Consider the following 56208-nt stretch of genomic DNA (forward strand, 5'->3'; position numbering starts at 1 on the left):
CAAGACCAATGGTGGTAATCTTCGTCATGGTGGATGGCTCCTCAGATGGATCTTACAACGGACCCATCTTGGCACATCAGATGCCGCTGGCGGGCGCCGTCCACCACATCACCGAAATGTTTGTTCTCGGGGATATTTTCGAGAGTTCTTCGTTGGATTTGTCCTCAGCCTACTGATTTTGATAGCAGGCGTGAATGTCGTGCACGCGAAGGAATTCGACCAGAAAGCTCTCGACATCTATCTGAGGGCGGCCTTTGCACAGACACAACAACTCGTGAAATTTGCTCGCCCTCCCAGGATATCAATATACTGCGGGAGTGACGATTGTGGCTTGGCCGCTCAAGAGCTTAGCGACATTTTAATGGCAAGAATCGTTGACAGTGTATCGGCAGGCAGTGATGCAGAAATAGAAGTTCTGCTGCTTTCAAATGCGGACGAACAAAAGCAGCCGCGTCAGTACTTTGCAAAAGAAGGCGAAAAGCTTAGCACGGTAGCTCATCCAGATTGTTACCTCTTGCAATCGAGACGCGGATTTGAGGTCGTCAAGGTAATAATAGGCGTCGCGGTCAATGCCGGTGTCAACGAAAACGTCTTATGTGTTTTAAATGAAATTCTAAGGGGATCTGGCGTTACCATGCAAGGTAGCTATCCCGAGTACCTTAAATGGTATTTGAACTTAGATGCGGACAAACTTGCAATTGCCCGCAATGGATTCTCGCTGCTTATCGCAATTCATTTTTTGGAAGTGACCAGTCCGGGACAGGACAAGGCAACTGTTGAGAAGGTCCTAAAGGACAAGCTTAAGATCAATCACTGAGGGAGCAATCATCACGAGTTTCGGTGACAGTGCATTTAATTGGCAACGGCCGCTCCGTCGCGGTGCTGCTTGACCTTGCGGGCCAAGGCGTGAGATTTGGGAAATATCACGATCGCACCCATGCGCCGGGAAGAATGAGCCGGCAGAAAACCATGGCTGGTTAAAATCCGGTTAATCCGCGATCAGGGCGAGCCGCATATCCACAAGTTTAGCCAAAGCGTTGATATGGCCTGACGAAAGGTCGCTTTGCCGCTTCGGGCATGGCATCGTCCGGCAGGGAACTTTTGGGCGTGGAAAATGACGGACGAGGAAATCGGTCAGATTGCCGAGCGTTTTGTCCGTTCGGAATGGGAGCGTCTCGGGATCACCGGCCTGGACGGAACGGGGGCCTCCTTCGTGGACGAAGTGCGCCGCGAGGCCGACCGCCTCAAGCGCTCCATCGCCATCCTCACCTCTCTCGGATTCGAGATCCGCCTCAGGCCTTAGGTCTTCCTACAATTTTATCCGTTACCTTAAGGCAACCGATAGCAGGTCCGGATAAGTCTTCACCTCCGGGCAAACGCCGTCCGGGCGAGGGAGAAGATACCGAATGCCTGCCACGAGCACGATCTCACCAACCGGCAATGCCTATGTCGACGGCGTGCTGTCCGGCGACAAATGGGCCGTCAGCAGCTTCACCTACAGTTTCCCGACGAGCGCCTCCTTCTATGGCTCGGGCTATGGTTCGGGCGAACCCTCCTCCAATTTCGAGGGGCTGAACGCCACGCAGCAGGAGGCGGTGCGCGACATCCTCGCCGGCTATTCGGCGGTCGCCAACATCACCTTCACGGAAATCACCGAAACCTCGAGCCAGCATGCCGATATAAGGCTCGCCATGTCGGACAAGCCCGGCACCGCCTGGGCCTATTATCCCACCACGCTCGCCGAGGGCGGCGATGCCTGGTTCAACAATTCGAAGGGCTATTACGACAATCCGGTCCTCGGCAACTATGCCTATGCCTCGTTCATGCACGAGCTCGGTCATGGCATGGGCTTGAAGCATCCGCACACGGTTGACGGCTCGTTCGGCGCGATGCCGCTCGATCGCGATTCACTCGAATATTCGGTGATGAGCTATCGCTCCTATATCGGCCAGTCGACCAGCGGCGGCTATACCAATGCCTATGGCAGCTATCCGCAGTCGCTGATGATGTACGACATCGCCGGCCTGCAGAAGATGTATGGCGCCAATTTCAGTACGAACAGCGGCAACACGACCTATACATGGAGCACCACGACCGGCGAGATGTTCATCAATGGCGTCGGCCAGGGCACGCCGGCCGCCAACAAGATCTTCCTCACCATCTGGGACGGCGGCGGCAACGACACTTATGACTTCTCGAATTACAGCACGGGCGTCACCGTCGATCTGCGGCCCGGAAACTGGTCGACCGCGTCCAGCGCGCAGCTGGCGGTGCTCCACTATGACGGCTCGAAGGTCGCCGCCGGCAATATCGCCAACGCATTGCTCTATAATGGCGACCTGCGCTCGCTGATCGAGAACGCCATCGGCACCTCGGCCGCCGACGTGCTCATCGGCAATGCCGCCAACAACATGCTCGATGGCGGCGCCGGCAATGACCGGCTCACCGGCGATGCCGGCAACGACACGCTGCAGGGCGGCGAGGGCAGCGACACGGCCGTGTTCAGCGGCCTGCGCTCGCAGTATCAGGTGACACAGCTTTCCGACGGCTCGCTCAGCGTGGTCGACCTGCGCAGCGGCGGGCCCGACGGCTCGGACATCGTCTGGAACGTCGAGCAGTTCCAGTTCAGCGACAAGACCTATACGCTGGCGGAAGTGCTGGCCGACCCGCCGCCGCCACCGCCCGAGCCACCGCCGCCCAGCGGCCTTACGCTGACCGGCACCTCCGCCAACAACACGCTGAAGGGCTCCGCACTCGATGACATCATCTCCGGCCTCGGTGGCGCCGATGTGCTCTATGGCTATGCCGGAGCCGACACGCTCGACGGCGGCACCGGCAACGACAAGCTCTATGGCGGCGACGGCAACGACCTGCTGATCGGCGGCGCCGGCCGCGATACGCTCAGCGGCGGGGCCGGAATCGACACGGCCTCCTACGCCAATGCGACGGCCGGGGTGGTCGCCAGCATGACGACCACCTCAGGCAGCAAGGGCGATGCCTATCGCGACACCTTCTCCAGCGTCGAGAACATCATCGGCAGCGACTTCGCCGACACGCTCAGCGGCAACAGCTATGCCAACACGCTGACGGGCGGCCTGGGCAACGACAAGCTGAACGGGGCGGGCGGCAACGACACGCTGATCGGCGGCGCGGGCGCCGACACCCTCAATGGCGGCTCCGGCACGGACACCGCGGTGTTCTCGGGCGCCTCGACCGACTACAGCTGGGTGAAGAATTCCGACGGCTCGTGGACGGTGACGGATCTGCGTGCCGAGTCTCCCGATGGAACGGACAGGCTCGTCAGCATCGAGCTGGCCCAGTTCAGCAATGGCCAGTTCACCTCCAGCGTGGCGGCCACGCAAACCGCGACCGCCACGGCCCATGGCGAGGGGTTCGACCTGGATCAGCTGCCGCTGCCGGTCGATACCGATCACCGCTGGGACTGGCAGAGCTTCCATGACAACTGGCTGGCCAGTTTGGACCGAGGGTTCCTGCTCGGCTAGATGGTCATGAGTTCAGTTCGTGCCATCCACCCTCACCCTGAGGTGGCCGCGGAGCGGCCCTCGAAGGGTCTTGTGCAGCAGGCTCGGCTCTATCCTGAGGGATGCTTCGAGGCTCGCTTCGCTCGCACCTCAGCATGAGGGTATTTGAAGAAGGCGATTTCGATGGTTGACTGGATTTCGATCGAGCAGTGGGCGCAATGCGAAAGCATGGCGCGGTCCGGAATCGTCTTCGAGATCCGCAACGCCCATGGGCAGACCATGATGACGGCCTGCGTGCCTGAAGTGCCCAGGGCGCCCTTCGACTGGACGGGACCGCCCATCGAGTTTCGCCCGGTGGCGCAGCCTCCCGCCAGGCACTCAGAGCCGCTTCCGAGCCCTTCGTGACCCGATGGCCGGGATGCTCAGGGCGGCGCCGGGGGGCGGCACGGGACTGTTAACGGATCATGTATCGTTGCGGCCTATAATCGCCGGCCGATTGCGATCCCGGCGACCATCGACGGCACAAAGTCTGATACATCCATGCCCCCATTGACGGCCCATCCCGCTTCCGAGCTGCGCCAGGCCCTTGCGCACTTCAAGGGCACGTTCCTGTGGGTCGCGTTCTTCAGCGGCATCATCAATGTCCTGATGCTGACCGGTGCCATCTTCATGCTCGAGGTCTATGACCGCGTCCTGCCGAGCGGCAGCGTGCCGACCCTGGTGGCGCTCGCCATTCTCGCCGCCTTGCTGTTCGGCGCCCAGGCGCTGCTCGATGTCATCCGCTCCCGCATCCTGGTGCGTGTCGGCAATTCCTTCAACCGCTCGCTCGGCACGCGCCTGTTCGATGCCGTGCTGCATCTTCCCCTTGCCCAGCGCAGAAGCGCCGACGGGCCGTCGGCGCTGCGCGATCTCGACCAGATGCGGTCCTTCATCTCGGGCGGCGGGCTTCTGGCGCTGTTCGACCTGCCCTGGATACCGGCCTATCTGGCCTTCTGCTTCGCCCTGCATTTCTGGATCGGCATCACCGTCACCATCGGGGCCCTCATCCTGCTTTCCCTCACCCTCACCACCGAATTCCTGACCCGCAAGCCCGCGGCGGAAGCGAGCCTCAGCGCCAACCAGCGCGACGGCTGGACGCAGGCCTGCACGCGCAATGCGGAGGCCGCCACGGCCATGGCGATGAAGGGGCGGCTCATGGCGAAGTGGGAGAAATTCAATGCGCGCTTCCTCGCCGCCCAGGAACGGGCGCATGACATTAGCGGCGGACTGGGCGCCGTGTCGAAGGCGCTGCGCATGGTGCTGCAATCGGCCGTGCTCGCGGTCGGCGCCTATCTCGTCATCCATGGCGAGGCGACGGCCGGCATCATCATCGCGGGCTCGATCCTGAGCGCCCGGGCGCTGGCGCCGGTGGAGCAAGCGATCGCGAACTGGCGCGGCTTCCAGGCGGCGCGCCAGGGGGCAAGACGCCTCAACCGGGTAATCGACGACCTGCCGACGCAATCCCTGCAGCTGTCCCTGCCGAGACCCAAGTCAAGCCTTTCCGTCGAGAATGCCGGCATCTCGCCGCCAGGCGCATCGATGCTTGCGATCAGCGATGCCAGCTTCAGCGTTGAGGCCGGCACGGCGCTCGGCATCATCGGGCCGAGCGCTTCCGGCAAGTCATCCCTGGCGCGGGCACTGGTCGGCGTCTGGCCCGTGGGACAGGGCAAAATCTGCCTCGATGGGGCGGCTCTCAAGCTCTGGCCGCAGAAGACGCTGGGCGACAGCATCGGCTACCTGCCGCAGGAGGTGCAGCTCTTCGACGGCTCGATCTCGGAGAATATCGCGCGCTTCGCGCCCGAGGCCATGCCTGAGGACATCATCGCCGCGGCGCAGGCGGCGGGCGTGCATGAGATGATATTGCGGTTTCCGTCCGGCTATGAGACGCGCATCGGTGAGGGCGGCGCCTTGCTGTCGGCCGGCCAGAGGCAGCGCATCGCCCTGGCGCGCGCCCTCTATCAGGACCCCTTCCTCGTCGTCCTCGACGAACCGAATTCGAATCTCGATTCGGAGGGAGAGGAAGCGCTCACCCGCGCCATCCTCGGTGTGCGCGAGCGGTCGGGCGTCGTCATCGTCATCGCGCACCGGCCCAATGTGCTCGCGGCGGTCGACATGCTGCTGGTGCTGGCGGAGGGCCGGGTCCAGGCCTTCGGCAGCAAGGCCGATGTGCTGCAGCGGGTTCGCCGGCCCCCGGCCGTCGCGGTGGTGGGAGGCAGGTCGTGACCGTCGCGGGTGAAGGGGAGAAGTCGATCGGACGCCACGTAAAGCTCGGCCTCGCGGTCGTGGTCCTGCTTCTCGGCGGCATGACGAGCTGGGCCGTGGCGACCAAGCTGGCGGGCGCCGTCATTGCGCCCGGAATCCTCGTCGTCGAAAACAATGTGAAGAAGGTGCAGCACCCGACCGGTGGGGTGGTGAAGGAGCTCAGGGTCAAGGATGGCGACAAGGTCGCGGCGGGCGATCTCCTGATCCTGCTCGACGGCACGCAGGCCAGCGCCAGTCTCGCCATCATCCTGGGCGGCCTCGATGAGCTGGCGGCGCGGAAGGCGCGGCTCGAGGCGGAGAGCGAAGGAACCGATGAGGTCGCCTTCCCGGCGGAGCTTGCTGCGCGGGCAGGCGAGGCCGGTCTCAAGAAGATCCTCTCCGGCGAGCAGACCCTGTTCGCGCTCAGGAAGACCGAGAGGGCGGGCCAGAAGCGGCTCTTGCGCGAGCGGATCGCGCAACTGGGGCAGGAGGTCGACGGCTTCACCGGACAGGCGCAGGCCAAGAAACGTGAGATCGTGCTCGTCGCCAAGGAGCTCGAGGGCACGCGGCAACTCTACCAGCAGGGCCTGATGACGCTGGCGCGCCTGACCGATCTCGAACGCAGCGCCGCGCGGCTCGATGGCGAAAAGGCGCAGCTCGTCGCCAGCATCGCCCAGGCCAGGGGCAGGATCGCCGAGATGGAGCTCGAGATCATCCAGATCGATCAGAAGCTGCGCTCGGAAGTCGGCGAGCAACTCGCCGATCTCAGGACCAAGCTCGCCGAGCTCGAGGAACGCCGGACCGCGGCGCGCGACCAGCTGGACAGGCTCACCATCACGGCGCCGCAATCGGGCACCGTGCATGAGCTTGCCGTGCATACGATCGGCGGCGTCGTGCGGGCGGCCGAATCGCTGATGCTGATCATTCCGTCCGCGACCGCACTGGCCGTCGATGCGCGCATCATGCCGGCCGAAGTCGATCGGGTTCATCCCGGACAGAAAGTGGCCTTGCGCTTTTCGACCTTCAACCAGCAGATGACGCCCGAGATCGACGGCATACTGATGCGCGTCTCGGCCGATGTCACGCAAGACGAGCGGACCGGGCACAGCTTCTATACGGCCCGGATCGACATCCCGGCCGACCAGCTCGACAGGCTGGGCATGGTCAAGCTGCTGCCCGGCATGCCGGTCGAAACCTTCATCGCGACGGAAGAGCGCACCGTGCTCTCCTATCTGCTGAAGCCGCTGTCGGACCAGGTGATGCACACTTTCCGCCAGGAATAAAGCAGGGCATTCTCAGCTCGTCAAAGCCTTGGCCATCGCTTCCAGGATGGTGACCGCCGAAGCGGCGCCGGGGTCGATATGGCCAAGCGCGCGCTCGCCCAGGCGTGACGACCGGCCTTTGCCGGCGATCATGGACTTCGTCGCTTCCGCGCCATCGCGCGCGGCAGACAAGGCTGCGGACAGGATCGCGGTGGCGTCCTTGCCGGCCGCTTTCGCTTCGGCGGCTGCCGCGGCGGCCGGCGCCCAGGCATCGACCATGGTCTTTTCACCTATTTCCGCCTTGCCGCGGTCCTGGATTCCCCTGGCCATGGCTTCGATCATGCCGGCAATATCGGCGGCCGCGAGCGTCGATTTCTCCTTCATGGCGGCGCCGGCGCGCATCATCGCGGTCGCGTAAAGGGGACCGCTGGAGGCGCCGACCGCATTCAGGAAGGATTTCGCGGCGGTGTTGAAGATCTGCGTGGGTGATGTCGCCGCCACATCGAGAGAGGCGAGCGCGTCGCGCGCCGCCGCGAAGCCCAGCGCCATGGCTATGCCGTGGTCGGCATCGCCGATCACGCCATCAAGCGCGCAGAGCCGCTCCTTGTCGGCCTCGAGCGCCTCGGCGATGCCATTGAACATCTTCACCAAAGCGGAACTGTCGATCGGCATGTCCGTCATCCCCGGAACATCGCGCAATCGCAAGGGTGATCCAGCATCGTCTGCAATTCACCATCGAGGTGATGCAGCGTGAGCGAGGCCCCTGCCATTTCGAGCGACGTGCAGTAATTGCCGACCCAGGTGGCATGGATGGCCACACCCAGATCGGACAGGCGCTGCGCCAGCCTGCGGTTCATGATGTAGAGCTCCATCAGCGGCGTCGCGCCCAGCGAATTGACCAGCACGGCGACCTTGTCGCCGCGCGACAGGCTCATCTCGGCGAGCATCCGGTTGAGCATGGCATCGGTGACCTGATCGGCGCTCTGGAGCGGTCCGCGCGCGACGCCGGGCTCGCCATGAATGCCCATGCCGATCTCCATCTCGTCGGGCCCGATGTCGAAATTGGGCTTCCGCGTCTGCGGCAGCGAGCAGGGGGCGAGCGCCACGCCCATCGTGAAAGTGTGGTCATTGGCCTTGCGCGCGATGCGCTCGCATTCGTCGAAGGAGAGCATGCGGTCGCAAGCGGCACCCGCCGCCTTGAAGATGAAGAAATTGCCGGCGACGCCGCGGCGCTTGGCGCGTTCATGGCGCGGGGCGGAGGCGACGTCATCTGTCGACAGCACAGTGCGGACCTCGATATCCTCCATCTGCGCGAGCTCGGCCGCCATGTCGAAATTCATGACATCGCCGGCATAATTTCCGTACATGAAGAGAACGCCCGCGCCGCCATTCACCGCCTTGGCGCATTCGAGGATCGGGTCGGGCGGCGGCGAGGCGAAGACATTGCCGACGGCCGCGGCATCGGCGAGGCCCTTGCCGACGAAGCCCAGGAAGGTCGGCTCGTGGCCGGATCCGCCGCCAATGACGAGGCCGACCTTGCCGGGACGCGGGCCCTCTTTCGCGACGATGGACCGGGGGCTGCCGGCGACGGCGCGCAAATGCCTCGGATGCGCGGCCAACATGCCGTCCAGCATCTCATCGACCGCTTTCGCCCCGTCATTGACGATCTTCTTGGTGCGCAAGGCAAATCCTCCCTTTGTGAGGGCGGAACACTAGCAAGGCACCGGAAGTCCGCAAGATGCATATTCATTCAAGGACGATGGACAAAGTCGGGCCAAAGCACGAAGCTGCGGCCCATGAGATGCCTCGTCGTCGCCGATCTGCATTACTCGCTGCCGCAATTCGACTGGGTGGTGAACGAGGCCGATCGCTTCGATCTGGTCATCCTGGCAGGGGATCATCTCGATCTGAGCTCGCTGGTGGAAGGCTGGGCGCAGACCGTCGTGGTGCGGAAATATATGGAGCTCCTGCGCAGCAAGACGCATGTCCTCATCTGCTCCGGCAATCACGATCTCGATTCGCGCGATGCCTCGGGCGAAAAGGTCGCCAAGTGGATTTCGGAGTGCCGGCATGCGCGGGTTTCCTCGGATGGCGAGTCCTTCGAGATCGAGAACACGCTGATCTCCGTATGCGCCTGGTGGGATGGCCCGCTGATGCGCGACAGGATAGAAGCCCAGCTCGCGGCAGATGCGAAGCGGCGGACGGGCCCATGGATCTGGGTGCATCACGCGCCGCCCGATCATTCGCCCGTCAGCTGGACCGGCAGCCGGGATTCGGGCGATGCCGTGCTCGGCGCGTGGATCGCGAAATACCGGCCGGATATCGTGCTCTCGGGCCATGTTCATCAATCGCCTTTCGTCAAGGGCGGCTCCTGGGTCGACCGCATCGGATCGACCTTTGTCTTCAATACGGGCTGTCATTCAGGGGCGCCGCCGGCACATATCATGTTCGATACGCAGTCGCGGGAGGCCGTCTGGATGTCGTCGGCGGGGATTCAATCGTTCCGCTTCGACGAGCCCTTCGCGCTGCCGCTGCCGCACCTGCAGCGGCCGCCGGAATGGGTCATGTCTTAGGCGTATCGAGCCGCTCCGAGCCAGGGAGAAATTCCGGCGGCTGCTGATGGACGAGGCTCGCCAGCACCTCGCTCACCATCGCGAGATGGGTGCCGTGTCCGGCATATTGGCGCTTCAGATCGACGAGATAGGTCGTGGCCGAATGGAGGCGCCTGGCCAGCAGGCGCGCGACGAGCAATGTCGTGGCGGGATCCGATTTGAGGAAATCCGCGCCATCGGTGAATTCGTGAACGACCGCCGGCGTCAGGGCGCGAACCGTCGCCGTATGCGGCGTCTCGAGAAGCAGCGACATCTCGCCGAAGATCGCCCCTTTCTCGCTGATCAGGGCCACCTGCGTTTCTCCGCGCGCAACCTCGAGCGTGCCATCGTCCAGGACATAGATGCGGCCCGATGTGGTTCCTTCCGCCAGCAAGACGGTTCCCGCCGCAACGGCGATCTTCCTGGTATCGTCGACAGGGTAGGACCCTCGCTTCATGAAATGGATGTCTCCGACGGCACAGTCTGCCCAAATGTACCGGGATCAGGGTCCATGGACGAGAGTGAAATTCGATCATTGCCATGCCGACGGGTGATTAAAATTTCATCACGCGATTGACAGGCCCCCCTGGCGGCGGCAAGAACCCTGCCGGTGCTTCGGTAATAGCCGCCCGCCATCCATGGCCGATCGCCTCAACGTCAATCGAGAGGTCCGCTATGCGCCAGATGAGCGCCGAAACCCATATCCATGATGATGCGATCCGGCCGGTGATAGAGAAGCTCCGCATCGAGCATCGCGACTACGAGATCGATACCGGTGTGACGGATAAATGGGAATTCCGTACCCATTATGGCTCACTCACCGCTGAGCTGGCCCCGGGCTGCGCGCATATCAAGGTGTTCGCAGCCGACGAGACCTGCCTTTCCTATATGAAGATGGCGGTGGCCGCCCATCTCGCGGAGCATTTCGGCGATACGCGCGGCCTGAGATGGCAGGGCGACGGGCAGGATGCCGGCCGGCCGGTGTTCTTCCGTGAGCTCCGCGTGGTGGCGGCAAGAAACCTCTCGCCGCATCTGCGCCGGCTGCGCTTTCAAGGCGCCGACCTGCAGCGCTTCAGCCATGGCGGGCTGCATGTGCGCCTGCTGTTGCCGCCTAAGGATCGCGCGCCCGTCTGGCCGACTGTCGGTCAGGATGGGCTCATCCTGTGGCCCAAAGGTAACGACGCGCTGACCATCCGCGTCTATACGATCAGGGCCATCGATCCTGCGGCCGGCTGGGTCGATATCGATTTCGTCATCCATGCGGGCAGCCATTCGCCGGGCTCTGCCTTCGCCGAAATGGCTGTCCCCGGCGATGTGATCGGCATGATCGGACCGGGCGGCGGCGATGTGCCCGATGCCGGCAATCTCCTGCTCCTCGGTGACGACACGGCGCTGCCGGCCATATCGCGGATTCTCGAGCAGCTGCCGCCGGCGACGCGGGCAGAGGCGATCATCGAGGTCGATTCACCTGCCGATGCCATCGCACCTCAACGTGAGGGAACCCGGATCACCTGGCTCTATCGCGAAGGACGCGCCGCCGGCACTACCGGCCTCTTGGTCGAGGCCTTGCGCGCCTTAGGGCCTCATGCGCCGGAGCCCGATCTTTATGTCTGGGCGGCTTCAGAGTTCCAGGATTTTCGCGCCATCCGCAGCATCTTCCGCAAGGCGTGGGGCCTGAAGCGCGACCGGCATCTCGCCGTCGCCTATTGGCGGCGCGGCGTTGCGGGCGAGAGCGATGATGAAAGCGAGGAAGGGTAAGAGACCACGAACGCCATGGCCGGAATGGCGATCAGCGCGAGGGCGCCCGCCATGCCGAAGAGCGCGCCATAGCCGAACCACTCGGCGCCATAGCCCGCCGCCACGCCGCTTGCCATGCTGATGAGCGCGTCCATGCATTGGAACAGCGTGAAATCGACACCCGCCTGGTGCGGGTCCGACCAATGCATGAACTGGGCATAGAGCGCCACGAAGCCCAGCGCCATGACGCCGGACGAGCTCACGATGGCGACAGCCATCAGCAAGGGCTTCGAGCCCTGGGTCAGGTCGAATGTGGCGAAGAAGAACAGAGCGGCGGCCTGGAGTGCGAGTGCCAGAATGAGCACCGGCCGGGTGCCCCAGAGCCGGACCAGCGCGCCGCCGAGCAAAGCCGCGGCGAGGCCGACGAACATGCTGCCGGCGCCATTGACGATGCCGACGCCGGCGAGGTCGAGCCCGGCATCGATCATGAAGGGCCCTAGCATGGAAAGAGCAGCCTTGTGGGCGATGATATAGATGGCGGCGGCCAGAAGTCCGCGGCGGATCTCGGGCCGGCGCAAGGCGGCGATGAGTGAAGGCTTGTGCGTATGCGCGGCACCCGCCACAAGCCGCGCCGGGCCCAGCAGGAAAGGCAAACCGATGAGGGCGATGAGAGCAGCCATGGCGGTGACGGCCGACGCCCATCCCCAACCGGCGACCAGAACGAGAAACAGACCGGCGCCAATGGCCGAGCCCAGATAGGCGCCGCCGACCTGCGCGGCATTGCCCCAGCCGTGATGGGCGGTCGCCAGATTCTGCACGGCAAAGCCGTCGCAGGCGATGTCGACGGTCGAGGCGGCGAAGGCGATGAGCATCAGGCAGAGGAGAACGGGAAGCGATAGCTGGGGACCGAGCCCGGCGAGCGCCGCAAGCCCCGAAAGGGAGAGAAGCCCGCCTGCCGCGATGATGGCGCCGCTGCGGTCTCCGCCCACGGCCGGACGGCGATAGCGTTCGATGGCGGGCGACCACAGGAACTTCAGGGCCCAGGGCAGGATGACCAGCGAGAGCAGGCCAATGCGGTCGAGCGCCATGCCCTGGTCGCGCATGACCGCCGGCAGGCTGGTCCAGGTGATGCCGCCGATGATGCTCTGGGCCACATAGAGGCCGCCAATGCCGAGGACGATGGCGGGGGGCGATGAGGTTGCTTTCGGCGCGCCGACCATGACGATCAGAACCGGTAGCGCAGGCTGGCGGTCAAAGCGCGACCTTCGTCGCGGTAGCAATAGCCGGCCGAGCAGATCGCATCCTGGCTGTCGAGAAGATTGCGGGCGTTGATCTGCAGTTTGACGCCTTCGAGGCGCGGGTCGCGATAGCCGAAATCATAGGAGAGGGCGGCGTCGAGGAAGGTCCGCGCATCGTTCTTGAAGCTGTTGAGATCATCGCCGAAGCTTTCGCCGGCGAAGCGCAGGCCGGCGCCGACGCCCACGCCGCGCAATTCGCTCTCATGGAACTGGTAGTTGCCCCATAGCGCGAAAATATGGTTCGGCGTGGCGGAAAGCTCGTTGCCCTCGGTTCCTTCCGCGCCCTTTTCGATCTTCATGCGCAGATAAGTGTAGGAGGCGATGAGATCGAAGCCTTCGGCCAGCGAGGCCTGAGCCTCGATCTCGAAGCCTTGCGAATTGAGATCGAGCTGGCGCTGCTTGTTGATGCCGGTCGAAGCATCGAAGACGACACCGTCCTCCTGGTCGATGTCGAAGAGGGCCGCACTCACCACGGCATTGGCGCCGGGGATCTCGTATTTGACGCCGATCTCCTTCTGGGTGGCGATGGTCGGGCGCGCCACATGGGTGACATCGCTCGTCACATCGTCATAGACGAAGCCGATATTGGGAGAGAACGAGGTCGAATAATTGGCATAGGGCACGATGCCCCAGGGCGTCTGATAGGAGAGGCCGATCCGGCCTGAAAAGGCATCGTCCTTCTGCTTCGTCTCGCTGCGGTCGGCGGCGGTCGAAGTCGTGTCCACCCAGTCATAGCGGCCGCTGGTGAAGAGCGTGAAGTTGTTCCATTCCATCTGATTGTGCAGATAGAGTCCGAGCTGGTCCATGTCCTGGCCGCCGAAATAGGGGACGGGGGCGTTCCTGATGTCGTCCACCGACACATAGGACAAGCCGCTATGGGCGTCGTAGCGCGACCACGAATATTCGATGCCGGCGATCGCGGTGTTGCCGACCTCGCCGACATTGAATTCGACCTGCATCATATTGTCGGCGATGAAGTTCTCCATGTCCTCGGTGTAATGGCCCCAATAACGTTCCAGCGGCTGGTCGGCGCCCACCGAATAATGGCCGCTATATTCGAGATCGGCATCGACGGCGCTGTAGCGGAGATTCTGGCGGAGGGTGAGGACGCTGTTGAAGCGGTGCTCGAACTCATAGCCGATGCGGCCCTGCTCCTGGTCGAAATCATTCCAGGCCGGATCGCCTTCATAGAGGTCCGACACCTGGCCATAGGCCGGGTTGTAGAAGGCGGCGGTGCCGCCGGTGAAGCTCTCGGAATATTCGCCGAGAATGGTGAGCCTGGTGTCCTTGCTTGGCTTGAAGGTCACAGCCGGCGCCACATAGCGCTTGTCGTCCGGATAACCTTTGAGGTCGGTATCGCTGTCCCGTCCGAGCGCGGTGAAGCGATAGAGAATACGGCCGTCATCGGTCACCGGGCCTGAGGCATCGAAGGCCGCCTGATAGCGGTCATGCTCGCCCATGAGGATCTCGACCTCGCGATAAGGCGTGTCCTTGGGCCGCTTGGTGATGACATTGACGATGCCGCCCGGGCCGCTCACGCCATAGAGCGATGAGGCGGGGCCTTTCAGGATGGTGACGCCTTCGATACCATAGGGCTCGGTCTTGAACCAGGCCGACGGACCGTTGTATTGACGCAACGCGTCGCGGAACATGCCGTTGTAGTAGGCCTGGAAGCCGCGCAGAAAGAAGGCGTCATAACGGGTGTCGAAGCCGTAGGAATAGGGATTGGCGCTCGCCGTATAGCCCAGCGCGTCATTGAGGGTGCGCGGTTTCTGGTCCTCGATCTGGTCCTGGGGGACGATCGAGACAGCCTGCGGGATCTTGACGATCGGCGTGTCGATCTTGGTGCCGTCGCGGTCGCGCTTGGCCACGTAGCCATCCTGCACCAGCGTGTCGTCGCTCTCGGCTTCGAGAACGATGGGATCGAGCAAGGTTTCCTCGGCATGGAGAAGCTGAAGCCCATGGAGAAAAGCAGCGCCACTCAGCAGAAACACGCCCGGCCGCAGCGTGGTCGATCTCATCGTCATTCGGATCCCCTCTCCGTCAGTAGTCCGGAAGGGCGATCTCAAATCCGAGTAATTTAGTCAAGTAATTTTGTGCGCCGCAGCGTAAACCTGGCGCAGGCCCGGGTAGCATTGGCGAACATAGGTTTGAATCTGCAGGCATTCGTCACTTCGACGAGCGCTTGCCTTTTCGAGCTGCAGCCTTTGCCGGCTTCTTCGCTGCCGCCGCCTTGGTTGGCGTGGCTTCGCTCTCCTGAACCTTGGCGGCGCCCGGCTCACCGAAGAGGACGGTCACCTGCAGCGAATCCTCATCGCGGGTGGTGGTGGCCTCTCCCGTCGCGCTGGCCGCCAGCCGCACCATGCGCTCATTGCCGGGCAGGATCTCGGCGATGAAACCGCGCACGCCGCGCGCCGCGGCATATTCCTGCAAGCGCACCTGGAGGGCCGTGCCCACGCCCTTGCCCTGCCATTCCGGCGCCACCATGAAAGCGACCTCGGCGAGATTGGTGGCCGGGTTGAGGAAATAACAGCCGCTGCCGATCACCGCCTCATTCTCGCGGGGGCCCGTCACGGCGAGGAAGGCAACCTGGCTTTCATGGTTCACATTGCACAAAGTCTGCAGGTCCTGATAGGGTAGGGTGCGCACGCGCCGGAAGAAGCGCGTATAGACATCATCCGGCGAGAGGTCATGGAAGAGAGCACGCAGCGCATCGACATCGGCGGCGTGGGCGGGACGGATGAGCACTTCACCGCCGGCGATCGCGACCCGGCGTTCTTCCTGCACCGGATAGGCCTCGCGAGAGGCCAGATACTGCTCGCGCGGCACATAGCCCAGTTGCCGCGCGGCCTCCACCAGCGCTTCGCGGTGGTCGGGATGCGCCACCTCGATCATGGCCAGGGCGCGCTCGCGGATGGACTTGCCGAACAGATAGGCGATACCATATTCGGTGACGACATAGTGGACATCGGAGCGGGCGATGCCGACACCGTCGCCTGCGCCGAGCAGCGGCTTGATCCGCGAAGCGCCACTTTCCGTAGTGGAGGCAAGGCAAACGATAGGCTTGCCGCCCGGCGAGCGCGCCGCGCCGCGGATGAAGGCCGCTTGCGTCGAAAGCCCGCCATAGAACTGTCCCTCGAACTGGTCGACGCAGACCTGGCCGGTCAGATCCATGGCGAAGGCCTGGGTGATCGACACCATGCGGTGATGAGCCGCCACCGTGCGGGGGTCGCAGACCTCCTCAATCGGCTGGAAGGAGACCAGCGGATTATTGTCCACGAAGTCATAGAGCCGCCGTGTGCCCAAGCAATAGCTGGTGACGATCCGGTCGGGATCAAGCGTCTTGCGCCGTCCGGTCACGACGCCCGCTTCCACCAGATCGACAACGCCATCGGTGATGACGTCGCTGTGGATGCCGAGATCGCGGCGGTCCTTGATATATCGCAAAGCCTCGTTGGGCACGCGGCCCAGGCCGATCTGCAGCGTCGATCCGTCCTCGATGATGGCGGCGATATAGCGCGCGACCCGGTCCGCCGTCTCGCCGGCCGGCGGGTGGCGATATTCCGTCACCGGCCCGTCGACGCCGACAAAGGCGGCGAACCGGTCGATGTGCACGAAGCTTGCCCCATGGGTGCGCGGCATCGCCGGATTGACCTCGGCGATGACGTGACGCGCGACGGCAAGCACCGCGGGCGCCAGGTCTACCGAGATGCCGAGGCTGACAAAGCCGCGCTCGTCGGGCGGCGAGACCTGGAGGATCGCCACATCGATGGGAAGCCTGCCATTGGCGAGCAAAGCAGGGACCTCGTCGATGGCGATCGGCACGTAGTCGAGATGGCCCGACGCCATGAGATCGCGAATGTCGCTGCCGACGAAGAATGAGCGATGGCGATAGCGGCCGGGGGCGGAAGCCTCGACATTGCCGCCCGACCGCAACGTCGTGAGGAAGCTGACGAACTCGAGGTCGGCCGGTCCGCCTTCCATGGTCTCGAGCGCCGTGATCAAGCTGCGGGGCGCGGCACAGCCGGTGCCGAGATAGATGCGGCTGCCGGGCTTTATGCCTGCGAGCGCCTGGCGCGCATCGACGAGCTTGGCCGCAAGTCCGGCAAAAATCGGGTTATCCGAGCCGCTCATCTCGCCTCCGCGCCGTCAATTGCGCAGTGTATTCGCATGAGCGGCAGGAAAACAAGGAACAAAACAGCGAGCCCGGCCTGGTCACGATCAGGTCAGATCGGATCAGTCCGACCTGATCAACCCGATCGGTGGAAAGCCGGACCCCGCATTTCCCAATCATGCGCTGGCCTCGGCAGCAGGCCGATATGGTAAATGGCGCCATGGCGGCTGCGTATTTCAAGCGCAACAGGTCTGTGATGGCGGGCAGAGGGCCAATGAAGAATGACGCCACTGCTCAATGGAATGGTCGGCGCAAAAAAAGCGCGCCCTGAAGGCGCGCCAGGCGGGAGGTTCGAAGTATCGGTACCGACAATATTGCCGGCGCGTGGCCTTACTGTCCTGGGATCGGGAAGCGGTAGTTCCCCTCAATGCCACCGCCGGAGAAGTTTCCGCCGATCGAGTGACTGGGATCGAGCTGAAGCCGCGTCTCACCGCGGTCGGAACCCAGGCGTGGATAGGAAGGGGCCGGGTCTGGCGGAACGGTGAATGTTTCCAGCCGCTGTTCGTCTGTCTGAGGCTGGGGCTGCCAGCCCGTCGACAGATCGATGCCCTGTGCATTCGCCGGGATCAGGCCCGTCGCCAGAAATATGACCGAAAGCGCCTGGTATCTTGCCGCAATATGCATGGATTCCTCCATATTGATGTTGCACCGACGCGGTCTAGCAAGGGGGGCGTGAAACCAGCGTGACTTGCCCTGGATCTAGCCCCCGCCGCAAAGGGACATTACCAGATGGACAAGCTCAGCCTGGCGATGGCAATGCGTCTTCGCCAGAATGCGCTTCATGCGCTGGCGCGCCGTTGAAAGGGTGATGTCCTGGATATCGGCGATCCGGTCCAGGCAGAGGCCGCGGGACAGGCATTCGAGCATCCTGGATTCCGCGCCGGTCAGGCCGCAGGCGTCGGCAAAGGCGGCGAGCAGGAGGGTGTCCGGTGAAGCGCCGTGCCGGGCAATCTCGACAAGCATCATCTGCGATCCGGCGTCGCCGTCATCCAGGTTCCGCTGGAGAGCGTCGCGGAAGAAACCCTGCGTGTTGCGAATAGTGACCGCGATCCAGCTGTCCTCGAGGGTGCTCCGCCCGATGGCGACCGCCGTCTCGGCGCCGGTCGCGCTTGCCTCGCCAAGTTTTGCATAGAAGAGGCGGTTGAGCTCGGGCGGGGTGAACAACAGCCGTCCGCCAATCAATTGCGCGGGTTCGCGGCGCGCGAACATCTCCAGGCAATGAAAATTGGCGTAAGCCACATGCCCGCTTGGACCTTCCACCACAAGCGCAATCGACCGCCAGTCCGGACAGATGAGGGCCAGCACGTCCTTGCTCATGGGGTCAAGTCCATCGGAGTTGCGGAGATCGGTGATTGTCGCAGGGCCAGCGAAGCGCCGATGCAGCCAGGTGGCTCTCTTCGATGCGGTTGCCGCCAGGCCGATCATCGCTGCCTCTCCCCATGTTGTCGGGGCCCAGTATCGAAATCACCCGTGACGCCGGCGTGATATGAGGCTGGGCCCCCCAACTGGTAGTCGCGGCACGGCGGGAAGTGGCGGATCGTCCGGGGATGCTCGGACAGCTGGCTCCCGCAGATGTGGCATTCGCGAAACCGCTCAATTCTGACCTTGCGTCATGTTGGGTTTTAAGCCAATGTCCGAGTGACAATCCCGAGCACTGGGCGCCAAGCCGGATGGTTGCGGAGAATGAGATTGCCTTCCGCGTTCTAGGCAGCCCGCAGGTTTCCAACCTGCCGGGCGACATTGTCTTTCCGACCAAGGGGTTTCAATTGATCGCCCTTCTCGCCCTGGCGCCGTCGGGGCGGTTGACCCGCAAGGAGGCCGCCTCTCTGCTGTGGGACAGCGAGAGCGATGCCGCCGCTCTTACCAACCTGCGCCAGCTTCTTGCAAGAATGCGGAAGAGCCTGCCGGACGCGGATGACCTGCTGAGCGCGGATGCGCAGACCATCGCCATCGGCAGGCTCAGGCCGGCCATAGATCTCTGCCGTTTCGAGATGGAAACCCGGTCCGAGCATTTGCCATCGGCGATGACGGTGTTCGATTTCTTCCGCGGCGACCTGCTCGAGGGGATCGACGATGCGACGGATGCGTTCTCGCACTGGCTTACGCGCGAACGCGCCGCCCTGCGGGAGCGCTTCTTTGCCTTCGCATCGATGACGCTGATCGAGCTGACGCGATATGGCCGGGCATCGAAGCGCGATCTGACCCTGATCGCCACGCGGCTCCTGGCGCTGGAGCCCGAGCGCGAGGCCAGCTACCGGGCGATCATAGAAGCCTATGGCCGCAACGGCATGCATGAGGATGCCGCACAAACCTATCAGTCTCTCGCGCAGATGCTGGAACGCGAGCACGGTGCGCACCCGTCGCCGGAGACGGTCGCCGTCGTGCGGCGGATTTTCGCCGGGCATTCCAGGCCGGAGCCAGACCGCTCACATCCCGCCGTGTCGATGGACCGGCATCCGCGCGTCGCCTTCCTGGCCCCGACATGGACTTTCGCGAAGGAGCGGGGAGCACTGCTCAGCGTCTTCATCGAGGATGTCGCCAACGAACTGAGCCGCTATCGCAGCTTTGCCGCGCTCGCTCCGCACAGTTCGCTCCGGGTCGGGCATGATTCGGGCATTCCCCTCGACAACGCCATTCTGCGGGCGGACTACACGATCAGCGGCTTTGTGAAGCCGGATCATGGCGGAGAGGTTCTGGCGCTGCGCATGGTCAATTGCGCAACCGGGGAAATCGTCTGGTCGGGAGAGTTCGGGGTCGGACAGGCCGACCTTCTCAAGTCGTTCAGCGTCCTTTCGCATCGCGTGGCGTCCAGTCTCGGCTCCGCCCTGGAGCGCGACAGGCTGGCTGCGCTGCGCCGGAGCTCCAGCAGCAATGCCTATCTGCACTATCTGGAGGGGCAGGGCCTGTTGGCCAATTGCGACCTGATCGGGCTGCGCCGGGCCCGCAAATCCTTCCGGCGGGCGCTTGAGATCGACCAGGGCGCGGCCCCGGCGCGCGCCCGCGTCGCGCAAACGCTCTATCTCGAATGGATCCAGCTGGGGGGGAATGACCCGCAGCTGCTGCTCGAGGCGCGCCAGCAGGCGGAAGTCGCCATCGGGCTCGACCCCAATGACGCCATCGGCCACTGGGTGGACGGCACGATCGCGCTCTATCAGCAGGATTTCGACCATTGCGAGAAGAAGCTCGCGGAAGCCGATGCCCTGTGCCCCAATTCGGCGGATCTCCTCATTCAGTATGCCGATGCGCTCGCCCATCTCGGCGATCCCGATGCGGGATGGACCAAATTCGAGCGCGCCCTCGATCTCAATCCCAGCCCTCCCGATCTCTATTGGTGGGCCGGCGCCAGCATCGCCTTTCGCCGGCAGGCCTATGACAAGGCAATAGATCTCTGTGGAAGACTGGCAAGCGACGAATCGGTGCTGGGCATTCTCGCCGCCAGCCATGCCTTCCTTGGTGACCTCAAGACCGCGCGCGGCTATGGCGCGCGCATCAAGGAAGCCTTTCCGGGAAAGGCCGCCGTCGACAGGAGCAAGGTCGTTCCCGACCGCGATCCAAAATACAGGCAAATTCGACTCGAGGGTCTCCGATTGGCGGGGGCGATTTAAGCAGGAGAAGGGAAATGGCGAAGACGAAGATCTATGTCGTGGGGGACAAGGAATCGGGGATACTGTTCGTGACAATCGAGCCGCTGCGGGTAGCGGTCGTGTCCTTGGATGAGGTCAATGATTACGCGGCGAAGCACAAGAAGACAGCTGATGCCGTTTTCGGAGAAGTCGCCGCGGCGGCGCAAAAGATGATCATTCGAACCGACACGGGCAACATGCCGGCCAATGTGCAAGAAGTCTTCGACGCGTTCGGTGGATTGATAAGCAGGGGATCGGTCATCTCCGATGCGGAATTCTGCTTCATAGCCGATGTAGACTCGCACGAATGGGGCACATACAGAGATAATTTCATACCGCTCGAACCCATCGTCACGGCGCTGATATCGGCCGACGGCGGCGAGGCCAAGGAAGGCAAGCTGAAGGGGCCGTGAGCACGGTAAATGGCTACGGATGCAGCCCATGCGGTCGTGCTTGCTGAAGCGCGTGCGCTGAGGACATCGCTTGCCTGCGACGATCCGGCGAGTGGCAGCGGTCACCACACCGCGCGCTCGCCGACGGATCTCGTAGCTGAGCTTGAACCTCATCTTAGCTCATTCGGCGTCACGCGAGTCGGGGATATAACGGGACTCGACGTCATCGGCATTCCGGTTTTCTTCGCGTGCCGTCCCAATTCCTGGTCGCTCTCGGTGTGTCAAGGCAAGTCCATGCACGCAGATCAGGCACGGCTTGGCGCAATCATGGAATGCATGGAGCAGGCCCTGGCGGAACGAAGCGTTGACATGGTCGTCCGCCGAGCGAGCCGAGAGGACATGAGCCGCCAGGGGCTGCGATGTCTCGGTGAAAGCGCCATGCTCCGCTCGACACCCAAAGGGTTCGACAAGTCACGCGACTATTACTGGATGCAAGGCATCTCGCTCAAGGATGGTTGCGACGTCTATGCGCCTTATGAGCTTGTCGGCCTTGATCTGCGGATCGACAGCACATGGGACCACGCGGCATTCAGGATGTCCTCCGTCGGCCTGGCGGCAGGAGCCTCGCTGTGCGACGCGGTGCTGCACGCCACGCTCGAACTGGTCGAGCACGACGCAACTGCGCTGATCGATCTATTCGGCTTGGCCGCCGGCATCGGACGGCCCCTCGTTCATCGCCATGGGTCGTACGACGAACTCGATCGTGCGGTGGCGATGGTCGAGAAGGCCGGACTGACCTGCTCATTCGCGGAGATTGCGGGCAAGGTCGGCATGCCGACCATTGCCGCCTTCATCGCCCCCGGGAATCACGAAAGCACAGGGCGCATCTTTGCGGGCTTTGCCTGCCGCTGCAGCCCGGAGGAATCGGCGCTCGCGGCCCTGCTCGAAGCGGCTCAGTCGCGGGTCACGCAAATCTCCGGCGCGCGCGACGATCTCTCGCCGGATGATTATGCCCGCAAAAGCCAACGCCTGAAATTCCGGCCGGGCAATGAAGCCTTCCTAGACAGCCTCGCGACATCTTGCGTGATCGACAAGACAGCCTCGCCCCTGTGGAAGCTCCGTCATGTGGTCGGCAAGATATTTCAGGCGGGTGTCGAGGACATATTCGTCTTTCCTCTCGGTGGAGGGGGAGCGGGAGTACGTGCTGCTCGCGTGCTGATGCCCAGCATGCAAGCCGCTGCCGGCAAGGGGGTCGTCCAAGTCGGAGTTCACCTGTTGACATCGTTGCTGCGGAATGCCGAGGAGCGCGTATGACAGCGGTCATATTCGCCGGGCCCAGTATCCATGGGATTGACATGGGCAGATTTCCCACCCTGGAACTACGACCGCCTGCCGCTTGTGGCGACGTGCTACGGGCAATGCGCCAGGGCATCGCGCGCATCGGGCTGATTGACGGTCTTTTTGAGTCCGCTCCAGCCGTCTGGCACAAAGAGATATTGAGCGCTCTTGCCGCCGGCGCCGCCATATGGGGTGCAGCAAGCATGGGAGCGCTCCGGGCGGCCGAGTTGCATTGCTTCGGAATGACAGGGATTGGAAAGATCTTCGAGCAATATGTTTCGGGCGAAAGATATGCCGATGCGGATGTCGCGGTTGTGCATGCGCCGGCCGAGCTTGGTCATCTGCCGCTGACGGTGGCGCTGGTGGATGTCGAGGCAAGCCTTGCTCGGTTGTCGGACCGCGGCGTTCTCGATCGGCGAGACATCGCCGCGCTCGCGGCGGCGGCATGCCGGCTACACTTCAAGGATCGAACCTGGTCGAGAGTCGTCCACGAGGCGGAGCGCAATGCCGGCGATACCGACAGGCTGCTTGCGCGCGTTTCGCAACATGCTTTCAGCCAGAAGACTCTCGATGCCGAGGCTCTTCTCGCGGAATTGGCGAAACCAGCCACGGAGACCGGATCGGCAGATCGCGCGGAAAAATTCAGGTTGAACAGGACGTACTTTCTCAACGCGCTGGAACGACGGACATGACATCAAACGCCAGCTACGTGCTGTTCAGCGACCTGGGTGGGGCCGTGAAGCGGATCGCCATGCAATTCGCGCCATTTCTCTTTCAGGATGCCGACCGACGCGCAGTATATGCAAGCCTGCTGGGTGAATTCGGTTGCACGACGCATGTCTCCGTCCTGATCGATGCGACGCAAGCCGACCTGTTCGATGACTGGGTATCGGGTCTTGCGCTCAAGTGCACCGTCGTGCCCGTCCCCGTGCCGGGCGATGAATTGGGAAAGATCCGTGTGTGGATACGTGATAGTTTCCTATGCGCAATGGAAGGCAGTACGCGCAGATATCTTAGACCGAGTTCGAGCAAGGATGAAGACGGGAGCCAGGCCCAATGGCTGGGGCAATTCGATGGAACGACGGTAGAGCCCGTGAATGTCCATCTCGACGGCGGTGATTGCCTGGTCGGCCTTGGCATCTGGTTCGTAGGTGCCCAGGCCGTATGGCATACTGCGGATATGGAAGGGCAAACCTGCACCTATCCCGAGGCACTGGCGCGGATCGGCGCGATCCAAGGCCAGCTTCCGTTCGTTGTCGGATACAAGGTTGCAAATATCCGGAACAAGTTTCAGTGGCTGCTGTCCGAGCTGAGATACAAGGCAAGGGAGGCCGCTGCCGAGCGCAGTGAGGTGCGACCGTTGAGCGGTCTCTTTCCCGGCCTCGTGATCACCCTGACCATCCTTCGCCAAGTCCTGTTCTTCCTGATGAATCAGGACGAGCTGACGCAGACCTGGGCGCATGTCGACCTGATTTTCTGTCCGACCGGCCGGAAGAAGGGCGACAAGCACACTATCCTCGTCGCCCAGGCACAAGATGGCAACGAGGCAGACGGACAGAACGATCGGCTCAATGCGGTGGCCGACCATTTGACCTCGCAGGGATTTGACGTCCAGCGCAACCCCACTTTCTTCGTGGTCTCCGACGAGTACATCCTGGGGTACAACAATGTCATCATGCAGACTAACCCGGATATCGTCTGGTTGCCGCAATTCGGTGGGAAGTATGCGGTCGAGGATGAAAGGAATGTAGAAATTTGGGAGGGCCTTGGTTACGAGGTCAGAAAAATCCCCGGATGCCTAGCTTTCGCCAAGAGCCAGGGTGCGATACGCTGCCTGACCAATGTCGTGGAAAGATACTGATCCAGTCCTGATCCACATGACCCGGCGAATCTTGCCGGCAGGTCGAGACTCCTGTTGAATTTGAATCAGGACCCGATCCAGTCCGCCATTCTTCGGAATGCGATCTGTTTCGACCGGCGGGCGCAGGAGGACTGCAGGAAGCTGTGTCCTTCGAAGGGATGGGGATCGATGGTGACAGGATGCGCCTTGGCGCGCAAAGCCCGCGCCAGGGCAAGTGAATCATTGCGCAGCGGGTCGCGTCCGGCAATGAGCAGATAGACCGGCGCGTCCAGGCCGCGGGCGAGGGCAGGGAGAGAGCAGATGCCTTCGCCGGCGCTGGCATTGGCGGCCAGCCAGTAACGTCTCATGCTTCCGGCATCGAGGCCGTCACGCGCCGCAGCTGCACCATGGAGGCGCGGATTGGCGGTAAGACCGAAGCCGCCATAGAAGCTCATGGCGCCGGCGATCTGCAATCCCATGCGCCGGGCCCGGCTTGCCGTCGCCAAGGCAAGGGCGCCCCCGGCTGAATCGCCAGCCAGGATGCCCGAAGCGAATGCCCCCTCGATCCCCAGATAATGGCCGATCACCGCGAGGCCGTCGGCGAGCGCGGCCTCCGCCTTGTGCTCGGGCGCCAGGCGGTAATCGATCGAGATGACCGGAAGGCCGCTGGCCGCGGCAAGCGCCTCGGAAATATCGGCATGGGTCGAAGGCGAGCCGACGATCCAGCCGCCGCCATGGAAGTAGAAGATTGCGCGATCGCGGTGGATTCCCGGATTGTGGACCAGGAGGCGGATGAGCCGGTCGCCGGCATCGATCATTTGCCATTCATGCGGACCCTCCGGTGTCACATGGCGGGCGCGCTCATAGGCAGCGCGCAGATTCCTCACATTGCCGCGCTGCCAGTCGAGTCGAAGCCGTTGGCGCGCACTCATTCAGGACTCGAACCACCAGCGTTCGGCGCCGCGGGCACCATCGAGCGGCCAGCTCGAGGTGAGCACACCCGAATGCTGGACATTGGCGCGGCGTGCATAGATCCAGTTGCGGAAGAAGGGGATGATGACGGAGCCTTTGTCGTGCAGGATGCGCTGCATCTCGCCATACATCTGGGTCCGTTTCGGCTTGTCGAGCTCGGCGCGGGCCGCCAATAGGAGCTGGTTGAAGCGGTCATCCTCGAAATGCGAGTCGTTCCAGTCGGCGCCCGCCGCATAGCCCAAGGTGAAGATGATGTCGGGAGTCGGGCGCTGGCCCCAGCCGGCAAGACAGAAGGGCTTCTTGAGCCAGATATTCGACCAGTAGCTGTCATTGGGCTCGCGCATGACATTGACCTCGATGCCGGCCGCCTTGGCGGTCTCACTGAACAGCAGCGCCATGTCGACGCCCGAGGTGATGACGACATCGGCCGCGGATAGGTCGATCTTGAGATTTTCAAGCCCCGCCTTCTTCAGATGGAATTTCGCCTTGTCGGGATCATAGGCGCGCTGCTCGATCGAGCCATCGTAATAAGGCATGATCGGGCTGATCGGATGGTCATTGCCGATCGAGCCATGGCCGTTCAGCACCATCTTGACGGTAGCTTCACGGTCTACCGCATATTTGAGCGCCAGCCTGACATCGGGATTGTCGAAAGGTGCTGCGTCCTGAAACATGGGCATGGACACATGAGTGCCGGTCGGCACCTCGTCAACCTTGAGATTGGGGTCGCGCTCCAGCATCTGCACGGTCTTGAAGTCGCATTCGATCATGGCATCGAGCGAGCTGGTGAGAAGGGCGGTCTGGCGGGCATTCACATCCGGGATCGCCGTATATTCGACCGCGTCGAAATGAGCGCGGTCGGCCTTCCAGTAGTTCCTGAAGCGCTCGAGCGAGGCCTGGACGCCCGGATTGAAGGCCTTGACCACATAGCCGCCGGTGCCGGCGTCATTGGCGAAGCTCACCTTGCCTTCACCATCGGCCGGCAGCATGACCAGATGATAGTCGGTCAGCATGAAGGGCAGGTCGGCATTGCCGCTGGCAAGCTTGATCACCAGGGTGTTCTTGTCGTCGGCCTTGATGTCCTCGACCGAGGCGAGCAGCGCCTTGGCGCCCGAGGTCGACTTCTCACCGCGATGGTGATTGAGGGAGGCGACCGCATCCATCGCATCGAAGGTCTTGCCATTGTGGAATTCGACCCCCTTGCGCAGTTTCAACACCCAGGTCCTGGCGTCGGGCGATGTCTCCCAGGATTCGGCCAGCTCGCCCGCCACATCGTTTTCGGGCGTGATCTCGGTCAGGAAATTGCGGTGGGTGTGCGCCATGGTGATCATGAAGCGCGAATTGGTGGTGGCGGGATCCATGCTGTCGGTGGTGTTGCCGTCATCGAGACCGGCGCGGAACTGGCCGCCCTTGACCGGCGCGGCTTTGGCCGTCTTCGACCACAGGCTCGTGGCAAGCGGCAGCGTCACGCCGAGCGCCAGGGCGCCTGACAGGAAGGAGCGCCGGCTTACTTTTCCGATGCGCGCGGCGAGCAGAAGATTGTGGAGTTCAGGCGAAGTCTTGCGCAGGCCCATGACAGTCTCCTCCGATATGTGTTCTGGTTGGAGAGAAGACTAAGCGCGGGGCCTGGGCCCAAATGTTCAAGTCTCCGGGAAATATGTGCAGGTTTAGAGCCCGTCATAGAGCTCGGCAGCGTCGGTGAAGTTGAACAGGATCGGTACCGGCCGTTCGGCGACCCAGGCTTGCGCCTCGTCGTCCTGCAGCAAGGCAAGCGCGCGCTCCGTATCGGCGACGGCGCCGCCATAGAGCCGGTTGGCGAGATTGAGCGTGGCGGTCCTGTGCATGGCCTCGGTGCCGCTGCCGCACGCGTCCTTTACCAGCAGGACGCGGAAGCCTTGGGCCATCGCATCGCGGATGGTGGCGGCGATGCAGGCCTCGGTCCATACGCCCGAAACGATCAGCCACTCTATGCCCTTCTCCCGGAGAAGCGGCGCCAGATCGCCCTCGCAAAAGGCGCTGGCATCGTTCTTGACGATAACCGGCTCGCCGTGGCGCGGCGCCACTTCATGGCAGATCGCAGTCATCGGGCTCTTCGCGTCACTGAAGGTCGGTCGCCCGTCCGATGAGGTCGGCTCGAAGGGGCGCGGCGGTCTCTTGCTGAAGTCGCGTATATAGGCGGCATGGACGACCACGCGGCCGGTGGCGCGCGCCGCCTCCAGGAGCCGCGCGGCATTGCCGAGGATCCGATCCATACCGAAAGCCTTGTATTGCGGATCGTGGCGCTGCTCCTCCTGCAGGTCGACCAGCAGGAGCGCCACGGTCCGGCCCTTGAGCGACAGCGTCGTTCTCATTCAGATCTCTTTGGCGAGCAGCTCATCTTCGAAGGGGAATCGGGAAATCAGCCTGGGCCCCGCATCCGTTATAAGCACTTCTTCCTCGAGCTTCACCCCCTCAGCGCCGCCCTTCTCGCCGATATAGCTCTCCACGCTCACCACCATGCCGGGCTCGATCACGCCTTCCCGCCCATAGGTCTGGAAGTCCATGGCATGGGCGATGAAGGGCGTCTCGCCATGCATGCCGACGCCATGCATCACCGACGTATAGCGCTGGTCGACGAAGCGCTCGGGGATCTTCCAGGCCTTGTCGGCGATCTCGCGGAAGCTCATGCCCGCTGCGATGATGCCGATATTGTGCTGCACCTGGTCATAGGACATGCGGTAGAGCGATTTCTGATAGGACGTCGGCTTGCCGGGACCGCAGCGGAAAGTGCGCGAGAAATCGGAATAATAGCCGTAACAGCCGATCGTGTCGGTATCGAGCGCCACCAGCTCACCGGGCCTCACCCGCCTGCCGCTTGCTTCGCTGAACCACGGATTGGTGCGCTGGCCCGAGGTGAGGAGGCGGGTCTCGATGAACTCGCCGCCCTGGCGGATGACCTCATGATACATCACGGCGAAGAGCTCGTTCTCGGTGACGCCCGGCCTGATGGCGTCGCGCACCGCCGCCACCGCGGCCTCGGCGCCCGCCATGCTGATCTGCAGGCATTTGACCTCTTCCGGCGTCTTCACGGCGCGCACCGCCAGAATCTCACCCTGGCAATCGCGCACATCGAGCCCCTGCGCCTCCAGCGCCAGAGCGTGCAGATGGCTGCAGCGGTCGAGCCCGATCTTCTTCGATCCGGGCGCATATTGACGCATCAGATCGGCGATCTCGGCGGCGAATGGCCCCGCCGTCTCGCCGTCCTTGCCGGAGACGGACGACCAGACGAGCTTGCTCGGCCGTGCCTCATCCACCGTGTCGAGCTGCAAGCTCACATGGTAGCTCTGCGGGTATTCGAAGAGGATGATCGGGCCTTCCGCCGGCACGAAGAAATAGCGCGTCGAATTGCGCAGGAAATAGCCGAACATGTTGCGCGAGCCCGTGGCGTAGCGCTGGTTGTAGGGATCGAAGAGCAGGATGGCGCCATAATTCGCCTTCGCCATCCATTGACGAAGCCTGGCAAGGCGCTCACGGCGCAAAGCCACGGCATCGATGCCGGCGGGCTCGGTGTCGGACAGCCACATATTATTGGCCGGATCCTCGGACAAAGGGTGGCGCATCCTGGTGGCGAAATCGACATCATCGACATTGTCGGGATTGAAGACGACGATACTCATGGGAAGCCTTTCGCTGCGGGGAGAAGCGAAAGATGGCCTGCTTCATTCCCGGCAAATGTGCAGATTTGCACTGAGAATGTGCGGCTAGGATTTCCTCGCCCTGCCGGGCGTCGCGCCGAATACCGCCTTGTAGGCACGCACGAAGGAGGAGAAGCTGGCATAGCCGCAGGCCAGACCGACCTCGCGCACCGACATCTTGGAATGGCCGAGAAGATCGCGGGCGCGTTCCATTTTCAGGCGGCGGTAGTGCTCGGCGGGGCCAATGCCGAACTCGGCCTTGAACAGCCTTTCGAGCTGGCCCAGCGAGACGCCGAGCCGTCCGGCGATGGCGGAGACGTCGTCGGCACGGTCGGGCGTCTTTTCCATCTCGGCCACGGCCTTCAGCACGAGATCGTCACGAATGCCGGTGCGCAAACGCAATTGCAGGCGCTCGCGGTCGGCCGTCGCCTTGATGCGGTCATGCACGAACCATTCAGCCACCTGGCGGGCAAGCTCGCGGCCATGATGGGTGCCGATCAGCTCGATCATCATGTCGAGCGCGCCAATGCCGCCGGCCGAAGTAAAGCGGGTGCGGTCGATCACGAAGATCTCGCGCGCCAGCCTGACATGCGGAAAAGCCTCGAGGAAGGCGGGCTGGCTCTGCCAATGCAGCGTGCAGGTGTAATCGTCGAGGAGACCGGCGCGCGCCAGGTAAAAGGCGCCGTCGGCCACGCTGCCGAGATGAGCGCCAAGACGCAGATTCCTGCGGATCCAGGACAGTGGCTTGCTGGCGATCAGCCGGTCGGCATCGCCGCCGGAGCAGACGACAATGTAGTCGGCCGTCGGCGCCCGGGCGGCGGCATGATGCGGGGTCACGTCGATGCCGCTCGAGGCAGTGACGGTGGCCTCGTCCGGCCCGACAATGATCCATTCATAGAGCCTGGCGCCGGAAATCGTGTTGGCGGCGCGCAGGGGCTCGATCACCGCGCTGAAGGCCATCAGCGGAAAGCCCGGAAAGATCAGGACGGCAAATCTGATGAAGGGTCGGCTCGCCATGGCGAGGCGAAGCTATGTCAAGACCACCCGGGGAAGCAAGACGATGGTGCCGCCGGTGCGAGACTGGGCGGTGACTTCAAGCTGCAGGCTGGGCAGGTGGCGCAGGATACCTTCGCCGCCGCGAACGATGGATCATCAGCGCGAGGCGACCGCAATCGTGCTGAAGGCGCGGCCCATGCGCTCATCGCGGCCATAGATGTCGTCGTAGAACAGGATGCGCCCGTCGGCAGCCGGCCACGCCGTGAAATAGGCCAGGTGCACATAGGTCTCATTGGTGACCGGCGTGTCCTGGCTGACGCCGGCATCGATCCGCGCAGCAATGTCGGCAGAATCGACGCCGAGCAGGATTTCGGCGAAACGGCGCGGATTCTCCACGCGCACGCAGCCATGGCTCAGCGCCCGCACCGACTTCTTGAACAGCTCGCGCGTCGGCGTGTCATGCATGTAGATGCTGTGCGCGTTGGGGAAGAGGAACTTCACCTCGCCCAGGGCATTGTCGTCGCCGGGCGGCTGCAGGATGAGGTACGGCACTTTACCGTCCTTGTATTTCCACCAGTTGATCGAGCGCGAATGGACGATCTTGCCGCTTCCGGTCACGACCCGGTAGCCGATACGGTCGAGATAGCCGGGGTCACGCCGGAGCTTCGGCAGCATCTCGTTCTTCATGATGGAGGGTGGCACACCCCAGGAGGGGTTGAAGACGATGGTCTCCATCTTGTCGCTGAAGGCGACGGTCTGGCTGTTCGTCTTGCCCACGATGACATTGGAGCGCCAGATTTCCCGGCCGGCATCGACGACCTGCAGCGAATAGGATGCCTGATTCACGAAGACATAGCGTTGACCGAGATTCTTGGGCAGCCAGCGCAGGCGCTCCATATTGTAGGTTATGCGCGCAATGCCGGGAGCGCCGGTACGGCTGTTGAGGGCCAGGATCGTCGCGGCATCGAGAGTTCCCGTCGGCTTGATCCGGGCATCCGTCTGGAATGTCTTGAGCCGCTCGGACAAAATGTCGTCGAGAACCGTCTCTTCGCCCGGCAGCACATCAGCTTCACCATAGCCAAGCAGCGCCAGATGTCGCCGCATCAGCGCGATGCGCGGATCATCCTGTCCCGCGGCAACACGCTTGCCGGGGGCGATCATGCCAGAGCGCTCTTCGTTTTTCAGTTCCTTGAGCTCGGCAAGAGTTCGCTTCAAGGCGGCATAGGTGGGATGATCGGGCTGCAGCGATCTCAGGTAACCGGCGGGATCAGGGCTGCGGAGCAGGGCGGTCATGGCGGTCGCCAGGTCAACCGTCTCCGGCACGATGTCGTAATATTTGGTGAGCCGGTTGGGCAGCAGGCGGCCCCCCGAGGCATGGCGTGCATAGCGCAGGGCCAGCGCCGACAGCTCCAGATCGAGGCGGGCCAGCAGGTTCACCGGCTTGTCGCCAGAAGTAAGTTCATCGTCGAACAGCGTCAGGCTCGGCGGGATGTAGTCCTCAGGCACCATGCCATCGTCGGCGGCGGACTCGAACAGCCGCAGCAGTGAGCGGCCGCGCTCGCCCAGGCCCTGATGCGAAACCCACAGCGGCCGGAAGCCATTTTCGCGATAGAAGCCGATGAGCGCCTTGCCCTCGTCCGCCGTCACACGGATGGCCGACTTCTTGCTTTTGATTTCGGTATGGATAGAAGCCGGCAGATCTCCCGATGGCTGGGCCTCGGTCAGATTGGCAGCTTTCAGGATCTCGAGCTTCTCCGGCAGGTAGACGAGCGGCGGCTCGGGCTTCTCCTCGATGGTCCGAACCGGCGCTGCAAGGCGCTTGCGCTTGGCCTTCTTCCGGCCGTTCCGGTTGAAATATTCATCCACCGTCTCGTAGTTGCGCTTCCTGTTCCAATAGTCGTAGGAAGGCCGCTTCTTCGGGCGATCGAATATGTCAAACAGGGAGAAGTGTGGTCGTTCCCGGTTCCGCTCAGCGGATCCGGGGGTGCTGCCCAATGACAGCCCTGAAACGATAGACGCTACCACCAGTATGCTTCGTGCCGTATTCATTCGCATCCGGCCCCCGCCAGTATGATGCCAAGAGTAAAGCCAATGATATCAAACCATCATTGCATATTGTCCCACCGGCCGTCTCGTTTTTTATTAACGCCTGGGTTGCGGCGCCGTTCCCGCTCGTGAGAAGCAAAAGTATGAGGTCTCGCGGATGCAACCCAGATGGGGCGCCTCGGTCGTTAATTGCACTGCCGGTCAGTTTGCAAGGGAGGTCGGAGCCGGCAACAAGGAGTGTGCAACTGCGAATATGAAGATCCAATGACGGACTTAGCCGAAATCAGGCCGCGCCGGCGCGCTGACGCAAGGTATATTTCTGGATCTTTCCCGTGGCGGTCTTGGGCAGCGGCCCGAAGACCACCGTGCGGGGCGCCTTGAAATGTGCCATGTTGCTGCGGCAGAACGCGATGATCTCGGCAGCGCTCGTCGTCATGCCGGGTTTCAGGTCGATGAAGGCGCAAGGGTGCTCGCCCCATTTCTCGTCAGGGGCCGCGACGACGGCAGCCTCGAAGATGGCCGGATGGCGATAGAGAACCTCCTCGATCTCGAGCGAGGAGATATTCTCTCCGCCGGAGATGATGATGTCCTTCGAGCGGTCCTTGACCTCGATATAGCCGTCGGGATGGCGGACGCCGAGATCGCCCGTGTGGAACCAGCCCTGCGCGAACGCCCTGGCACTGGCTTCGGCATTCTTGAGATAGCCCATCATGATGGTATTACCGCGCAGGAAGATTTCGCCCATCGTGGCGCCATCGGCCGGACATTCCGTCCCGGTCGCGGGATCGGCGACCTTCACTGCCTCGAGCGTCACGAAATTAACGCCCTGGCGCGCCGCCAGGCGCGAGCGCTCGGCCAGCGGCAGAGGTGTCCATTCCTCGTGCCAGGCGCAGACCAAAGCCGGTCCGAAGCTTTCGGTCAGGCCATAGAGATGCTTGATGCGGAATCCCGATTCCTCCATGGCCGAGATAATCGCGCTCGGTGGCGCGGCACCTCCAGTGAGCACATCCACCGGCCGGTCCAGCCGCCATCCGTGCGGCTTTTCGGCGCGCGCGATCATGTTGAGCACGACAGGCGCGCCGCAGAAATGAGTGACGTCATGCTCCCGGATCAGCCGGAAAATGGCGGCTGTTTCGACCGTCCGCAGGCAGACATGGGTGCCGCCAACTGCAGTCACGGCCCAGATATAGCACCAGCCATTGCAGTGGAACATCGGCAGTGTCCACAAATAGACGCTTGCCGCGTCGAGGCGCGCCTCGAGCGCATTGCCGAGGGCATTCAGATAGGCGCCGCGATGATGGCAGACGACGCCCTTGGGATCGCCGGTGGTGCCCGATGTGTAGCCCAGGCTGATGGGCGCCCATTCGTCTTCAAGCGCCGGCAACTCAACACTTGCATCGCCGGCGGCAAGGAGGGCTTCGTAGTCATCGTGCCGTGAGACCGGAGAGGGGCCCGGAATGACGGCCACCGGCACCGGCCGATCAAGCAAAGCCAGGGCCGCCTCGATCACGGGGAGAAACTGATGATCGGCCAGGACCAGCTTCGCCTCGCCATGCGCGAGGCAAACGGCAATCGTCGGCGCATCGAGCCTGATATTCAGGCAATTGAGCACCGCGCCCGACATCGGGACGCCGAAGTGAGCCTCGATCATCGCCGGGACATTGGGGGCCATGATGGCGACGGTGTCGCCCTTGCCAATGCCGCGCCGGAGCAATGCCGATGCCAGGCGATGCGACCGTTCGGACAGCTCGCGATAGGTGTAGCGCCGGTCCTCATCGATCACCGCAACCTTGTCGGGATAGGCGAGAGCGGACCGGCGCAGGAAGGAGAGGGGCGACAAGGGAGCATAGTTCGCCGGATTGGGGTCCAGGCCTTGCTCATAGATATTGCTCACGGCTGCATCTCCTTGGGCGGGAGGCGCAGCATAGATCAGCCCGGCACGCCGGCAAACCGTGCAGAAAGAAAGCCCGACTGGTTTAGCAGTCGGACTTTCTCTCGACGATTTCATCGCTTTCGCAATAACCTCGTCTGAGGCAATAACTCGCGCACCCGGCCCAGGTTCCGGCCAGCCGGAAATTCTCGGCGAGCAAGATTTCAGTAACCGCAATCGTGCCTTGGGCGCGATGTCGGGAACGTTTCATCGCGGCAAGCATTTCACTGGTATGAGCCAGATGACCATAGATTTGAGAGCTGCGGCCGCCTGCGCCAGGGCCTTTGCCGATGGCGCCGGTTCGGCGGAACTCAGGCAGAGCTTCCATGCCATGGCGCGGCGCTGGGAGGCGGAGGCCGACCGGCGCGACCGGGAACTGGCGAAAGATCGGGAACCTCACGGCGCCGGGCGGCTTCAGCTTGCAGGGCACCGGTCGAGGAGCTGACAGCTCCAGCCGGAACCGCAACCACCCCCAAAAGAGCAATGGAGGGCCTCATGGCCAATGTCGGGAATATCATGGAGCATATGGAAGTCCTGTCGTCGGATGGAAAGCATGTCGGCACGGTCGATCACATGGAAGGTGCGGGCATGATCAAGCTGACGCGCTCGGATATCGAGGCGCATGACGGGCATCACCACCTCATCCCGGTCGGATGGGTCAGCGACGTCGGTGAGACAGTACGCCTCGCCAAGACGCAAGATGAGGTGTTCTCGCAATGGGAACATGAAACCTGACGCAGCGACCACATGAAGTTGGAATCGGTGGTGGAAGTGAGCGACGGAATTGCGCCGCCGATCCGTCCTATCTCTCGAGAGTGGGCGATCGCCCGTTGCGGCGTCGATCATCACGAAGAGAGGAACGATAATGAAGAAATTCTGGATAGCCCTTGCCGTCGCCGCCCCCATGGCCCTCGGCCTTGGCGGCATGAGCGGTGCTGAAGCCAAGACGAAGGTGAATATCTATCTTGGCATCCCGCATTACGGCTATCAGGTCGGACCCGATTATGTATACCGCAAGGGACATGGCTGGTATCGGCCGGGCCGCAACATCAACCGGCTGAGCTGCGGTGAAGCCCGCCGCATCGTGAACAGGAGGGGCTACCGAAAGGTCGTCGCCCGCAACTGCAACGGTCAGACCTATGTGTTCCGCGCGCTGCGGAACAACCGCGTGTTCATCGTCTATGTGAATGCGCGCACCGGCGCCGTCTGGCGCGGCTGACGCGGAAATGAGTTGAGCCCGCCGATTCCGGCGGGCTCAATTCGCCTGAGGCATCCGTCAAAATCCGTAGCGAATATGCTCGGCCCAGTAATGCTCGAGCCGCTTGAGGGCCGAGACCAGACGCTCGAGATCCGCGGCGGTGACGCCTTTCTCCTCGAGCACGGGAACATGTCCTTCATAGACCGAAGCGACCATGTTCCGGATCTCATGGCCCTTGTCGGTGAGGCTGAGGCGAACGACCCGCTTGTCCTGCGGTGCGCGCTCATAATTGAGATAGCCGCTCTCGACCAGCTTGGCGATGGTGTAGCTCAGATTGGATCCGGTGTAGTAGCCCCGGATCCTCAGCTCGGTCGCCGACAATTTTCCATCACCGATATTGTAGAGAAAGACGGCCTGTGCGCTGGTCACGTCCAAGGTGCTGATCTGGCGCTCGAGCTCGAGCTTGATGAGCTCCAGAAGACAGCGATGCAGCCGCTCCAGCTGCCCGAGCGCGCGCACGAAGTGGTTCTTCAGGAGGGTCTGCTCGACCTTTGAATCGTCCTGGGAGCCTTCTGGTTTCTGGGTTTCAGGAATCGGTTTTGCTGCCATAGCGACCGGCTGTAGCGGCGGCTAGGTTAAGCCGATCTGAACGGAATTTCTAAAATTTGCTTTATCCCCAAGGAGATAACAGCGATTGTGGACATTCGCCGCCAGATTCCGGAATAATGCTTAAAGTCTCCGATTATTGACAAATCGGGGCTAAAACCCCATTTAGTCCGCGTTCGATCTATGGCCTTGCTTGGCGTTTGACCCTTTCGGGCTCTTCTCAAGACATTGCGGTTCGAATACGGGGACAAGAGACGGTCCACCGGTTTGTGCACAACTCGAAAGGTTACCGATATGCCGACAGGCAAAGTTAAGTGGTTCAACCCCCAAAAGGGCTTCGGCTTCATCCAACCGGATGATGGCTCGAAGGATGTGTTCGTTCATATCAGCGCGGTCGAACGTGCTGGTCTGTCGACCCTCAATGAAGCGCAGAAGGTCAGCTACGAGCTCGTCACCGAGCGCGGCAAGACCAGCGCCGGCCATCTGAAGATGGTCTAAGAGCTCCAACGAGCTCGATGTGATCGGGGCCGGAGCGAAAGCTCCGGCCCTTTGCTTTTTTGCGCGCGCAAATCGCGCATGATTTCAAAATGATCGGCATGTCGCGTGCGAGGTTATCCACAGACCGCATTCTCTCTGTGGACGGAGAAAATCCCGATATCGACTTTGCGGCCGTTCGGCGTGACACTCTTCCTCACACGACGCCGATATGTGGTCCGGCTCGCTGCCAGACCCTCCAAAGTATAGGCGCCGTCTCATGCCGGGCTTGCCGTCAAAGGTGAGATCGGACGCGACATGAGGCCGATGCAGTCATAAACGGCGGCTTATCCGTTTGATGGCCGGACTTGTGGCCCGCAAGGGACATGATGTTCGCCGATCGGCAGGCTTCGGTTGAAAAACGCGAAGCCGGTCAGATCGCTTCAAAGGAGCCCGCCGGATTTGGTCATCCTTGCGGTGGCCGAGACCAGGAGAGGCGCTGGCTTTGAACAGGGAGGCGTGGGCACTTCGGTGTACCGCGCCTTCTTGTTATTGGCTGAGCCGTTGCCAATATAAGGAATGCACAAGCAATGGATCCGTCATGGCGCGTGCGCCGAAACCCATACGAGAGATCGACCGCAAGCTCGATGAAGCCCTGGACCAGACCTTCCCGGCGAGCGATCCCGTTGCGATAGGCCGCAATGACCATCCGGGAAAACCGGATGACGCGTCCAAAGACGATGCATGGTGCCGCATCCAAACCGGTCAGGCCCGCAGCGGAGGGAGCGCGCTGCGGGCCATCGACAGGGGTGCCCAATTTGCTTGGGCAGGGGAGCTGGCCTCGGGGATGGCCAGCATGGATATAACGCAGGAACGCCGGAAAGGTTTCGGGCCAGGCTAGTTTCCAACGGCGAAGTTCTTGCCGTCATCCCAGTTGTGGGCCGACTGGCTCTGGTCATCGAGGCCATAAATATGCACGCAGCGGCGGCCGGAACTTTTAGCGGAGTAACATGCCAGATCGGCCCGGTGCAGGATGACCGCTCCGTCCGATTGCCGGTCGCTGATCTCGGCGATGCCGATGCTTGCGCCGACCCGGAAGATCATCGATTCCCAGCGGAACTCCATCTTGCAGACGGCATCCACGATCCGCTCCGCCACGGCGCGCGCCTCTTCCGGGCTGGTGTTGCGCAGGATCAGGCCGAATTCGTCGCCGCCGAGACGGGCAGGCACATCCTTCTTGCTGCAGCTCAGCGCAATGATCTTGGCGATCTCCTTCAACAGGGCATCGCCGGCGGCATGGCCGCCCGTATCATTGACCGTCTTGAAGCGATCGAGGTCGATGTAGCACAAGGCATGATGATCAGGCCCGGAACCGGTCTCTTCGATGACCTGGGAGAGCCTAGCGAGGAACGTGGCCCGGTTCGGCAGGCCGGTCAACCCGTCATGCTGGGCATTGTGGGTGATCTTCTTCTGCGCGGCGCGATGAGTGGTCACGTCCTGCAGCACCACGACGCAACCGATCATCTCGCCATCGGCGCGCCGCACCGGCGCCGCCGACAGCTGGATGTCGAAGACGCCGCCGCCCAGGCTCAGCATGAAGATGCCGCTGGCCCGGTAATGGGACACGTCCTGGCTGAAGCATTGGCCGACCGGATTGGGTGCGGGATCGCCAGTCGCCTCATCGATGATGCGCAGCACATCGGCAAGCGGCTTGCCAACGGCATCGCGGGCGCTCCAGCCGGTGAAGCTTTCGGCGATGGCATTCAGGAAGGTGACATTGGCCATCGCGTCCGTGCAGATCACCGCCTCGCCGATCGAGGCGAGGGTGATCCTGAGGCGGTCCTTCTCCTCGAAGATCTCCTCGTTCAGTCGTTTATAGTCGGTGACATCCCAGCTGGTGCCGACCGCGCGCAGCGCCTTTCCGTCCCTGTCACGCACGATCTGTGCCAGAGCCTTGATGTGGCGGACTTCGCCCGATGGCCGGCAGATGCGATACTCGCAGGCGAAGTGGCAGGAAGAATCCATGGTGCGGCGCCACTCGTTGCGAACGCCTGCCACATCGGCCGGATGCATCAAGCCTTCCCAATCGGCGAGACGGCCGCTGAACGTTCCGTCCTTGAGCCCGTAGAGTTCATGCAGGCGTGAATCCCATCGGTATATCTCGTCCGAGAAATCGACGTCCCAGACACCGGCGCCGCTGGTCTCGACCGCAAGCTTGAGGCGCTCATGGAGGGCGGCGTTCCTGGCTTCCGCATGCTTCTCGGACGTGATGTCGGTAAGCTGGAGGATGACGACATCGGGATGTCCCGCGGTTCCGGCGCGATGAACCGACACGGCGCCCAGCGCATGGAGGATGCTGCCGTCCTTGCGGAAGTAGCGGCGTACGAGCTGGTAGCTCTGCGCCTGGCCGCTACGGATGACGTCGAAGGTCGACAAAGTGGCGTGGCGATCGTCGGGATGGATCAAGTGATCGATGCCGTCGGCGAGCAGCTCGGTTTCGCTGAAGCCGATCATCGCGCAGAAGGCCCGGTTGGCATAGAGCACCTGACCTTCGAATGTCATCATGACGAAGCCGATCGCGGCATTCTCCATGATGTTGGTCAGGAGAGAAGCGGGGTCCAGAGCGGACAAGCAGGCGTTCCGGCGGTCGACGATGTCGCGCATGGCTCATCGTCCCACAGGGAGATTAAAGCCGGCTGGAAATACTTACTCAATTTTTCCTTAATGGAGAAAACATGGAAGAGTGACGAAATGCGTTCGATCAAAGATCGAATGCATGATCCGCGCGTCAGCGCGTGATCGTCTTCTGCAAGGCTTTGAAGCGCTGTGCGAGCGAGACGACATTACCGGCAAAGCGCGACTGCGGTGGCGGCGATGGAGGAACTGGTTCCTGCGCCTCGGCGCCATTCACCGGCTCTGCCTGCTCGACCGGCCGGTCCGATTCCATCGCGTCATCGCGGTTGGCGAAACCGAGCTCGCTGAGTTTCGAGGGCCATGCCTGATCGAGAGCGCGAATCTCGGCCGCGAGCTTCTCGCTTTCGGCGCTGGCCTCGACGAGCCTTTCCTCGATCGGCTCGCTCCTGGTCTGCAGTTTCCAGATCCTGCTCTTGAGGGCGGCGATCTCATCAGCCTGACGGCTGATCTCATCGTCCTTGCTGCGCAGCCTCTCGCTGGCGAGATGAACCGATTCGGCGCGCTGGGTCATGTCGCCCTCGAAGGAAGATATCTGATCGCGCAACTGGGTGATCTCGCTGCGGCTGACATCGTCCAGCTTCTCGCGCCGCGCGAGATCGGTGGCCAAGGTCTCGATGCGGTTGCGGTGACGCGAGACTTCCGCCGCCTGCTCGGCGAGCCTGGCCTTCATCTCACCCATGCGGACCTCGAGCTTGCGCGCCATCATGGCGTTCTCGGCGCGCATGCTGTCCCGCTCGGTCTGCAATTCGGAAACCGTGCCCGGCACCTTGCGGGCCATGCGGCGCGCACCAACCCTGACACCCGACCGCCAGGCAGCCCGGCCAAGGAACAGGGCGATGAGACTCGCCACCGCAAAACCCAGACCGAACCACAATATGATCTCAAGCTGAGACATCTGTTCTCTGCACCGCGCCGTTCTCGGTCCGACTATGCAGACCGCTCCGGAAACTACAATAGCGTGCCGATTGTGGCGGAGCGACGGCTAAAAGCGCGGGGCAATGCGGATCAGAACGGGTTCCAGGTCGGCTTTCTCGTATATTTGAGATAGCCGACATTGGCCCCGAGCCTGGCGCCGACACCGGTTCGAATCGGGGCTAGAATAATATCCCTATTTTTCTGGAAATTCACACCAAGCCCGCCAACCAGATAGGCCGACCCGTCCACTCCGCCAAAACGCTCGCCATAGATCTCACGCGCATTGGTGGAATTATAGACCAGCACGAGGGCGCGCGAGCCATTGCCGCCGAAGTCAAATCCGATGGAGGGGCCCTGCCAGTAGATCTTCTGGCGCCCGCCACCCTTGTAGTAGATCACGCCTTCGCCAAAGCGCAGGCCGCCGACAATGGCGCCCGATCCTTCCTCGCCGACGATATAGGCCGTTGGCTCACCCTGGCTCGAGAAGACATATTCGACCGCTTCGGCGAGGCCGCGCGTGGTCTTGCCGAAAAACTTCTGGCCAGCCATGACGATCTCGTCGGACGAATAGGTCTGCTGCTTGCGCCCGGTGGCGGCGTCCGCCGGAACAATCCCTGCGACGCCTGCGGCAAGGCCCAATCCCAGAAGCGCCAAGGCCTGGCGCCGGTCAATAGACTTGGTCATCACAAAACTCCTTCAGCACTTCGCCTTCCGAAAGCGGCTGCCTTCACGGGTCCGAACTGCCTGAATCCCACCTGTATGGCGCGCTACTCTAAGGGCCGCTTGTGGCAGCTTTGAGTCGCGGATTCCGGCCCCTCAAAGTGGCGTTTTTTTGGTTAACAGGCCGCTAATAACGGGTTGGAAAGTGGCCGGCCGGTCAGGCGCCACGGGCGATGAAAGCGGGATTGTCATAGCCCCGGCCGGCCTTGCCATAAGTCAGCGGTTCCCCGGTCTCAAGCCCGACCGAGCCTCCCGCCGCCGCGAGAACCGCATGGCCCGCGGCCGTATCCCATTCCATGGTGCGGCCGAAGCGCGGATAGAGATCGGCTTCGCCGGCCGCGAGGAGGCAGAATTTGAGCGAAGAGCCGGCCGAGACGATCTTCTTCACCTTCAGGCATTTGAGATAGGCTTCGGTGCGCTCGTCACGGTGCGAGCGGCTGGCCACGACGACCGGACCATCGGCCGCGGCGGTGCGGGCCCTGAGCGGATGCCAGGCGAGGACGGCGGCATCGGCATCGGCGTCCGCTTCTGCCTCGAAGGCGCCACTGCCGGCCTCGCCGCAGAAAATGCGCCCCAATGCGGGCGCCAGCACGATGCCGGCTATGGGCAAGCCCTTATCGATGAGCGCGATATTGACGGTGAACTCGCCATTGCGGCTCAGGAACTCCTTGGTTCCATCGAGGGGATCGACGAGATAGAAGCGCTCGCCCGTCTTGGGGATGATCCCCGCCGCGGCCGCTTCCTCGGAAATCACCGGTGTCGCCGGGTCCTGCTTGTGCAGGCCGGCAAGAATGATCCGTTCCGCCGCTTCATCGGCTTCGGTGACGGGCGTCAGATCGGCCTTTTCCCGCGCGGCAAGCGGCTTCGCATAGATGGCCATGATCTCGCGGCCCGCCGTCAAAGCGAGGGCGGCGAGCTTGATGAGGCGGGAAGATGGGGCGGCGGTGCTGGTGGTCATGGCAGGCGGGGCTATGCCCGCCATGGCAAGAATGGTCAATGCGGAATTGTTCGGCCCGATCTGGTAAAACAGAAGGGACGAATCACCTTCAGGAAAAGCCATAGCCGATGCAGCAGCCCAGCCTCTTGAGCGACCTCGACCTCGCCGCCCTTCTGTGCAGCCGCGTCTGCCATGATGTGATCTCGCCGGTCGGCGCCATCACCAATGGGCTCGAGCTGCTCGAGGTCGAAGACGACGAGGCGATGCGCACGATGGCGATGGATCTTGTGCGCAAATCGGCGAAGCAGGCTTCGGCGAAGCTCAAATTCTGCCGCATCGCCTTCGGTGCCGCGGGCTCGGCCGGCGCCATCATCGACATGGGCGAAGCGGGCGATGTCGCCAAGGCCTTTGTCGGCGAGGAGAAGATCAAGCTCGACTGGCAGGTGCCGCGCGAGAACCGGCCGAAGCAGCAGGTGAAGCTCCTGCTCAATATGATGCTGATCGCGATGGGCTGCATCCCGCGCGGCGGCGTCGTCAAGGCGGAAGCGGTGGAAGGCGGTTTCGCGGTGCGCGCGACCGGCGAGGGCGCCAAGATCTTCGAGAAGACCGAGCAAGTGCTCAAAGGTTCGGTGCAGCTGGAAGAGATCGATGCGCGCCTGATCCAGCCTTACTATACCAAGCGGCTGGCGGAAGCCGCGGGCCTGCCGCTCTCCATGGCGGTCGAAGGTGCCGATGTGGTGGTGCGGGCGGTTGCGGCCGCCGAGACGGCGGCCCCTATCGCGCAAGCCGGATAAGCGAAATATCCGGGCCTGCAAGAAAAATCCCGGCACCTTGCGGCACCGGGATCTCTCAACCCCTTCTGCACACTCAAGTCGGGCTCAGGCGCTCTCGCGCATGTCGTCTTCCTGCGGCGCGCCTTCGCGCAGCACATAGCCCCGGCCCCATACCGTCTCGATGAAATTCTTGCCGCCCGCGGCGGTGGCGAGCTTCTTGCGCAATTTGCAGATGAACACGTCGATGATCTTGAGCTCGGGCTCGTCCATGCCGCCATAGAGATGGTTGAGGAACATCTCCTTGGTGAGGGTGGTGCCCTTGCGCAGCGACAGCAGCTCCAGCATCTGATATTCCTTGCCGGTGAGATGCACGCGCTGGCCGCCGACTTCGACGGTCTTGGTGTCGAGATTGACCAGGAGGTCGCCGGTGGTGATGACCGACTGGGCGTGGCCCTTCGAGCGGCGCACCACCGCATGGATGCGGGCGACCAGCTCATCCTTATGGAAGGGCTTTGTCATATAGTCGTCGGCGCCGAAGCCGAGGCCGCGAACCTTGTCCTCGATGCCGGCGAGGCCGGAAAGGATCAGGATGGGCGTATTGACCTTGCTGACGCGCAACGTCTTGAGAACCTCGTAGCCCGACATGTCGGGCAGGTTCAGGTCGAGGAGAATGATATCATAGTCATAGAGCTTGCCGAGATCGACGCCCTCTTCGCCGAGATCGGTGGTATAGACATTGAACCCTTCCGACTTGAGCATCAGCTCGATGCTCTGGGCCGTCGCTGTATCGTCCTCGATCAGCAGAACTCTCATGCGTATCCCCTTCATCCGCCCCGGATGCGGCGTTTCCGGCGCAAGCCCAACAGACCTTTGCCGTGAAACGGTCAGTTAACAATGATCGTTAACATACGCCCGGAAAGGTTAACAAAATCTAATAGACATGACTCAAGATCACTGACACCCACCGTCCAAAGGCCCGGATTTACCCGGTCTTAAGGTTACGCGCCCAAGATGGCTCCTTAAGGGTCGAATCTTCAAGTTAGTTGATTCGCACCTCCATGCCTAGGGAAAGCCGGAATATCGCCCGCGCTTCGCCGGGCGCCGTGTGTTGAGTACAAAGAGGGTTATATGCGTTCGTCACGAGAGACGCTTCTCAGGCTGCACCGCTTCCGCACAGAAGAAAAACGCCGGCAGGTCGCCGATATCGAAGCGATGATCGCCGATCTCATGCGCAAATATGACGATCTCGATGCCCAGATGAAAATCGAGGAGCAGCGAACCGGCGTCAACGACCCCGCCCATTTCAATTATTCGATGGCGGCAAAATCGACGCGCGGCCGGCGCGACAACATCCTCAAGACGGTCGGCGACCTCAAGGACCAGCAAGCGGCGGCGCAGACCCTGCTGCAGGAAGAAGAGACCGAACTGCGCAAGCTTGAGCTCCTGGCCGAGAAAGAACTCGACCATCGCCCGGCCACGCGCGGCGCCCCCACCGGATTTGCCCCGCGCCAGGCGGTCAGCTGAGGCCTTATGGCCTCGCCGGCGCAGACCGTCATCCGCTTCGCCGACCAAGCCGATATCATTGCCACGGCCAAGCTGCTGGCGGCGATGGATGCGCATTATCGCCCCGGCGTCCATCTGCCGGGCGATGATGAATATGCCGGAATGGTCACCCGCACGATGAAGACGCAGGAAGGCACGCGCTTCGTGCTGTGCCTGGCGGAAAACATGCCCGCCGGCCTTGCCTGCTGCGCGATCCTGAGACCCGGGCGCGACCGCAAGGGGCTGCTCTTCGTCAAGGATCTGTTCGTGCGCGGCGAGTGGCGCGGCAGGGGACTTGGCCATGCCATGATGCGCTTCCTCGCCGCCTTCACGCTCGAACAGGGCATCGGCCGCATCGATCTTGCCACCGATATCAGTAATGATGGAGCGCAGCGGCTCTATGACGAGATCGGCGGTATCCGCCGGCCGGCCGTCTATTTCACTTTCCCGGACAACGTGCTGCGCAAGCTCGCGGAAGGCTAGAGTTTGTACTGGCGCAGCCGCTCGTAATAGGGCTGTGCCGCCTCGGCGATCTTAGCGAGAGCGCCATCGAGCGCGAGGCGCCGATCTTTCGGCGGCGCGAAGCCGGTCGATTCCCACACCGCATTGTACCAATGCGGCGCCCACACGCCGTCGAAGGGCTTGGGGCCCTTTGGCCAGGCCAGCATGTGATCGTCGAAGGAGATGCCACAGGCCGCGCATAGCTGCTCGAGCGTTCGGCGGGGATCAGCCAGCACATCATCGGCATCGATGACGGCGGGCGCCTGTCCCAGATGATCAGCTACCCTGTCGAAGATCTCGGCCTGCTCGACGAAGCCGATGTCGCGCAGCGAAACCTCCGCCCATTTCTGCGCATAGCTCGCCAGCACCCGCTCCGGCCGGCGGATCAGAAAAGCGTTGGTGAGCCCCAATATCCACCCGCGATCAAAGCCCTTCAGCATGTGGTGGGTCATGTGCTTCTGGTAGAAGACCTGCTTGCCGTCGGGTGCCGGGCCCAGGCAACGGGCGACGAGCCTGTCCCAGTCGCTTTCATTGGCGGCGATGATCTCGTCGCGCATCGGGTGATCATTGCCGTGGACCTTCAGGGAGAAGGCGTAGAAGGGCTCGTCCCAGGCAAAGCAGTCAGGCCGGTTGCCGAAGGAATACATCATGGCGGTCGAGATGTTGCGCGGCCCCGACCACATGGCGATGTTGACGGTCACAGGGTTCGCTTCGCCTCGCGCTGCGCCAGGGCTTTGTAAAGTTCGGTGAGGCGTTTCGTCATGGGGCCGATGCCGGCCCAGTCGCCCTTTTGCGCCAGGGGATGCGCCACAAGGCGGCCATCGATCTCGCGCACCGGCACCAGCCCGGCAAAGGTGCCGGTGACGAAGGCCTCGTCGGCGCCGTAGACATCGTAGAGCGAGAACTGCTTCTCGAAGACGGGGATGCCGTTTTCCCGGCAGGCACGGATGACGGCGGCGCGGGTGATGCCGGGAATGCAGTACTGTCCGGTGGAGGTCCACACTTCGCCGCGCCTGACGATGAAGAAATGCGTCGAATTGCAGGTGGCGACGAAGCCCAGGGGATCGAGCATCAAGGCCTCGTCGGCCCCGGCATTCATGGCCTGCACGCAAGCGGTGATGCAATTGAGCTTGGAATGCGAGTTGAGCTTCTGGTCCTGCACATCAGGGGCGCCGCGCCGCACATTGACGGTATGGAGCTTCAGGCCCTTGGCGACCACGTCGGGCTTGGGCGCCTTCCATTCCGGGATGATCACAATGGTCGCGGTCGAGATGGTGGCGCGCGGGTCCTGATAGGGTGTCGCCTTGACGCCCCGCGTCACCATCAGGCGGACATGCACGCCATCCGTCGTCATCCTGTTGGCGTCGAGACAGGCGAAAAGCCGCTTGACCAGTTCCTCGGGCGTCACGCCGATATCCATGAAGATCGCCTTGGCGCCCTCATAGAGGCGCTCGATATGCTCGCTGAGGAAGGCGATGCCGCCATTATAGAGGCGCAGGCCTTCCCATACGCCATCGCCCAGCACGAAGCCCGAATCGAACACCGAGACGACGGCCTTGTCGCGCCGCACCAGCTCGCCGTTGATCGAGATCAGGATATTCGCGTTCTTCGGGTCGATTTCGAATTGCTGCGTCACGATGCGGCCTTCTCCTCATTCTCGCTCATGCTGCGTGGATCCTGCGCGACTTCCGCCAACGCGCCCCAGCCGCGGTCGGGTGAGTAGTCCGGGCGTGGCTGCTGGTCGCCAGAGAGCACGCGCTCGATCTCGGCCTGGGCGGCGCGCGAAATGTCGACGATCGTGTCGATGTCGCCGGCATGGCGCGCGGTGCGGCGGATCAGCGTCTCATCGTGGCGGCGGAACAGGCGCAGCGCGCGCGCCGCCTCATAGGGATGGGTGCCGAGCGCCACCAGCGCATCCTCGGCCAGAGCGAGGGATGAATCGAACACCTCGCGATAGACATGCTCGACCCCGGCATTGAGGAGCTCATAAGCATGGGTGCGATCGAAGGCGCGGGCGAATATCTCGAGATGCGGGAAGTTGCGGCGCGCCATCTGGACGATTTCGTTGATCTTCTCGCGGTTGTCGATGGCGACGACGAGAATCTTCGCGTCGGCGGCGCCGGCCGCTTGCATGAGATCCTCGCGGGTGGCGTCGCCATAGAAGACCTTGAAGCCGAATTTTCGCAAGGCATCGATCTGTTCGACATCGTGATCGAGCACCGTCGCACGCGAGCCGTTGGCCGCGAGCACGCGGCCCACCGTCATGCCGAAACGGCCATGGCCCAGTATGATCGCCTGCGATCCGGTCTGATCGATCTTGTCGGCTTCGCGCCGGAAGCCCTGGCTTTCGAAGCGCGGCTGGATGATCTTGGCGTCGAGCATCATCAGCAAGGGTGCCGCGGCCATCGACAGCGCCACGATGGCGACCAGCATGTTGGCCTCGGCCAGAGCGAGAAGGCCAAGGCCCCCGGCGAAGGAAATGAGCACGAAAGCGAATTCCCCGCCTTGCGCGAGCGAGAAGGAGAACAGCGAGGCGCGCGGCGGCTTCATGCGCGCGAAACGGGCGATGGCATAGAGCACGACGAGCTTGACGAGGATGAAAGCGAGGACGCCGCCAAAGATCAGGACCGGCTCCGTGGCGATGAGCTTGAAGTCGATGCCGGCTCCCACCGCGATGAAGAACACCGCGAGCAGGATGCCCTTGAAGGGCTCAAGGTCCATTTCGAGCTCGTGGCGGTATTCGCTTTCGGCGAGCAGGACGCCGGCGAGGAACGTGCCGAGGGCGGGCGACAGGCCGACCGTCTCCATGAGGAGCGTGATGCCGACGACGAGGGCGAGCGCCAGAGCGACGAAGATCTCGCGCAAACCCGTCATGGCTATGAGGCGGAAGAGCGGTCGCATCAGATAGCGCCCGGCCAGCACGATGAGGGCCACGGCGGCGAAGACGACGAGCGCCTGCTGCCAGGCCGGCAGGCTGCCCAGATAGCCATGCGTTTCGGGGGCCGGCGCGCCGCCGCCTGCCGCCAGCAAGGGCAGCAGCGCCAGGATCGGGATGACGGCAATGTCCTGGAACAGCAGGACCGAGAACACCGCCTGGCCGCCCGAGGTCTTGAGCTGCCCGCGCTCGGCGAGGCTCTGCAGCACGATGGCGGTCGAGGACATGGCCAGGATCAGGCCGATGGTGATCGAGGTCTGCCAGCCAAGCCCAAAGAGGATGAGCGCCAAGGCAAGTGCCGCAGCGGTACCGATGACCTGCATGCCGCCGAGGCCGAGGATCGGCTTGCGCAAGGTCCACAGTTTCGAAGGCTGCAATTCGAGGCCGATCAGGAACAGCATGACGATGACGCCGAATTCGGCAAAATGCAGCACATCCTGACCTTCGCTGCCGACGAAGCCCAGCACCGAAGGCCCGATCAGCATGCCGGCGATGAGATAACCCAGCACAGAGCCGAGGCCAAGGCGCGTCGCAATGGGCACCGAAATGACGGCGGCGGTCAGATAGACGAAGGCGCCGAGCAGAAACGTGTCGAGGCTAAGTTGCATGGCGCTTTTTCTGGAGCCGTTGCGCCTCGAAGGCAAGCGGCAGGGCATAGGCCTTGGCGAGCCGCGTCATCGGGTCGATATGGCCGTCGCGCAGGCCCTCGATCAGCCCCTGATAGTCGCTGGCCTTGAGGGCGAGGTCCTCCGCCGTCAGCCAGCGTCCGGCAAAGACGACAAAGGGCTCGAGATAGGCCATGCCGCACAGATGGGCCGACTGGTTGAAGGGGCTGAGCAGGTCGGTGATCTCGAAGCGGTTGCGGCCGTGCCGGCGATAGGCGGCATCGGCACCCCCGGTCGAGATGGCATTCATGAGGAATTTGCGATGCAGCTTGTCACCGCCCGGCCCGTAGGCCCAGCCGAGCTCGAGCACGAGATCGAGCCATTCCTTGATGATCGCCGGCGCCGAATACCAGTAGAAAGGATGCTGCAGCACGATGACGTCATGCTCGGCGAGCAGCGCCTGCTCGCGGGCGACATCGATGGTGAAATCGGGATAGGCGGCATAGAGATCGTGGAACGTGACGCCGGACAGGCTGCTCACCGCGTCACTGAGCGTGCGCTGGACATGCGAACCGGACAGGCGCGGATGGGCAAAGAGGATGAGGATCTTCATGAAGCTGGCAAGATAGAGGATGCCCACGGAAGCGGGCAAGGGAGGGGGCGCAATCGTATGGGTTGGCCGAACCTGGTGGTGCCGGGCCGACCAACCCGGTGGCCTAGCCCGGCTGGTTGCGCTCCCGCTTCGCCTTCATGACGCCCTTCGCCATCTTGCCGAAAGCCCGGGCGCGGGCGCGCCGCTCGGCCAGGCTCTCGGTGTTGTAGGCCTCCTCGGCGGCAAGCTTGCGCCAGCGTTTGACCCGTTCGGGATCAAGCCTGCCTTGCGCGACCGCCAGCTCAATGGCGCAGCCGGGCTCGCTCAGATGCCGGCAATCGTTGAAGCGGCATTGGCGCGCCAGAGCGAGGATGTCGGCGAAGACGCCGGCGATCCCTTCCTCTGCATCGGTGACCTGCAACTCGCGCATGCCCGGCGTGTCGAGCAGCCAGCCGTCCATGGGCAGCCGGTGGAGCGCCCGCCCGGTGGTGGTATGGCGGCCCTTGTCGTCATCGGCGCGGATGGCCTGGGTGGCGATGCCGCCGGCGCCGGTGAGCGTGTTGATGAGCGTCGATTTGCCGACGCCCGAGGAGCCGACAAATGCCACCGTCTGGCCGCGCTTGCACCAAGGCGAGAGGCAGGCGGTGCTTTGAGGGTCGAGCGCATTCACCGCCTCGACCAGGAGGCCGGGCAGCAGCTTGGCCGCGGCATACACGAAGTCCTCCGGTGCAGCGCTCAGATCGGCCTTGGTCAGGACGATGACCGGTGTCACTTCCGCTTCCTCGGCGAGGACCAGATAGCGCTCGATCCTGGCCTGGTTGAAGTCCTGGTTGCAGGACGAGACGATGAACAGCGTATCGACATTGGCGGCGATGAGCTGCAGCTTGCGTCCGGTGCCGGCGGCGCGGCGCTTGAACAGGCTGCGCCGCTGCAACAGGTGGCGGGCGCGCTGCTTTGCCGTGTCGAGAAGCAGCCAGTCGCCGACCGTGGCGATGGCTTCTCCATCGTCCGGATCCGCGCCAAAGGGCGGGATCGCCATGTCGAGATCTGCGCCCTGCACCACAAGGCGGTCGCGGTGAACCGCCATCACCCGGACGGGCAAGAGCGTGTCGTCAGGATCGCATTGGGCGGCAAAGAAATTTGACCAGCCGAGATCGGCCAGATCGAGGATTGGGGATGTCATCGGTGTCCACCAGCTTAAGCGCCGATTGCCGGCGCGCATAGGAACGATCCGCTGCCGGGGCAGGGATCATGAATTCGGGCTGGGTGGAGGCGGAAGGAAGCGGCTAGGCTTCGGTCCGGCTTTCTCCAGCCTTATGGGACACAACGACAATCACCAAATGCCTCCTTTCCGGAAAATGGACGCTTGCAAGTATAGTGGGCCGACAACGGCCGGAAAAGTGGGAGTAGCATGAGCCAACAGCGCAGTCCAAGCGAAGTCTTCCTGGCCCTGGTCAACGGCCTTTGCGAAGGGCGGATCGAGGAGGTGATCGATCTCTATGCCGAGCAGACGGATGTCTCGCATCCCTTCGACCCGTTGCGCGGCCCAGGCTTCACAAGCCGGGAGGAATTGCGCGCGCATTTCGCGCGAAGGCCGGCCCGGCAGACCCTGAAAGCAAGGGCCACGAATATCAGGATCCATGAGACAAGCGATCCGGAAGTGATCGTCGCGGAATTCCGCTATGAAATCGAGAATCTCGAGACCGGCGCCAGTTCTTCCTACCCTTGCGTCTTCGTCATGCAGGTGCGCGACGGCCAGATCGTCTCATCGCGCGACTATGTCGACCATTTGGGATCGGCCGAAGCCAGAGGCAGCCTGGGGACACTACTGAGCGAGATCGGCAAAAGCCGGTCGGTTGCAGGAGGGTGACTCCCCGCGATCCCGAACAGTCAATTTTAGGATTTATTGCCTGTATTGCTGGATCCGCGTGGTCCGGAGACCCGCCAGGCCGTGCTTGTCGATCGAGCGCTGCCAGCTCAGATATTCCTCGACGGTGAGGGTATAGCGCTCGCAGGCCTCTTCGAGGCTCAAAAGCCCGCCCCGGACAGCCGCCACGACTTCCGCCTTGCGGCGGATGACCCAGCGCTGGTTTCCGGGGGGCGGTAAATCCGCAATGGTCAGCGGACTGCCATCGGGCCCAATGACGTAATTCACGCGGGGACGCAACTGACCGTTCATCACCTTACTCGACTGGGTACTCACTACTTACTGCCGCCAAGACTAGGTGCGTTCGCTTAAAATTGGGCTAAGCAGTTCCGAACAATTTGCAAATCTTGGCCGCCGACTGCGCCAAATCAGGACAGAACGGGCAAAATTGCCGTTTACAACCAGGGTACGAGCCGCCATCTATCCGCCCATGACCGTAACCGACCCCCTTATCGACGAAGTGCGCCGCTCGATCGGCCTGCCGGGCGATCCCGCCCGGATACGGGTGGTTTGCGCCATGTCGGGAGGGGTCGATTCTTCCGTTGCGGCTGCCCTTCTCAAGCGCGCCGGCTATGACGTCGTCGGCATCACGCTGCAGCTCTATGACCATGGCGAGGCGGTGCGGCGGAAGGGGGCCTGCTGTGCCGGCCAGGATATCCATGACGCCCGCCGGGTCGCGGCCCAGCTCTCGATCCCGCATTATGTGCTCGATTTCGAGAGCCGCTTCCGGGAAGCGGTGATCGACGATTTCGTCGACAGCTATGTGGCGGGCTATACGCCGGTGCCCTGCATCCGCTGCAACCAGACGGTCAAGTTCGCCGATCTCCTGGCACGGGCCCGCGATCTCGATGCCGCCGCCCTTGTCACCGGCCACTATATTGAGAGCCGGCCGCGCCTCGACGGCTCCGGCCGGCGCGATCTCTTCACGCCCGCCGATATTGCGCGCGACCAGAGCTATTTCCTCTTCGCCACGACGCAGGAACAGATCGATTATCTGCGGTTTCCGCTTGGCACGATCCCTAAGAGCGAGACGCGCCGCATCGCCGCGGAGATCGGGCTTGCGGTCGCCGACAAGCCCGACAGCCAGGACATCTGCTTCGTGCCGGATGGACGCTATGGCGATCTCATCACCAGGCTCAGGCCCGATGCGGCCGAGCCGGGCGATATCGTGCATCAGGATGGACGGGTGCTCGGCCGTCACAAGGGCACGGTGCATTTCACTGTGGGTCAGCGGCGGGGGCTTGGCATCGCCGAGGGCGATCCGCTCTATGTGTTGAAGATCGAGCCCAAAGAGCGGCGCGTCATCGTCGGCCCGCGCGAAGCGCTGCTCCGGCACGAAATTGCCATCGACCAGGTCAACTGGCTTGGCGAGGAGCCGCTCGACTCGCGGATGCGGCCGATTTTTGCTAAGATTCGCTCGACCCGGCCGCCGGTCGAAGCCGATATCAGCGGTTCGGCCGAGGGAGCCAGGGTCACGATCGCGGCCGGCGAATATGGCGTATCGCCGGGGCAGGCTTGTGTGTTCTATGAAAGACCGGGCGCGGGAGCCCGGGTCCTCGGGGGCGGCTTCATCGCGCGGGGGTTTTCAACCGGAGGAAATCGGCGCTTGCCAGAAGCGCTGTCGATGGTCACATAATCGGGGAAATGGGAGCAGGAGAGATCCATGCAGGGCAGTGCCCGCCGCGCGCTCGCTGAAATTGACAATCACGATGTCATGCGTGCCTATCGCCGCTGGGCGCCGGTCTATGACGCCACTTTCGGCAAGGTGATCGAGGCGGGCGTCAAGCAGGCGGCCTTCCTGATCAACAAGTATCACGGCAGAGTGCTGGAAATCGGCGTCGGCACCGGACTCTCGCTGCCGCACTACAAGCATAGCCTCAAGGTCACGGGCATCGACCTGTCGCCCGACATGCTGCACAGGGCGCGCGAGCGCGTGCACAAGCGCAATCTGCGCCATGTCGAGGCGCTGCTCGAAATGGATGCGACCGAGCTCAAATTTGCCGACAAAAGCTTCGATGTCACATCGGCGATGTTCGTGATGACGGTGGTCCCTGATCCCGTCCAGGTGATGAACGAGCTCATCCGGGTCACCAAGCCGGGCGGGCATATCCTCATCGTCAACCATTTCAGCATCGACAAGGGACTGCGCGCGGTGGTCGAGAAGCGCCTTGCCCGGTTTTCCGACATTCTCGGCTGGCGTCCCGACTTCCCGGTCGAGACGCTGATGGTGAGCGGCAATCTCAAGCTCGAGGAGCGCCGGCCGCTCAAGCCCTTCGGCTTCTTCACCTTGCTCAGGTTCCAGCGGCTCAATTAATGAAGAACTCCGGATTGCTGTTCTGGCGGCGCTATCTGCATCGCCCGCTGGGCGTCGGCGCCGTGGCGCCGAGCGGTGCGAGCCTGGCCAAAGCGATGGTGCAGACTTTGGCGCCCGGAGCCGGCGACGTCATCGTCGAGATCGGTCCGGGAACGGGACCGTTCACGCGGGCGCTGCTCGCGTCTGGTGTTGCGCCGGCGAAACTCATCCTGGTCGAGTTCGATCCGGAGTTCGTGCGCCATCTGCGCCGTAAATTCCCGGGCGTCACGGTGCTGCAGGGCGATGCGCAGGAACTGCCGCGGCTGCTCAAGGAGCAGGGGCATGGCAAGGTACCGCGCATTCTCTCCGGCCTGCCGCTCAGAAGCATGCCGGAAGCGGTGCGCACCGGCATCTCGCGCGCCATGGCAACCTCGCTCAGCGACGACGGCATGCTGGTGCAGTTCAGCTATTTCCTGGCGCCGCCGCTGGCGGAAGCCGAAGTCGCGGCTTGCGGGCTGAAAGCGCGCCGGGCACGCGCGGTGATGGCCAACATCCCGCCCGCTTTCGTGTGGCGCTACAGCAGAAACGCGTAACTTCCCGATACAATTGCGCTCTGGACAGAAGCCTGCCGCCCATGCGAGTTTCCGGGCCGCGCGAAGCTCCCTGGCCGCAACCATACCGGCCGGGCCGCTTGCCAGATTTCGCCATATCAGGAATCACGAGCTCGTCATGAATGACGCAGTGCATATGACTAATTTGCAGTCCCGCGACGAGCGAACCCTTCCTGCCGTTTCGGCGCGCGGGCTGGTCAAGCGTTTCGGCGAGCTCCGCGCCGTCGATGGGATCGATCTCGACGTGCCGCGCGGCATGATCTTCGCCATCCTCGGCCCCAATGGCGCCGGCAAGACGACCTTGATGCGCATGCTGGCCACGCTGCTGACGCCCGATGACGGGTCGGCCAGCGTCATGGGGCATGATGTCATCGCGGCGCCACATGATGTGCGCGCCAGCATCGCCATGACCGGCCAGTTCGCTTCGCTCGATGAGGATCTCACGGGGCGCGAGAATCTGCTGCTGCTGGCCCGGCTGTGGGGTTTCCGAGGCCGCAGCGCGAAGGACCGCGCCGACAACCTGCTGGCGGCTTTCGAACTCTCCGATGCGGCAGGGCGCCAGGTGAAGACCTATTCGGGCGGCATGCGCAGAAGGCTCGACATCGCCGCTTCGCTCATCGTGACGCCGGGCGTGCTGTTCCTCGATGAGCCGACGACCGGGCTCGACCCAAATGCGCGCCAGAGCGTGTGGCGGATGATCCGGGCGCTCGCGGATTCGGGTGTCACGATCCTGCTCACCACGCAGTATCTCGACGAAGCGGACCAACTCGCGGCGCGCATCGCCGTCATCGACAAGGGCCGCAAGATCGCCGAAGGCACGAGCCGTGAGCTCAAGGCGGCGACAGGCTCGGGCTTCCTGCATGTGGCGCTGGCCGATCCGGCGCGGCTGGCGGAGGCCGAGGCGATCCTCGCCTGCCATCTCACCGGTACCATCCAGCGCAGCCCCGAGGGGGCGCAGTTGTCGGTCATGGCGGGCTCGACGGATGCCGCAAGCCAGGCCATCGCGGCGCTCATCGCGGCCAGGATAGAGCTTGCCGATTTCTCGATGGGCTCGCCCAGCCTCGAAGAAGTCTTCTTCGCGCTGACGGGCGGCAGCGGCAGGCTTGGAAAAAGGGAGAAGGGCGATTGATGACCGATCTGAGTTCCGCTGCCTTGAGTGCCAGGCTCGAGATGGTGGCGCCGCCCAAGGCGCCGTCGGCCTTCTCCAATGCGCTGGTCTTCGGCTGGCGCGCCATCCTCAAATTCAAGCACGTTCCCGAGCAGCTGTTCGATCTGGTGATGACGCCGATCATGTTCACGCTGCTGTTCACCTTCGTTTTCGGCGGAGCGCTGGCGGGCTCGACCAGCGCCTATCTGCAATTCTTCCTGCCGGGCATCCTGGTCCAGACCGTCGTGTTCAATGCCGTCTATTCCGGCATGGGGCTCTCGACCGATCTCGGCAAGGGCCTGTTCGACCGCTTCCGTTCGCTGCCGATCTGGTCGCTCGCACCCTTTGCCGGACTGATGGTGGGCGATGTGCTGCGCCATCTGATCGCCGGCGCCATCATCCTGACGATCGGCCTCACTCTGGGCTATCGCCCGGAAGCGGGAATCCCGGGCGTGATCGCGGCCTTCGCGCTTCTCCTCGCCGTCGGCTTCGGCATGGGATGGATATTCATCGTGCTGGGCCTGCTGATCCGCACGCCGACGACCGTGATGACCGCGGGCTTCACCTTCCTGTTTCCGCTGGTCTTCGCCTCCAACATCATGGTCGAGCCCCAGACGATGCCCGGCTGGCTCAGGGCCTTCGTGGATGTCAATCCGGTGTCGCTGATGACCAGCGCCATTCGCGGCCTGATGGCGGGGCAGGCGAGCCTCAATGATGTCCTCATGGCCCTGCTGGCGCCCGCCTTGCTCACCTTGCTGCTGGCGCCGGTGACGCTGTGGCTCTATCGGCGGAGCGATCGCTAGGTCGCCGCATTTCCCTGCCGTGCCCGGCTTATGGGAGTAAATGCGTAATCCGGTCTCGCGACTTGACTTGCCATGCAGGCAAACCCTATATCGCCGTCACGATCTTGGGGCGGAGTAGCTCAGTTGGTTAGAGCACGGGAATCATAATCCTGGGGTCGGGGGTTCAACTCCCTCCTCCGCTACCACTTTCAATAGTTTTGGAACGTTCATAGTCTTGATTTGAACCGTGCCAGGTTCTTCGATCGGCCATGAGAGATACTTGGCACGGGCCATATGCTCGATCCTGGACCTATTTCTCAGAACGCTCTCAACTCGTTTCTTCCGATCCCTCTGAGCGTCGAAATGGTCATCCAGTGCCTCGCCGCTGATCACGCAGGAGACTGCGCTGCCAAGCGCGCTGCCCTCAAAAGTTGCAACATCTCGACTGGAATCGTAGCGAACCTGGGGATTGGCAAAGGTCAAATCGAGACCGGGAACCTTTGAGCGGCTGACGCCGATGGTCTTGAGTGTCAAATCTCGTGCGCTGCCGCTGACAGCACCCAGTCCGTGAAGGAGCAGTTTGCGCCAGGCGGGCCCGCGTCGATAAGCTTCTTCCCAGGCAAGCTTGAGCTCGTGAGGCCTTTTCTCGGCGAGAATATCGAGCAGCACACTGGCCTGTCGAATATCCTTGTCTCGCTTGGCGAGACCTTCACGACGCCGGTGCGATACGATCAGCTTGTGAACGGCGAAGCGCGCGGGCGCGGGTACGTGAACGAAGATTCCGGCGTTATGCAGGATCACCGCTGGCTCAGGCTCATGAATAAGGAAGTCGAGGAAGCGTAGCGGCTGAGCATCCGTTTGCAGCGCCGGCAAAGATTGAGGCTGCCCAGTTTCTTCTCCTTCATTGGGCGTGAGAAAATCGACGCGCAAGCCGCCCTTGGCCGCGTAACTTGTAACCCGCCGGCCGTCGACCACGTGCGGCACCGCCCGAAAGGTCTTGTCGACCTCCCTTAGGACTTCGAGCAGGGATGGAATGCTATCCTCGACAGCCACCGACACGTTCTTGAACTGGGCGATATCGACATCGCCGGTCTCCAGGAGAGCGGCGGCGAGCCTGACGCCTAGCATGGCCGAGTATGTCTGGTAGGCAACGGTTCCAACCAGCACACCGCGGAGACGGAATATGCCTGCCTTAGCCAGGGCCGCAATGACATCGCCGATCTCTGGAATGGGACGAGGCAGATTGAAGGATCTCACGAGCGTTGACACGAGCGCGCGGCGTTCACGCTCGTCATTGCGGGCCTGACGGTGATGGGCGATG

The 56208-nt window shown here is 62.8% G+C and carries 55 protein-coding genes and 1 tRNA gene (1 of these 56 only partly in view); 28 read left to right on the forward strand and 28 right to left on the reverse strand.

All coding sequences use genetic code 11. From position 1 onward, the window contains the following. The 6 genes from DT068_RS08155 to DT068_RS08180 all read left to right on the forward strand — a co-directional run. Positions 1 to 817 (forward strand): hypothetical protein (locus DT068_RS08155; RefSeq protein ID WP_162914065.1); only part of this gene is annotated, 817 nt, incomplete at its 5' end. Positions 818 to 1114: 297 nt separating this feature from the next. Beyond that, the gene (locus DT068_RS08160; protein ID WP_119389336.1) at positions 1115 to 1303 is read left to right on the forward strand and encodes a hypothetical protein; all 189 of its coding nucleotides are present in this window, start codon (positions 1115 to 1117) and stop codon (positions 1301 to 1303) included. Positions 1304 to 1406: 103 nt separating this feature from the next. After that, entirely contained in the window at positions 1407 to 3503 is a 2097-nt protein-coding gene (locus DT068_RS08165) for a M10 family metallopeptidase (RefSeq protein WP_119389337.1), read from the forward strand. 162 nt (positions 3504 to 3665) lie between these two features. Beyond that, complete coding sequence (locus DT068_RS08170) at positions 3666 to 3887, forward strand: hypothetical protein (protein ID WP_119389770.1); 222 nt, start codon at positions 3666 to 3668, stop codon at positions 3885 to 3887. A 135-nt stretch (positions 3888 to 4022) separates the two neighbouring features. Then, entirely contained in the window at positions 4023 to 5744 is a 1722-nt protein-coding gene (locus DT068_RS08175) for a type I secretion system permease/ATPase (RefSeq protein WP_119389338.1), read from the forward strand. Next, entirely contained in the window at positions 5741 to 7045 is a 1305-nt protein-coding gene (locus tag DT068_RS08180; RefSeq protein ID WP_119389339.1) for an HlyD family type I secretion periplasmic adaptor subunit, read from the forward strand. Before DT068_RS08175 ends, DT068_RS08180 begins: the two co-directional genes overlap by 4 nt. Before the next feature lie 12 nt (positions 7046 to 7057). On the opposite strand, the gene dhaL is transcribed toward DT068_RS08180, so the two are convergent. Together dhaL and DT068_RS08190 are read right to left on the reverse strand one after the other, a co-directional pair. Further along, the gene (gene dhaL, locus DT068_RS08185; protein ID WP_162914066.1) at positions 7058 to 7696 is read right to left on the reverse strand and encodes a dihydroxyacetone kinase subunit DhaL; all 639 of its coding nucleotides are present in this window, start codon (positions 7694 to 7696) and stop codon (positions 7058 to 7060) included. Between the two features lie 5 nt (positions 7697 to 7701). Next, a complete protein-coding gene (locus DT068_RS08190; RefSeq protein ID WP_119389341.1) occupies positions 7702 to 8706 on the reverse strand; it encodes a dihydroxyacetone kinase subunit DhaK in 1005 nt (334 codons plus the stop codon). Between the two features lie 114 nt (positions 8707 to 8820). On the opposite strand from DT068_RS08190, the gene DT068_RS08195 reads away from it, so the two are divergent. Further along, positions 8821 to 9597 carry a metallophosphoesterase family protein gene (locus DT068_RS08195; protein WP_119389342.1) on the forward strand — a complete coding sequence of 259 codons (777 nt, stop codon included), beginning with the start codon at positions 8821 to 8823 and terminating at the stop codon, positions 9595 to 9597. Here DT068_RS08195 and DT068_RS08200 read toward each other — a convergent pair. Then, positions 9587 to 10072 (reverse strand): Crp/Fnr family transcriptional regulator, encoded by a 486-nt coding sequence (locus DT068_RS08200; protein WP_119389343.1) that lies wholly within the window; start codon positions 10070 to 10072, stop codon positions 9587 to 9589. The genes DT068_RS08195 and DT068_RS08200 overlap by 11 nt on opposite strands. A gap of 218 nt (positions 10073 to 10290) precedes the next feature. Here DT068_RS08200 and DT068_RS08205 point away from each other — a divergent pair, with 218 nt between their 5' ends. Next, positions 10291 to 11373: a siderophore-interacting protein gene (locus DT068_RS08205; RefSeq protein WP_119389344.1), complete on the forward strand. Its 1083-nt coding sequence runs from the start codon at positions 10291 to 10293 to the stop codon at positions 11371 to 11373. On the opposite strand, the gene DT068_RS08210 is transcribed toward DT068_RS08205, so the two are convergent. From DT068_RS08210 to DT068_RS08230, 5 genes are all read right to left on the reverse strand, one after another. Then, complete coding sequence (locus DT068_RS08210; protein WP_119389345.1) at positions 11319 to 12572, reverse strand: MFS transporter; 1254 nt, start codon at positions 12570 to 12572, stop codon at positions 11319 to 11321. The genes DT068_RS08205 and DT068_RS08210 overlap by 55 nt on opposite strands. 5 nt (positions 12573 to 12577) lie before the next feature. Continuing rightward, positions 12578 to 14677, reverse strand: coding sequence for a TonB-dependent siderophore receptor (locus DT068_RS08215; RefSeq protein ID WP_119389346.1), 2100 nt, complete (start codon positions 14675 to 14677; stop codon positions 12578 to 12580). A gap of 142 nt (positions 14678 to 14819) precedes the next feature. Beyond that, positions 14820 to 16784, reverse strand: coding sequence for a GNAT family N-acetyltransferase (locus tag DT068_RS08220; protein WP_119389347.1), 1965 nt, complete (start codon positions 16782 to 16784; stop codon positions 14820 to 14822). 370 nt (positions 16785 to 17154) lie between these two features. After that, positions 17155 to 17448 (reverse strand): hypothetical protein, encoded by a 294-nt coding sequence (locus tag DT068_RS08225; protein ID WP_119389348.1) that lies wholly within the window; start codon positions 17446 to 17448, stop codon positions 17155 to 17157. A 75-nt stretch (positions 17449 to 17523) separates the two neighbouring features. Beyond that, positions 17524 to 18249 carry a helix-turn-helix transcriptional regulator gene (locus tag DT068_RS08230; protein WP_119389349.1) on the reverse strand — a complete coding sequence of 242 codons (726 nt, stop codon included), beginning with the start codon at positions 18247 to 18249 and terminating at the stop codon, positions 17524 to 17526. A 245-nt stretch (positions 18250 to 18494) separates the two neighbouring features. Between DT068_RS08230 and DT068_RS08235 the strand changes: the two genes are divergently transcribed. The 5 genes from DT068_RS08235 (at position 18495) to DT068_RS08255 (ending at position 24038) form a co-directional block, all read left to right on the forward strand. Continuing rightward, complete coding sequence (locus DT068_RS08235; RefSeq protein WP_162914067.1) at positions 18495 to 20429, forward strand: AfsR/SARP family transcriptional regulator; 1935 nt, start codon at positions 18495 to 18497, stop codon at positions 20427 to 20429. A gap of 14 nt (positions 20430 to 20443) precedes the next feature. Continuing rightward, positions 20444 to 20860, forward strand: coding sequence for a hypothetical protein (locus tag DT068_RS08240; protein WP_119389351.1), 417 nt, complete (start codon positions 20444 to 20446; stop codon positions 20858 to 20860). Between the two features lie 9 nt (positions 20861 to 20869). Then, complete coding sequence (locus tag DT068_RS08245) at positions 20870 to 22153, forward strand: YcaO-like family protein (protein WP_119389352.1); 1284 nt, start codon at positions 20870 to 20872, stop codon at positions 22151 to 22153. A 104-nt stretch (positions 22154 to 22257) separates the two neighbouring features. After that, a complete protein-coding gene (locus DT068_RS08250) occupies positions 22258 to 22869 on the forward strand; it encodes a TfuA-like protein (protein WP_368904552.1) in 612 nt (203 codons plus the stop codon). Beyond that, positions 22866 to 24038 carry a hypothetical protein gene (locus DT068_RS08255; protein WP_119389354.1) on the forward strand — a complete coding sequence of 391 codons (1173 nt, stop codon included), beginning with the start codon at positions 22866 to 22868 and terminating at the stop codon, positions 24036 to 24038. Before DT068_RS08250 ends, DT068_RS08255 begins: the two co-directional genes overlap by 4 nt. A 65-nt stretch (positions 24039 to 24103) precedes the next feature. Here the strand turns inward: DT068_RS08255 and DT068_RS08260 are convergent, their stop codons facing one another. The 7 genes from DT068_RS08260 to DT068_RS08290 form a co-directional block, all read right to left on the reverse strand. Beyond that, positions 24104 to 24949 carry an alpha/beta hydrolase fold domain-containing protein gene (locus DT068_RS08260; RefSeq protein WP_119389355.1) on the reverse strand — a complete coding sequence of 282 codons (846 nt, stop codon included), beginning with the start codon at positions 24947 to 24949 and terminating at the stop codon, positions 24104 to 24106. Beyond that, complete coding sequence (locus DT068_RS08265) at positions 24950 to 26563, reverse strand: ABC transporter substrate-binding protein (RefSeq protein ID WP_119389356.1); 1614 nt, start codon at positions 26561 to 26563, stop codon at positions 24950 to 24952. Positions 26564 to 26656: 93 nt separating this feature from the next. Further along, positions 26657 to 27340, reverse strand: a complete 684-nt coding sequence (locus DT068_RS08270) for an isochorismatase family protein (RefSeq protein ID WP_119389357.1) — start codon at positions 27338 to 27340, stop codon at positions 26657 to 26659. Next, positions 27341 to 28645: a M24 family metallopeptidase gene (locus DT068_RS08275; protein WP_119389358.1), complete on the reverse strand. Its 1305-nt coding sequence runs from the start codon at positions 28643 to 28645 to the stop codon at positions 27341 to 27343. A gap of 84 nt (positions 28646 to 28729) precedes the next feature. Then, positions 28730 to 29680: a GlxA family transcriptional regulator gene (locus DT068_RS08280; RefSeq protein ID WP_119389359.1), complete on the reverse strand. Its 951-nt coding sequence runs from the start codon at positions 29678 to 29680 to the stop codon at positions 28730 to 28732. A gap of 135 nt (positions 29681 to 29815) precedes the next feature. Beyond that, positions 29816 to 31525 carry a L,D-transpeptidase family protein gene (locus DT068_RS08285; RefSeq protein WP_162914068.1) on the reverse strand — a complete coding sequence of 570 codons (1710 nt, stop codon included), beginning with the start codon at positions 31523 to 31525 and terminating at the stop codon, positions 29816 to 29818. 463 nt (positions 31526 to 31988) lie between these two features. Continuing rightward, positions 31989 to 33599 (reverse strand): AMP-binding protein, encoded by a 1611-nt coding sequence (locus DT068_RS08290; RefSeq protein WP_368904556.1) that lies wholly within the window; start codon positions 33597 to 33599, stop codon positions 31989 to 31991. Between the two features lie 277 nt (positions 33600 to 33876). Between DT068_RS08290 and DT068_RS08295 the strand changes: the two genes are divergently transcribed. From DT068_RS08295 to DT068_RS08305, 3 genes are all read left to right on the forward strand, one after another. Beyond that, positions 33877 to 34080, forward strand: a complete 204-nt coding sequence (locus tag DT068_RS08295) for a hypothetical protein (RefSeq protein ID WP_162914069.1) — start codon at positions 33877 to 33879, stop codon at positions 34078 to 34080. A gap of 50 nt (positions 34081 to 34130) precedes the next feature. Next, positions 34131 to 34370, forward strand: a complete 240-nt coding sequence (locus DT068_RS08300) for a DUF2171 domain-containing protein (RefSeq protein WP_119389771.1) — start codon at positions 34131 to 34133, stop codon at positions 34368 to 34370. 130 nt (positions 34371 to 34500) lie between these two features. Beyond that, positions 34501 to 34854, forward strand: coding sequence for a hypothetical protein (locus DT068_RS08305; RefSeq protein ID WP_119389363.1), 354 nt, complete (start codon positions 34501 to 34503; stop codon positions 34852 to 34854). A gap of 57 nt (positions 34855 to 34911) precedes the next feature. Here DT068_RS08305 and DT068_RS08310 read toward each other — a convergent pair whose 3' ends face one another. Beyond that, positions 34912 to 35442, reverse strand: a complete 531-nt coding sequence (locus tag DT068_RS08310; protein ID WP_368904558.1) for a MarR family winged helix-turn-helix transcriptional regulator — start codon at positions 35440 to 35442, stop codon at positions 34912 to 34914. Positions 35443 to 35733: 291 nt separating this feature from the next. Between DT068_RS08310 and DT068_RS08315 the strand changes: the two genes are divergently transcribed. Both DT068_RS08315 and DT068_RS08320 read left to right on the forward strand, forming a co-directional pair. Beyond that, on the forward strand, positions 35734 to 35937 hold the full coding sequence (locus tag DT068_RS08315; protein ID WP_119269641.1) for a cold-shock protein: 204 nt from the start codon (positions 35734 to 35736) through the stop codon (positions 35935 to 35937). A gap of 577 nt (positions 35938 to 36514) precedes the next feature. Beyond that, positions 36515 to 36814, forward strand: a complete 300-nt coding sequence (locus DT068_RS08320; protein WP_119389364.1) for a hypothetical protein — start codon at positions 36515 to 36517, stop codon at positions 36812 to 36814. Here DT068_RS08320 and DT068_RS08325 read toward each other — a convergent pair. From DT068_RS08325 to cysQ, 4 genes are all read right to left on the reverse strand, one after another. Beyond that, positions 36811 to 38577, reverse strand: a complete 1767-nt coding sequence (locus tag DT068_RS08325; RefSeq protein WP_119389365.1) for a diguanylate cyclase domain-containing protein — start codon at positions 38575 to 38577, stop codon at positions 36811 to 36813. The genes DT068_RS08320 and DT068_RS08325 overlap by 4 nt on opposite strands. A gap of 124 nt (positions 38578 to 38701) precedes the next feature. After that, complete coding sequence (locus tag DT068_RS08330) at positions 38702 to 39502, reverse strand: hypothetical protein (RefSeq protein WP_119389366.1); 801 nt, start codon at positions 39500 to 39502, stop codon at positions 38702 to 38704. A 110-nt stretch (positions 39503 to 39612) separates the two neighbouring features. Then, positions 39613 to 40206 carry a DUF1134 domain-containing protein gene (locus tag DT068_RS08335; RefSeq protein WP_119389367.1) on the reverse strand — a complete coding sequence of 198 codons (594 nt, stop codon included), beginning with the start codon at positions 40204 to 40206 and terminating at the stop codon, positions 39613 to 39615. 193 nt (positions 40207 to 40399) lie between these two features. Continuing rightward, the gene (cysQ, locus tag DT068_RS08340; RefSeq protein WP_119389773.1) at positions 40400 to 41200 is read right to left on the reverse strand and encodes a 3'(2'),5'-bisphosphate nucleotidase CysQ; all 801 of its coding nucleotides are present in this window, start codon (positions 41198 to 41200) and stop codon (positions 40400 to 40402) included. A gap of 107 nt (positions 41201 to 41307) precedes the next feature. Between cysQ and chpT the strand changes: the two genes are divergently transcribed. Further along, positions 41308 to 41973, forward strand: a complete 666-nt coding sequence (gene chpT / locus DT068_RS08345) for a histidine phosphotransferase ChpT (RefSeq protein WP_119389368.1) — start codon at positions 41308 to 41310, stop codon at positions 41971 to 41973. Positions 41974 to 42057: 84 nt separating this feature from the next. Here chpT and ctrA read toward each other — a convergent pair whose 3' ends face one another. Beyond that, on the reverse strand, positions 42058 to 42765 hold the full coding sequence (ctrA, locus tag DT068_RS08350) for a response regulator transcription factor CtrA (RefSeq protein ID WP_119389369.1): 708 nt from the start codon (positions 42763 to 42765) through the stop codon (positions 42058 to 42060). Positions 42766 to 43080: 315 nt separating this feature from the next. Between ctrA and DT068_RS08355 the strand changes: the two genes are divergently transcribed. Together DT068_RS08355 and DT068_RS08360 are read left to right on the forward strand one after the other, a co-directional pair. Continuing rightward, complete coding sequence (locus tag DT068_RS08355) at positions 43081 to 43476, forward strand: flagellar export protein FliJ (RefSeq protein ID WP_119389370.1); 396 nt, start codon at positions 43081 to 43083, stop codon at positions 43474 to 43476. Between the two features lie 6 nt (positions 43477 to 43482). Further along, positions 43483 to 43977 carry a GNAT family N-acetyltransferase gene (locus DT068_RS08360; protein ID WP_119389371.1) on the forward strand — a complete coding sequence of 165 codons (495 nt, stop codon included), beginning with the start codon at positions 43483 to 43485 and terminating at the stop codon, positions 43975 to 43977. Here DT068_RS08360 and DT068_RS08365 read toward each other — a convergent pair. The 5 genes from DT068_RS08365 to rsgA form a co-directional block, all read right to left on the reverse strand. Then, positions 43974 to 44696, reverse strand: a complete 723-nt coding sequence (locus tag DT068_RS08365) for a sulfotransferase-like domain-containing protein (RefSeq protein WP_368904562.1) — start codon at positions 44694 to 44696, stop codon at positions 43974 to 43976. The two genes, DT068_RS08360 and DT068_RS08365, sit on opposite strands and share 4 nt — an antisense overlap. Next, a complete protein-coding gene (locus DT068_RS08370) occupies positions 44693 to 45631 on the reverse strand; it encodes an aminotransferase class IV (RefSeq protein WP_368904564.1) in 939 nt (312 codons plus the stop codon). The genes DT068_RS08365 and DT068_RS08370 overlap by 4 nt, the downstream gene beginning before the upstream one ends. Next, on the reverse strand, positions 45628 to 47538 hold the full coding sequence (locus DT068_RS08375; protein ID WP_119389372.1) for a monovalent cation:proton antiporter-2 (CPA2) family protein: 1911 nt from the start codon (positions 47536 to 47538) through the stop codon (positions 45628 to 45630). The genes DT068_RS08370 and DT068_RS08375 overlap by 4 nt, the downstream gene beginning before the upstream one ends. Then, on the reverse strand, positions 47528 to 48187 hold the full coding sequence (locus DT068_RS08380; protein ID WP_368904566.1) for an NAD(P)H-dependent oxidoreductase: 660 nt from the start codon (positions 48185 to 48187) through the stop codon (positions 47528 to 47530). The genes DT068_RS08375 and DT068_RS08380 overlap by 11 nt, the downstream gene beginning before the upstream one ends. Before the next feature lie 64 nt (positions 48188 to 48251). Next, positions 48252 to 49310, reverse strand: coding sequence for a ribosome small subunit-dependent GTPase A (gene rsgA / locus DT068_RS08385; protein ID WP_119389373.1), 1059 nt, complete (start codon positions 49308 to 49310; stop codon positions 48252 to 48254). Between the two features lie 228 nt (positions 49311 to 49538). On the opposite strand from rsgA, the gene DT068_RS08390 reads away from it, so the two are divergent. Then, positions 49539 to 49997, forward strand: a complete 459-nt coding sequence (locus DT068_RS08390) for a nuclear transport factor 2 family protein (protein WP_119389374.1) — start codon at positions 49539 to 49541, stop codon at positions 49995 to 49997. A gap of 33 nt (positions 49998 to 50030) precedes the next feature. On the opposite strand, the gene sciP is transcribed toward DT068_RS08390, so the two are convergent. Next, a complete protein-coding gene (sciP, locus tag DT068_RS08395; protein ID WP_119389375.1) occupies positions 50031 to 50306 on the reverse strand; it encodes a CtrA inhibitor SciP in 276 nt (91 codons plus the stop codon). Positions 50307 to 50484: 178 nt separating this feature from the next. On the opposite strand from sciP, the gene mnmA reads away from it, so the two are divergent. The 6 genes from mnmA (at position 50485) to DT068_RS08425 (ending at position 55093) form a co-directional block, all read left to right on the forward strand. After that, positions 50485 to 51690, forward strand: a complete 1206-nt coding sequence (gene mnmA, locus DT068_RS08400) for a tRNA 2-thiouridine(34) synthase MnmA (RefSeq protein ID WP_438816419.1) — start codon at positions 50485 to 50487, stop codon at positions 51688 to 51690. Positions 51691 to 51717: 27 nt separating this feature from the next. Then, on the forward strand, positions 51718 to 52368 hold the full coding sequence (locus tag DT068_RS08405) for a class I SAM-dependent methyltransferase (RefSeq protein ID WP_119389376.1): 651 nt from the start codon (positions 51718 to 51720) through the stop codon (positions 52366 to 52368). After that, positions 52368 to 52940, forward strand: a complete 573-nt coding sequence (locus DT068_RS08410) for a class I SAM-dependent methyltransferase (protein ID WP_119389377.1) — start codon at positions 52368 to 52370, stop codon at positions 52938 to 52940. Before DT068_RS08405 ends, DT068_RS08410 begins: the two co-directional genes overlap by 1 nt. Positions 52941 to 53076: 136 nt before the next feature. Next, entirely contained in the window at positions 53077 to 54087 is a 1011-nt protein-coding gene (locus DT068_RS08415; protein ID WP_368904569.1) for an ATP-binding cassette domain-containing protein, read from the forward strand. Further along, positions 54087 to 54908: an ABC transporter permease gene (locus DT068_RS08420; RefSeq protein WP_119389378.1), complete on the forward strand. Its 822-nt coding sequence runs from the start codon at positions 54087 to 54089 to the stop codon at positions 54906 to 54908. The genes DT068_RS08415 and DT068_RS08420 overlap by 1 nt, the downstream gene beginning before the upstream one ends. Before the next feature lie 108 nt (positions 54909 to 55016). After that, positions 55017 to 55093 (forward strand) — tRNA-Met (locus DT068_RS08425). Here the strand turns inward: DT068_RS08425 and DT068_RS28305 are convergent. Next, positions 55050 to 56208 carry the 3' portion of a GSU2403 family nucleotidyltransferase fold protein gene (locus DT068_RS28305; protein WP_368904624.1) on the reverse strand. The gene runs 209 nt beyond the window's last position, so the window shows 1159 of its 1368 coding nt (coding positions 210-1368); its start codon lies off the right edge, out of view; its stop codon occupies positions 55050 to 55052. The genes DT068_RS08425 and DT068_RS28305 overlap by 44 nt on opposite strands.

Origin of the sequence: Taklimakanibacter lacteus, from assembly GCA_003576695.1 — a bacterium.
Lineage (GTDB): Bacteria > Pseudomonadota > Alphaproteobacteria > Rhizobiales > Aestuariivirgaceae > Taklimakanibacter > Taklimakanibacter lacteus.

Coding starts and splice junctions, on each gene's coding strand:
- DT068_RS08160 (WP_119389336.1), top strand. CDS start 1,115: ATGACGGACGAGGAAATCGGTCAGATTGCCGAGCGTTTTGTCCGTTCG.
- DT068_RS08165 (WP_119389337.1), top strand. CDS start 1,407: ATGCCTGCCACGAGCACGATCTCACCAACCGGCAATGCCTATGTCGAC.
- DT068_RS08170 (WP_119389770.1), top strand. CDS start 3,666: ATGGTTGACTGGATTTCGATCGAGCAGTGGGCGCAATGCGAAAGCATG.
- DT068_RS08175 (WP_119389338.1), top strand. CDS start 4,023: ATGCCCCCATTGACGGCCCATCCCGCTTCCGAGCTGCGCCAGGCCCTT.
- dhaL (WP_162914066.1), bottom strand. CDS start 7,696: ATGCCGATCGACAGTTCCGCTTTGGTGAAGATGTTCAATGGCATCGCC.
- DT068_RS08195 (WP_119389342.1), top strand. CDS start 8,821: ATGAGATGCCTCGTCGTCGCCGATCTGCATTACTCGCTGCCGCAATTC.
- DT068_RS08200 (WP_119389343.1), bottom strand. CDS start 10,072: ATGAAGCGAGGGTCCTACCCTGTCGACGATACCAGGAAGATCGCCGTT.
- DT068_RS08205 (WP_119389344.1), top strand. CDS start 10,291: ATGCGCCAGATGAGCGCCGAAACCCATATCCATGATGATGCGATCCGG.
- DT068_RS08210 (WP_119389345.1), bottom strand. CDS start 12,572: ATGGTCGGCGCGCCGAAAGCAACCTCATCGCCCCCCGCCATCGTCCTC.
- DT068_RS08215 (WP_119389346.1), bottom strand. CDS start 14,677: ATGACGATGAGATCGACCACGCTGCGGCCGGGCGTGTTTCTGCTGAGT.
- DT068_RS08220 (WP_119389347.1), bottom strand. CDS start 16,784: ATGAGCGGCTCGGATAACCCGATTTTTGCCGGACTTGCGGCCAAGCTC.
- DT068_RS08225 (WP_119389348.1), bottom strand. CDS start 17,448: ATGCATATTGCGGCAAGATACCAGGCGCTTTCGGTCATATTTCTGGCG.
- DT068_RS08230 (WP_119389349.1), bottom strand. CDS start 18,249: ATGATCGGCCTGGCGGCAACCGCATCGAAGAGAGCCACCTGGCTGCAT.
- DT068_RS08235 (WP_162914067.1), top strand. CDS start 18,495: ATGGTTGCGGAGAATGAGATTGCCTTCCGCGTTCTAGGCAGCCCGCAG.
- DT068_RS08240 (WP_119389351.1), top strand. CDS start 20,444: ATGGCGAAGACGAAGATCTATGTCGTGGGGGACAAGGAATCGGGGATA.
- DT068_RS08245 (WP_119389352.1), top strand. CDS start 20,870: ATGGCTACGGATGCAGCCCATGCGGTCGTGCTTGCTGAAGCGCGTGCG.
- DT068_RS08250 (WP_368904552.1), top strand. CDS start 22,258: ATGCGCCAGGGCATCGCGCGCATCGGGCTGATTGACGGTCTTTTTGAG.
- DT068_RS08255 (WP_119389354.1), top strand. CDS start 22,866: ATGACATCAAACGCCAGCTACGTGCTGTTCAGCGACCTGGGTGGGGCC.
- DT068_RS08260 (WP_119389355.1), bottom strand. CDS start 24,949: ATGAGTGCGCGCCAACGGCTTCGACTCGACTGGCAGCGCGGCAATGTG.
- DT068_RS08265 (WP_119389356.1), bottom strand. CDS start 26,563: ATGGGCCTGCGCAAGACTTCGCCTGAACTCCACAATCTTCTGCTCGCC.
- DT068_RS08270 (WP_119389357.1), bottom strand. CDS start 27,340: ATGAGAACGACGCTGTCGCTCAAGGGCCGGACCGTGGCGCTCCTGCTG.
- DT068_RS08275 (WP_119389358.1), bottom strand. CDS start 28,645: ATGAGTATCGTCGTCTTCAATCCCGACAATGTCGATGATGTCGATTTC.
- DT068_RS08280 (WP_119389359.1), bottom strand. CDS start 29,680: ATGGCGAGCCGACCCTTCATCAGATTTGCCGTCCTGATCTTTCCGGGC.
- DT068_RS08295 (WP_162914069.1), top strand. CDS start 33,877: ATGACCATAGATTTGAGAGCTGCGGCCGCCTGCGCCAGGGCCTTTGCC.
- DT068_RS08300 (WP_119389771.1), top strand. CDS start 34,131: ATGGCCAATGTCGGGAATATCATGGAGCATATGGAAGTCCTGTCGTCG.
- DT068_RS08305 (WP_119389363.1), top strand. CDS start 34,501: ATGAAGAAATTCTGGATAGCCCTTGCCGTCGCCGCCCCCATGGCCCTC.
- DT068_RS08310 (WP_368904558.1), bottom strand. CDS start 35,442: ATGGCAGCAAAACCGATTCCTGAAACCCAGAAACCAGAAGGCTCCCAG.
- DT068_RS08315 (WP_119269641.1), top strand. CDS start 35,734: ATGCCGACAGGCAAAGTTAAGTGGTTCAACCCCCAAAAGGGCTTCGGC.
- DT068_RS08320 (WP_119389364.1), top strand. CDS start 36,515: ATGGCGCGTGCGCCGAAACCCATACGAGAGATCGACCGCAAGCTCGAT.
- DT068_RS08325 (WP_119389365.1), bottom strand. CDS start 38,577: ATGCGCGACATCGTCGACCGCCGGAACGCCTGCTTGTCCGCTCTGGAC.
- DT068_RS08330 (WP_119389366.1), bottom strand. CDS start 39,502: ATGTCTCAGCTTGAGATCATATTGTGGTTCGGTCTGGGTTTTGCGGTG.
- DT068_RS08335 (WP_119389367.1), bottom strand. CDS start 40,206: ATGACCAAGTCTATTGACCGGCGCCAGGCCTTGGCGCTTCTGGGATTG.
- cysQ (WP_119389773.1), bottom strand. CDS start 41,200: ATGACCACCAGCACCGCCGCCCCATCTTCCCGCCTCATCAAGCTCGCC.
- chpT (WP_119389368.1), top strand. CDS start 41,308: ATGCAGCAGCCCAGCCTCTTGAGCGACCTCGACCTCGCCGCCCTTCTG.
- ctrA (WP_119389369.1), bottom strand. CDS start 42,765: ATGAGAGTTCTGCTGATCGAGGACGATACAGCGACGGCCCAGAGCATC.
- DT068_RS08355 (WP_119389370.1), top strand. CDS start 43,081: ATGCGTTCGTCACGAGAGACGCTTCTCAGGCTGCACCGCTTCCGCACA.
- DT068_RS08360 (WP_119389371.1), top strand. CDS start 43,483: ATGGCCTCGCCGGCGCAGACCGTCATCCGCTTCGCCGACCAAGCCGAT.
- DT068_RS08375 (WP_119389372.1), bottom strand. CDS start 47,538: ATGCAACTTAGCCTCGACACGTTTCTGCTCGGCGCCTTCGTCTATCTG.
- rsgA (WP_119389373.1), bottom strand. CDS start 49,310: ATGACATCCCCAATCCTCGATCTGGCCGATCTCGGCTGGTCAAATTTC.
- DT068_RS08390 (WP_119389374.1), top strand. CDS start 49,539: ATGAGCCAACAGCGCAGTCCAAGCGAAGTCTTCCTGGCCCTGGTCAAC.
- sciP (WP_119389375.1), bottom strand. CDS start 50,306: ATGAACGGTCAGTTGCGTCCCCGCGTGAATTACGTCATTGGGCCCGAT.
- mnmA (WP_438816419.1), top strand. CDS start 50,485: ATGACCGTAACCGACCCCCTTATCGACGAAGTGCGCCGCTCGATCGGC.
- DT068_RS08405 (WP_119389376.1), top strand. CDS start 51,718: ATGCAGGGCAGTGCCCGCCGCGCGCTCGCTGAAATTGACAATCACGAT.
- DT068_RS08410 (WP_119389377.1), top strand. CDS start 52,368: ATGAAGAACTCCGGATTGCTGTTCTGGCGGCGCTATCTGCATCGCCCG.
- DT068_RS08415 (WP_368904569.1), top strand. CDS start 53,077: ATGAATGACGCAGTGCATATGACTAATTTGCAGTCCCGCGACGAGCGA.
- DT068_RS08420 (WP_119389378.1), top strand. CDS start 54,087: ATGACCGATCTGAGTTCCGCTGCCTTGAGTGCCAGGCTCGAGATGGTG.